This window comes from Martinezella lusitana (genome assembly GCF_016901135.1).
GTDB classification, from domain to species: Bacteria; Pseudomonadota; Alphaproteobacteria; order Rhizobiales; family Rhizobiaceae; genus Rhizobium; species Rhizobium lusitanum_D.
Map to the genome: position 1 here is coordinate 115,344 of NZ_JAFEVL010000066.1, position 57,671 is coordinate 173,014.

The 57,671-nt window shown below is 60.2% G+C and carries 51 protein-coding genes (2 of these 51 cut by a window edge); 26 read left to right on the forward strand and 25 right to left on the reverse strand.

Annotated elements, in window-relative coordinates; genetic code table 11:
- Positions 1-650, forward strand: partial view of a hypothetical protein gene (locus JTP94_RS28630; protein ID WP_204853813.1) — the 3' portion only. It extends 343 nt beyond the left edge of the window; the window shows 650 of its 993 coding nt (coding positions 344-993); the start codon falls outside the window, past its left edge; its stop codon occupies positions 648-650.
- An 81-nt stretch (positions 651-731) separates the two neighbouring features.
- Here the strand turns inward: JTP94_RS28630 and acs are convergent, their stop codons facing one another.
- Positions 732-2,690, reverse strand: coding sequence for an acetate--CoA ligase (gene acs, locus JTP94_RS28635; protein WP_204853814.1), 1,959 nt, complete (start codon positions 2,688-2,690; stop codon positions 732-734).
- Between the two features lie 225 nt (positions 2,691-2,915).
- Between acs and JTP94_RS28640 the strand changes: the two genes are divergently transcribed.
- Positions 2,916-3,620 (forward strand): DUF1013 domain-containing protein, encoded by a 705-nt coding sequence (locus JTP94_RS28640; protein WP_034510851.1) that lies wholly within the window; start codon positions 2,916-2,918, stop codon positions 3,618-3,620.
- A 337-nt stretch (positions 3,621-3,957) separates the two neighbouring features.
- Here the strand turns inward: JTP94_RS28640 and JTP94_RS28645 are convergent, their stop codons facing one another.
- Positions 3,958-4,617: a YggS family pyridoxal phosphate-dependent enzyme gene (locus JTP94_RS28645; RefSeq protein WP_204853815.1), complete on the reverse strand. Its 660-nt coding sequence runs from the start codon at positions 4,615-4,617 to the stop codon at positions 3,958-3,960.
- 200 nt (positions 4,618-4,817) lie between these two features.
- Here JTP94_RS28645 and leuS point away from each other — a divergent pair, with 200 nt between their 5' ends.
- From leuS to holA, 3 genes are read left to right on the forward strand one after another with little or no spacing between them, the layout of a single operon-like run.
- Complete coding sequence (gene leuS / locus JTP94_RS28650; protein WP_204853816.1) at positions 4,818-7,448, forward strand: leucine--tRNA ligase; 2,631 nt, start codon at positions 4,818-4,820, stop codon at positions 7,446-7,448.
- Positions 7,438-7,959, forward strand: a complete 522-nt coding sequence (gene lptE / locus JTP94_RS28655; protein ID WP_204853817.1) for an LPS assembly lipoprotein LptE — start codon at positions 7,438-7,440, stop codon at positions 7,957-7,959. Before leuS ends, lptE begins: the two co-directional genes overlap by 11 nt.
- Before the next feature lie 13 nt (positions 7,960-7,972).
- A complete protein-coding gene (holA, locus tag JTP94_RS28660) occupies positions 7,973-9,010 on the forward strand; it encodes a DNA polymerase III subunit delta (protein ID WP_204853818.1) in 1,038 nt (345 codons plus the stop codon).
- Between the two features lie 118 nt (positions 9,011-9,128).
- Here holA and JTP94_RS28665 read toward each other — a convergent pair whose 3' ends face one another.
- From JTP94_RS28665 to hemE, 8 genes are all read right to left on the reverse strand, one after another.
- Positions 9,129-10,013, reverse strand: coding sequence for a ParB/RepB/Spo0J family partition protein (locus JTP94_RS28665; protein ID WP_204853819.1), 885 nt, complete (start codon positions 10,011-10,013; stop codon positions 9,129-9,131).
- A 31-nt stretch (positions 10,014-10,044) separates the two neighbouring features.
- A complete protein-coding gene (locus JTP94_RS28670) occupies positions 10,045-10,842 on the reverse strand; it encodes a ParA family protein (protein WP_204853820.1) in 798 nt (265 codons plus the stop codon).
- A 22-nt stretch (positions 10,843-10,864) separates the two neighbouring features.
- On the reverse strand, positions 10,865-11,482 hold the full coding sequence (gene rsmG, locus JTP94_RS28675) for a 16S rRNA (guanine(527)-N(7))-methyltransferase RsmG (RefSeq protein ID WP_204853821.1): 618 nt from the start codon (positions 11,480-11,482) through the stop codon (positions 10,865-10,867).
- A gap of 25 nt (positions 11,483-11,507) precedes the next feature.
- Complete coding sequence (gene mnmG / locus JTP94_RS28680) at positions 11,508-13,388, reverse strand: tRNA uridine-5-carboxymethylaminomethyl(34) synthesis enzyme MnmG (protein ID WP_204853822.1); 1,881 nt, start codon at positions 13,386-13,388, stop codon at positions 11,508-11,510.
- A 109-nt stretch (positions 13,389-13,497) separates the two neighbouring features.
- Positions 13,498-14,820, reverse strand: coding sequence for a tRNA uridine-5-carboxymethylaminomethyl(34) synthesis GTPase MnmE (mnmE, locus tag JTP94_RS28685; RefSeq protein WP_204853823.1), 1,323 nt, complete (start codon positions 14,818-14,820; stop codon positions 13,498-13,500).
- A 165-nt stretch (positions 14,821-14,985) separates the two neighbouring features.
- Complete coding sequence (gene rho, locus JTP94_RS28690) at positions 14,986-16,251, reverse strand: transcription termination factor Rho (protein ID WP_092573064.1); 1,266 nt, start codon at positions 16,249-16,251, stop codon at positions 14,986-14,988.
- 199 nt (positions 16,252-16,450) lie between these two features.
- Complete coding sequence (gene hemJ / locus JTP94_RS28695) at positions 16,451-16,996, reverse strand: protoporphyrinogen oxidase HemJ (protein ID WP_204853824.1); 546 nt, start codon at positions 16,994-16,996, stop codon at positions 16,451-16,453.
- A complete protein-coding gene (gene hemE, locus JTP94_RS28700; protein WP_204853825.1) occupies positions 16,996-18,030 on the reverse strand; it encodes a uroporphyrinogen decarboxylase in 1,035 nt (344 codons plus the stop codon). The genes hemJ and hemE overlap by 1 nt, the downstream gene beginning before the upstream one ends.
- Positions 18,031-18,430: 400 nt before the next feature.
- On the opposite strand from hemE, the gene JTP94_RS28705 reads away from it, so the two are divergent.
- From JTP94_RS28705 to dnaQ, 5 genes are read left to right on the forward strand one after another with little or no spacing between them, the layout of a single operon-like run.
- On the forward strand, positions 18,431-19,252 hold the full coding sequence (locus tag JTP94_RS28705; RefSeq protein ID WP_034510828.1) for a pyruvate, phosphate dikinase/phosphoenolpyruvate synthase regulator: 822 nt from the start codon (positions 18,431-18,433) through the stop codon (positions 19,250-19,252).
- A gap of 33 nt (positions 19,253-19,285) precedes the next feature.
- Entirely contained in the window at positions 19,286-19,885 is a 600-nt protein-coding gene (locus tag JTP94_RS28710) for a Maf-like protein (protein WP_204853826.1), read from the forward strand.
- Positions 19,878-20,738, forward strand: a complete 861-nt coding sequence (locus tag JTP94_RS28715) for a shikimate dehydrogenase (RefSeq protein WP_204853827.1) — start codon at positions 19,878-19,880, stop codon at positions 20,736-20,738. Before JTP94_RS28710 ends, JTP94_RS28715 begins: the two co-directional genes overlap by 8 nt.
- Positions 20,735-21,352, forward strand: coding sequence for a dephospho-CoA kinase (gene coaE, locus JTP94_RS28720; RefSeq protein ID WP_204853828.1), 618 nt, complete (start codon positions 20,735-20,737; stop codon positions 21,350-21,352). The genes JTP94_RS28715 and coaE overlap by 4 nt, the downstream gene beginning before the upstream one ends.
- Before the next feature lies 1 nt (position 21,353).
- Positions 21,354-22,070, forward strand: coding sequence for a DNA polymerase III subunit epsilon (gene dnaQ / locus JTP94_RS28725; RefSeq protein ID WP_204853829.1), 717 nt, complete (start codon positions 21,354-21,356; stop codon positions 22,068-22,070).
- A gap of 83 nt (positions 22,071-22,153) precedes the next feature.
- Here dnaQ and secB read toward each other — a convergent pair whose 3' ends face one another.
- Both secB and JTP94_RS28735 read right to left on the reverse strand, forming a co-directional pair.
- Positions 22,154-22,636: a protein-export chaperone SecB gene (gene secB / locus JTP94_RS28730; RefSeq protein WP_037195603.1), complete on the reverse strand. Its 483-nt coding sequence runs from the start codon at positions 22,634-22,636 to the stop codon at positions 22,154-22,156.
- A 93-nt stretch (positions 22,637-22,729) separates the two neighbouring features.
- Positions 22,730-23,248: an FxsA family protein gene (locus tag JTP94_RS28735; RefSeq protein ID WP_204853830.1), complete on the reverse strand. Its 519-nt coding sequence runs from the start codon at positions 23,246-23,248 to the stop codon at positions 22,730-22,732.
- Between the two features lie 146 nt (positions 23,249-23,394).
- Here JTP94_RS28735 and JTP94_RS28740 point away from each other — a divergent pair, with 146 nt between their 5' ends.
- The 5 genes from JTP94_RS28740 to gyrB all read left to right on the forward strand — a co-directional run bounded on the left by JTP94_RS28740 (position 23,395) and on the right by gyrB (position 28,741).
- A complete protein-coding gene (locus tag JTP94_RS28740; protein ID WP_204853831.1) occupies positions 23,395-24,096 on the forward strand; it encodes a Tim44/TimA family putative adaptor protein in 702 nt (233 codons plus the stop codon).
- The gene (locus JTP94_RS28745; RefSeq protein ID WP_204853832.1) at positions 24,093-25,211 is read left to right on the forward strand and encodes a murein transglycosylase A; all 1,119 of its coding nucleotides are present in this window, start codon (positions 24,093-24,095) and stop codon (positions 25,209-25,211) included. Before JTP94_RS28740 ends, JTP94_RS28745 begins: the two co-directional genes overlap by 4 nt.
- A complete protein-coding gene (locus tag JTP94_RS28750; protein WP_204853833.1) occupies positions 25,211-25,795 on the forward strand; it encodes a Smr/MutS family protein in 585 nt (194 codons plus the stop codon). Before JTP94_RS28745 ends, JTP94_RS28750 begins: the two co-directional genes overlap by 1 nt.
- On the forward strand, positions 25,792-26,157 hold the full coding sequence (locus JTP94_RS28755) for a helix-turn-helix domain-containing protein (protein WP_204853834.1): 366 nt from the start codon (positions 25,792-25,794) through the stop codon (positions 26,155-26,157). Before JTP94_RS28750 ends, JTP94_RS28755 begins: the two co-directional genes overlap by 4 nt.
- A 148-nt stretch (positions 26,158-26,305) precedes the next feature.
- On the forward strand, positions 26,306-28,741 hold the full coding sequence (gene gyrB / locus JTP94_RS28760) for a DNA topoisomerase (ATP-hydrolyzing) subunit B (RefSeq protein ID WP_204853835.1): 2,436 nt from the start codon (positions 26,306-26,308) through the stop codon (positions 28,739-28,741).
- Positions 28,742-28,806: 65 nt separating this feature from the next.
- Here gyrB and JTP94_RS28765 read toward each other — a convergent pair whose 3' ends face one another.
- On the reverse strand, positions 28,807-29,406 hold the full coding sequence (locus tag JTP94_RS28765) for a nitroreductase family protein (protein WP_204853836.1): 600 nt from the start codon (positions 29,404-29,406) through the stop codon (positions 28,807-28,809).
- A gap of 83 nt (positions 29,407-29,489) precedes the next feature.
- A complete protein-coding gene (locus JTP94_RS28770) occupies positions 29,490-29,789 on the reverse strand; it encodes a DUF2218 domain-containing protein (RefSeq protein WP_204853837.1) in 300 nt (99 codons plus the stop codon).
- Positions 29,790-29,949: 160 nt separating this feature from the next.
- Between JTP94_RS28770 and JTP94_RS28775 the strand changes: the two genes are divergently transcribed.
- From JTP94_RS28775 to JTP94_RS28825, 11 genes are all read left to right on the forward strand, one after another.
- Entirely contained in the window at positions 29,950-30,903 is a 954-nt protein-coding gene (locus tag JTP94_RS28775; RefSeq protein WP_204853838.1) for a glutathione S-transferase family protein, read from the forward strand.
- Positions 30,904-30,968: 65 nt separating this feature from the next.
- The gene (locus JTP94_RS28780) at positions 30,969-32,387 is read left to right on the forward strand and encodes a pyridoxal-dependent decarboxylase (RefSeq protein ID WP_204853839.1); all 1,419 of its coding nucleotides are present in this window, start codon (positions 30,969-30,971) and stop codon (positions 32,385-32,387) included.
- A gap of 130 nt (positions 32,388-32,517) precedes the next feature.
- A complete protein-coding gene (locus JTP94_RS28785; protein ID WP_204853840.1) occupies positions 32,518-33,360 on the forward strand; it encodes a fumarylacetoacetate hydrolase family protein in 843 nt (280 codons plus the stop codon).
- Positions 33,361-33,661: 301 nt separating this feature from the next.
- Entirely contained in the window at positions 33,662-34,939 is a 1,278-nt protein-coding gene (locus JTP94_RS28790) for a polyhydroxyalkanoate depolymerase (RefSeq protein ID WP_204853841.1), read from the forward strand.
- A gap of 257 nt (positions 34,940-35,196) precedes the next feature.
- Positions 35,197-35,637: a DUF2852 domain-containing protein gene (locus JTP94_RS28795; RefSeq protein WP_204853842.1), complete on the forward strand. Its 441-nt coding sequence runs from the start codon at positions 35,197-35,199 to the stop codon at positions 35,635-35,637.
- A 91-nt stretch (positions 35,638-35,728) separates the two neighbouring features.
- Complete coding sequence (locus JTP94_RS28800) at positions 35,729-36,490, forward strand: M48 family metallopeptidase (RefSeq protein ID WP_204853843.1); 762 nt, start codon at positions 35,729-35,731, stop codon at positions 36,488-36,490.
- A gap of 328 nt (positions 36,491-36,818) precedes the next feature.
- Complete coding sequence (locus tag JTP94_RS28805; protein WP_204853844.1) at positions 36,819-37,493, forward strand: phosphoribosylanthranilate isomerase; 675 nt, start codon at positions 36,819-36,821, stop codon at positions 37,491-37,493.
- Entirely contained in the window at positions 37,490-38,704 is a 1,215-nt protein-coding gene (trpB, locus tag JTP94_RS28810; protein WP_204853845.1) for a tryptophan synthase subunit beta, read from the forward strand. The genes JTP94_RS28805 and trpB overlap by 4 nt, the downstream gene beginning before the upstream one ends.
- A gap of 10 nt (positions 38,705-38,714) precedes the next feature.
- A complete protein-coding gene (gene trpA / locus JTP94_RS28815; protein WP_204853846.1) occupies positions 38,715-39,554 on the forward strand; it encodes a tryptophan synthase subunit alpha in 840 nt (279 codons plus the stop codon).
- Positions 39,555-39,662: 108 nt separating this feature from the next.
- Positions 39,663-40,574 (forward strand): acetyl-CoA carboxylase, carboxyltransferase subunit beta, encoded by a 912-nt coding sequence (accD, locus tag JTP94_RS28820; protein ID WP_204853847.1) that lies wholly within the window; start codon positions 39,663-39,665, stop codon positions 40,572-40,574.
- 48 nt (positions 40,575-40,622) lie between these two features.
- Positions 40,623-41,951, forward strand: a complete 1,329-nt coding sequence (locus JTP94_RS28825) for a folylpolyglutamate synthase/dihydrofolate synthase family protein (RefSeq protein WP_204853879.1) — start codon at positions 40,623-40,625, stop codon at positions 41,949-41,951.
- A gap of 69 nt (positions 41,952-42,020) precedes the next feature.
- On the opposite strand, the gene trxA is transcribed toward JTP94_RS28825, so the two are convergent.
- The 11 genes from trxA to JTP94_RS28880 all read right to left on the reverse strand — a co-directional run.
- Complete coding sequence (trxA, locus tag JTP94_RS28830) at positions 42,021-42,341, reverse strand: thioredoxin (RefSeq protein ID WP_204853848.1); 321 nt, start codon at positions 42,339-42,341, stop codon at positions 42,021-42,023.
- A gap of 75 nt (positions 42,342-42,416) precedes the next feature.
- Positions 42,417-45,983 carry a double-strand break repair helicase AddA gene (gene addA, locus JTP94_RS28835; RefSeq protein ID WP_204853849.1) on the reverse strand — a complete coding sequence of 1,189 codons (3,567 nt, stop codon included), beginning with the start codon at positions 45,981-45,983 and terminating at the stop codon, positions 42,417-42,419.
- A complete protein-coding gene (gene addB, locus JTP94_RS28840; protein WP_204853850.1) occupies positions 45,976-49,167 on the reverse strand; it encodes a double-strand break repair protein AddB in 3,192 nt (1,063 codons plus the stop codon). The genes addA and addB overlap by 8 nt, the downstream gene beginning before the upstream one ends.
- Positions 49,168-49,171: 4 nt before the next feature.
- The gene (locus JTP94_RS28845) at positions 49,172-49,903 is read right to left on the reverse strand and encodes a nucleotidyltransferase family protein (RefSeq protein ID WP_204853851.1); all 732 of its coding nucleotides are present in this window, start codon (positions 49,901-49,903) and stop codon (positions 49,172-49,174) included.
- A gap of 77 nt (positions 49,904-49,980) precedes the next feature.
- Positions 49,981-51,492 carry a tRNA (adenosine(37)-N6)-threonylcarbamoyltransferase complex ATPase subunit type 1 TsaE gene (tsaE, locus tag JTP94_RS28850; protein WP_204853852.1) on the reverse strand — a complete coding sequence of 504 codons (1,512 nt, stop codon included), beginning with the start codon at positions 51,490-51,492 and terminating at the stop codon, positions 49,981-49,983.
- A complete protein-coding gene (locus tag JTP94_RS28855) occupies positions 51,489-54,074 on the reverse strand; it encodes a PAS domain-containing sensor histidine kinase (protein WP_204853853.1) in 2,586 nt (861 codons plus the stop codon). Before JTP94_RS28855 ends, tsaE begins: the two co-directional genes overlap by 4 nt.
- Before the next feature lie 317 nt (positions 54,075-54,391).
- The gene (gene ahcY / locus JTP94_RS28860; protein WP_204853854.1) at positions 54,392-55,792 is read right to left on the reverse strand and encodes an adenosylhomocysteinase; all 1,401 of its coding nucleotides are present in this window, start codon (positions 55,790-55,792) and stop codon (positions 54,392-54,394) included.
- 179 nt (positions 55,793-55,971) lie between these two features.
- Entirely contained in the window at positions 55,972-56,247 is a 276-nt protein-coding gene (locus tag JTP94_RS28865; RefSeq protein ID WP_204853855.1) for an HPr family phosphocarrier protein, read from the reverse strand.
- An 18-nt stretch (positions 56,248-56,265) separates the two neighbouring features.
- Positions 56,266-56,667 carry a PTS sugar transporter subunit IIA gene (locus JTP94_RS28870; protein WP_034481375.1) on the reverse strand — a complete coding sequence of 134 codons (402 nt, stop codon included), beginning with the start codon at positions 56,665-56,667 and terminating at the stop codon, positions 56,266-56,268.
- A gap of 153 nt (positions 56,668-56,820) precedes the next feature.
- Positions 56,821-57,273, reverse strand: a complete 453-nt coding sequence (locus tag JTP94_RS28875; protein ID WP_204853856.1) for an HPr kinase/phosphorylase — start codon at positions 57,271-57,273, stop codon at positions 56,821-56,823.
- A gap of 8 nt (positions 57,274-57,281) precedes the next feature.
- Positions 57,282-57,671, reverse strand: the final stretch of a protein-coding gene (locus tag JTP94_RS28880) for a sensor histidine kinase (protein ID WP_204853880.1). 1,404 nt of this gene lie beyond the right edge of the window; the window shows 390 of its 1,794 coding nt (coding positions 1,405-1,794); its start codon lies beyond the right edge, outside the window — the gene reads right to left on this strand; its stop codon occupies positions 57,282-57,284.

The following is a 57,671-nucleotide window of genomic DNA, read 5'->3' on the forward strand; positions in this document are numbered from 1 at the left end:
GCTTCCTGTGTCTCTGGGAGCGAGCCAGCGACTTAAGTGCATTGTTCGATGCCAATGATTGGAAAGAGGCCCTGGGAGCGACATTCGAGAACCGCGCCCACGTCGCGGGCTTCTCCGCCGGCGCTTATACGGCGCTGCTACTTTTGGGAGCACGTGTGGCATACTCCCAGTTTGAACCTGATAATCCTCGAAAGAGCCCGGTGCGAGGCCCAAGGGAATTCCCTGATTTGGCCGAGCACATCCCTTCACTTCTACATGACAGAATTTTTGTGGAGTCGTGGAATCGACGAAAGGAAAGCTTCAAGGACGAAAGATTTGTGACCGGGCTGACGATTGCGCCTGGCCGCTCGGTTCTCGGCTTTGCCGAGGACAGCCTCGAACGAATAAATGCGCCGGTTCAAATTATAGGAGGCGATGCGGATACCATCGCGCCCGCCAATGAATGCTGCGTTTGGCTTCACAAAAAGATCAGGTCCAGCTCCCTCGAGATCCTGCAGGGAGGAGTGGGCCATTACACCTTTTTACCAGAACCCACGCCGCAAGGCATAAAGGCGTCGCCGGAGATATTTTATGACTCCGGTTTGCAGCGAAAAAGCGTGCACGATCACGTCGCTCGCTCCGCGATTGCCTTTTTCAGAGCTTGCAGATGAGCCTTGAGAATTAGACGAGGATTTAACTCCCGTCTAAATCTGAGGCATTTTCTCTGCCCGCCAATGCAGTTCAGGGTTCACCTAAGCCGCATCAGCCTTGTTCTGCCTGTTGGCAATCAAATCATCGACGACAGCCGGATCGGCGAGTGTCGATGTATCCCCAAGCGCGCCGAAATCGTCCTCGGCGATCTTGCGCAGGATGCGGCGCATGATCTTGCCGGAGCGGGTTTTCGGCAGGCCGGGGGTGAACTGGATCTTGTCCGGCGAGGCGATCGGGCCGATTTCGGCGCGAACGTGTTTCACCAGCTCCTGCCGCAGCGCGTCCGAGCCTTCCTGGCCGACCATCAGCGTCACGTAGCAGTAGATGCCCTGGCCCTTGATCGAATGCGGGTAGCCGACAACAGCCGCTTCCGACACATGCTTGTGCGAAACCAGCGCCGATTCGACCTCGGCCGTGCCGAGGCGGTGGCCTGATACGTTAAGCACGTCGTCGACGCGGCCGGTGATCCAGTAATAGCCGTCCTCGTCGCGCCGGCAGCCGTCGCCGGTGAAGTACTTGCCCTTGTAGGTGGAGAAGTAGGTCTGGATGAAGCGCTCGTGGTCGCCATAAACCGTACGCATCTGGCCGGGCCAGCTGTCGGCGATGACGAGATTACCGTCGGCCGCACCTTCGAGCACCTTGCCCTCGTTATCGACCAGCTCCGGCTGGACGCCGAAGAAGGGCAGGGTGGCGGAACCGGGCTTCAGATCGGTCGCGCCAGGAAGCGGCGTGATCATGTGGCCGCCGGTTTCCGTCTGCCACCAGGTATCGACGATCGGGCTGCGGCTGTCGCCGACCACCTTGTAATACCATTCCCAGGCTTCCGGATTGATGGGTTCGCCGACCGTGCCGAGCAGGCGCAAGCTGGAGCGCGACGAACGCTTGACGAAATGATCGCCCGCACCCATCAGCGAACGGATCGCCGTCGGCGCGGTATAGAAGATATTGACCTTGTGCTTGTCGATGACATCCCAAAAGCGGCCTTGATCCGGGTAATTCGGTACGCCTTCGAACATCAGCGAGGTCGCGGCATTGGCGAGCGGCCCATAGACGATGTAGGAATGGCCGGTCACCCAGCCGACATCGGCCGTGCACCAGTAGATATCGCCGGGGTGATAATCGAACGTATATTCATGCGTCATTGCCGCATAGACGAGATAGCCGCCCGTCGTATGCAGCACGCCCTTCGGCTTGCCGGTGGAGCCGGACGTGTAGAGAATGAACAGCGGATCTTCCGCCTTCATTTTCGCCGGCGGACAATCCGCCTTCACCTTGGCGGTTGCCTCGTGATACCAGAGATCACGGCCGGGCTCCCAGGCGACCTTGCCGCCGGTGCGGCGCACCACGAGGACATTCTTGACCGCAACCTTCTGCTTGGCGGCGATCTGGATCGCCTTATCGGTGTTTTCCTTGAGCGGAATGGATTTGCCGCCGCGAACGCCTTCATCGCAGGTGATGACGAAGGTCGATTCGCAATCGACGATACGGCCGCCCAGCGCCTCGGGCGAAAAGCCGCCGAAAACGACGGAATGCACCGCGCCGATACGGGCGCAGGCAAGCATGGCATAAGCCGCTTCCGGGATCATCGGCATGTAGATGGTGACGCGATCGCCCTTCTTGACGCCGTGCTTCTTCAAGACGTTCGCCAGCCGGCAAACCTGCTCGTAAAGCTCGTTATAAGTGACCTTCTTGTCGATATAAGGATTGTCGCCTTCCCAGATGAAGGCGACACGGTCTCCATGCTTCTTCAGGTGCCGGTCGATGCAATTATAGGAGACGTTGGTGACGCCGTCCTCGAACCATTTGATCGAGACCTTGCCGGTAAACGACGTGTTCTTGACCTTGGTATAGGGCTTGAACCAGTCGATGCGCTTGCCGTGCTTGCCCCAGAATTTGTCGGGATCCTCGACGCTCTGCTGATACCATTTCTGATATTTCGCCTGGTCGATCAAAGCGCGCGCCTTGACCGGTTTCGTCACCGGATGAATCTTTTCCGACATTGTTTCCTCCTCGAATTCTGACACCCTCTCTCTCGCAATTATGGGTGCTCTTTCCGCGCAATCAATAGCAGGTCAAACCATGACAGCAATTGGACAAAGTGCATTTCATACTCAAAGAATTGCAATTCCGCGACACTACAGTTATATAGGGCCATATTTCCCGGAAAATGTGGTGTTACACCCCGGACCGCGACACCGGCGCGGACTGACAGAAGGACTATATCTATGGCTCAACAATTGCTCATGCCGAAGGCAACTGCCATCTGGCTTGTCGACAATACAGCCTTGTCATTCGACCAGATCGCGCAGTTCTGCAAGCTGCATCCGCTCGAAGTGAAAGCCATTGCCGATGGCGAAGCCGCACAGGGCATCAAGGGCCAGGATCCGATCACGACCGGCCAGCTTTCGCGCGAAGAGATCGCCCGCGCCGAGGCCAATCCGAACCACAAGCTGAAGCTCTCCGAGCCGAAGGTCCGCGTGCCCGAATCGAAGCGCCGCGGCCCGCGCTACACGCCCGTCTCCAAGCGCCAGGACCGCCCGAATGCCATCCTCTGGCTGGTGCGCAACCATCCGGAACTGAAGGATGCGCAGATTTCCCGCCTCGTCGGCACCACCAAGTCGACCATCGAGCAGATCCGCGAACGCACCCACTGGAACTCGGCCAACCTGGCACCGATGGATCCGGTGACGCTCGGCCTCTGCAGCCAGATCGACCTCGACATGGAAGTCGAAAAGGCCTCCAAGGGCCGTCCGCTGCCGACCGCCGCCGAACTCGGCGCGACGCTGCAGCCCGCCCAGGAAACCGAAAAGCTCGGCTTCAGCTATGAGCGTGACGAGCCTAAGGAAAAGGAAATCGACGCCGACGCCGTCTTCGCCAAGCTCAAGTCGCTGAAGTCGACCAGCCGCGATGACGACGACGATCAGTTCTGAGATCCGGCATTATCGGTTGCAAATACGAAGCCCCGGTCGAAATCCGGGGCTTTTTGTTGCTGAGCAGGCGCGGGCCATCCTCGCCCTTCGAGGCTTCAGCCCCTTCGACAGGCTCGGGGCCTTCGCACCTCAGGGTGAGGATGGATTGAGCACCGCTCTCGATAGAACCCAATTCTGCACAACGACCGTGCACAAAAGGTTAGCCCTCAGGGTGAGGTGCGTAGGCTCCTGAGCTTGTCGAAGGGGCCGGAGCCTCGAACCACGAGGGCGGGTGGTGGATGACCACACGCATCTCCGCCCGACCCATGACGCTGTTGCTTTTTGTTTTCGATAGGATCTACCGCGCCCCGAAAATAGCGGAACCGACGCGGACACTCGTGGCTCCGAAAGCCACGGCAATCTCATAATCGCTCGACATGCCCATGGAGAGCTTTTCCACGCCTGCTTTTTCGGCAAGCTTTGCGAGCAAGGCAAAATGCGGCCCCGGATTCTCATCGGCCGGCGGAATGCACATCAGGCCTTCGATCGAAAGCCCGAGTTCCTTGCGGCAGAGATCGACAAAGGCGGCGGTATCATCAGGCGCGATTCCCGCCTTCTGCGGCTCCAGCCCGGTATTGACCTGCACATAGAGCCGCAGCGTCTTGCCCTGCCGTTTCATTTCATCGGCGATCGCACGGGCGATCTTTTCCCGGTCGATCGTTTCGATGACATCGAACAGCGCCACGGCATCGACGGCCTTGTTCGATTGCAGCGGCCCGATCAGATGCAGCTCGATCCCAGACGTCTCGGCCTTCAGCTCCGGCCATTTGCCCTGGCTTTCCTGCACGCGATTCTCGCCGAACACGCGCTGGCCGGCCGAGATCGCCGGACGGATCGCATCGGCATCGAACGTTTTGGAAACGGCAACGAGCTGCACGGCACCATCAGGCCGGCCGGCCTGACGCTCCGCTGCCGCGATGTGGAAACGAACTTCGTTCAGGCGCTCTTGAAGTTCCATCTTTTCGCCTCGATATTCACGCTTGCTTCTCAGACTTTGCAGTAATGAGGCGAGCGGCCTTTGCCAAGGGCGAATGCGCCGGAATCCGGCTTTGCTTTGCAAGATAAGGCACTTGCCGCACCTGCTAAACTTGACGCTTGGGTGGTTTCGTGGTGAAGGTCACGCCTTAATCCCCATGATTTTCCGGAATACAAGATCAGATGACGACCGAACGTTATAATCCGCGCGACGCCGAGCCTCGCTGGCAGCAGAAATGGAACGAGGACGAGGTCTTCGTGACCGACAACGCCGATCCGCGTGAGAAATACTACGTTCTAGAGATGTTTCCGTATCCGTCGGGCCGCATCCACATGGGCCATGTGCGCAACTACGCCATGGGCGACGTCGTTGCCCGCTACAAGCGCGCACGCGGCTACAATGTGCTGCACCCCATGGGCTGGGACGCCTTCGGCATGCCGGCGGAAAACGCCGCGCGCGACAACAAGGTGCATCCGAAGGAATGGACCTACCAGAACATCGCCTCGATGCGCACACAGCTGAAAGCCATGGGCCTGTCGTTGGACTGGAGCCGCGAATTCGCCACCTGCGACGTTGACTACTATCATCGCCAGCAGATGCTCTTCATCGACATGATGGAGAAGGGCCTCGTCTATCGCAAGAAGTCCAAGGTCAATTGGGATCCGGTCGACAACACCGTTCTTGCCAATGAGCAGGTCATCGACGGGCGCGGCTGGCGCTCCGGCGCCCTGGTCGAGCAGCGCGAGCTGACGCAATGGTTCTTCAAGATCACCGAATTCAGCCAGGAACTGCTGGATGCGCTGGACACGCTCGACCATTGGCCGGAAAAAGTGCGGCTGATGCAAAAGAACTGGATCGGCCGTTCAGAAGGTCTGACCCTTCGATGGGAGATCGTGCCGGAAACCGCACCCAACAGCGATCGCGAGATCGCCGTCTATACGACGCGTCCCGATACGCTGTTCGGCGCATCTTTCCTGGCGATATCGGCGGATCATCCGCTGGCCAAGGAAGCGGCTGCAAAGGACCCGGCGATCGAAGCCTTCTGCGAGGAGTGCCGCCGCGCCGGCACCTCGCTCGCTGCCCTGGAAACCGCTGAAAAGAAGGGCATAGACACCGGCATCCGCGTGCGCCATCCTTTCGATCCGTCCTGGGAACTGCCTGTCTATATCGCCAATTTCGTGCTGATGGACTATGGCACGGGCGCCATCTTCGGCTGCCCGTCCGGCGACCAGCGCGATCTGGATTTCGCCCGCAAATACGATCTGCCTGTTGTGCCTGTTGTCATGCCCAGGGATGGTGACGCTGCAAGCTTCAGCATTGGCGATGTCGCCTATGATGGCGACGGTGTCATGATCAATTCGCGCTTCCTTGACGGCATGAGCATCGAGGAAGCCTTCGAGACGGTTGCGGCAAAGCTGTCTGCCGCCAGCCTCGGCAATGCGCCGCAGGCCGAACGCAAGGTGAATTTCCGCCTGCGCGACTGGGGCATTTCCCGCCAGCGCTACTGGGGCTGCCCCATCCCGGTCATCCATTGCGATGATTGCGGCGTGCTGCCGGTGCCGAAGCAGGACCTGCCGGTCAAGCTGCCTGACGACGTCACCTTCGACCAGCCCGGCAACCCCCTTGACCGCCACCCCACCTGGCGGCATGTCGCCTGCCCGCAATGCGGCAAGGACGCCCGTCGCGAAACGGATACGATGGATACCTTCGTCGATTCGAGCTGGTATTTCGTCCGCTTCACGGCACCTTGGGAGAGTGAGCCGACCGATCAGGCCGCGGCCAACCACTGGCTGCCGGTCGATCAATATATTGGCGGCATCGAGCATGCGATCCTGCATCTGCTCTATTCGCGCTTCTTCACCCGCGCCATGCGCGAAACCGGCCATCTCGACGTGAAGGAGCCCTTCAAAGGCCTGTTCACGCAGGGCATGGTGGTGCACGAGACCTATAGCCGCGGCAACGGCCTGACGCGCGAATGGGTATCGCCGGCCGATATCTGCATCGAGGAGGTGGACGGCCAGCGCCGGGCGACGCTGCTGTCGACCGGTGAGGATATCGCCATCGGCTCCATCGAGAAGATGTCGAAGTCGAAGAAGAACGTCGTCGATCCCGATGACATCATCGCGTCTTACGGCGCCGATACCGCGCGCTTCTTCGTGCTCTCCGATTCGCCACCCGATCGCGACGTCATCTGGTCCGAGGCCGGCGTCGAGGGTGCGCATCGCTTCACGCAGCGCATGTGGCGCCTGGTCTCCGAAGCGGCCGAAGTCCTGAAAGCGGCCGAATCGACTCCGGCTAAGGAAGGTGAGGCGCTTGCGGTTTCACAGATCGCGCACCGCACGCTGAAGGCCGTTCAGGGCGATTACGACAAGCTCGCCTTCAACAAGGCGGTGGCACGCATCTATGAATTCGTCAACGCGCTGGCAGCTCCGCTGGGCAAGATTGCCGCCGGTCAGGCCGACGCCGCCTACTGCTCCGCCGTTCGTGAGGCCGTCGAGATCCTGATTGCGCTGGTTGCGCCGATTACGCCGCATCTGGCCGAGGAATGCTCGGCAGCACTCGGCAATAGCCACATGATCGCGACCAGCCCCTGGCCTACTTATGACGAGGTGCTCGTCGTCGAGAACGAGATCATCTATCCCGTTCAGATCAACGGCAAGAAACGCGCCGAATTGACAATCGCGCGCGATGCAGATCAGAATGCCGTCCAGCAGGCCGTGCTCGGCCTGGATGCCGTCAAAAGCGCGTTGAATGATCAGGCGCCAAAGAAGATCATCGTCGTTCCACAGAGGATCGTAAACATTGTCGTCTGATAATCTTTTCAAGTTCGCCCGCGTAGCCGGCGTTGCGTCTCTGATGGCCGTTGCCGGCCTTCTGTCCTCCTGCCAGGTGAAGCCGCTCTATGCCGTCAGCACCGGCGTAACCCAGAAGCTGTCGGAGGTGTCTTTCTCCGACGCTACTACGCGCGTCGGTCAGCAAGTCCGCAACCAGCTGATCTTCATCGCCGGGCGCGGCGCCGGCGAGACCAAGACACCGAAATACACCGTCGATCTGGGCGTCAGCTCGGGCACGGGCGGCGTTATCTACCTGCCGTCCTCCGATACGTCGGGAGCTGGCCGTACGACCGTCACTGCATCCTTCACGCTTAAGGATGCCAGCAACGGCAAGGTCGTGAAGTCCGGTAGCCGTTCGGTCACGTCGCTCGTGGATTTCCCGTCGCAGGAATTCGCCAAGCAGCGTGCGATCCGCGATTCGGAAGATCGTGCCGCCCGCGAGGTCGCCGAAATGGTGGCTGCCGACATCGCTGCTGCGCTAAGCCGCTGATCAAGAGCGCGGCATGGCGGAAATCAAGTCTCACGAATTTGACGGATTCCTCCAAAATGCCGCGCGCAACTACCGCCTCTTCGTCATATACGGCCCCGATCGCGGCCTGGTTTCCGAACGCGCAACTCAAATCGCGGTCAAGACCGGCGTCGATCTGAAGGACCCTTTTTCCGTTATCAAGCTCGATGTTACCGACCTGCAGAGCGATGCAGGCCGCCTGCTCGACGAAGTCAATGCCATCGGCCTCTTTGGCGGCGAGAAGCTCGTCTGGATTCGCGGCGCCGCCAACGAAAAAGCCCTGATCGATTCGTTGCAGATCATCACCGACAATCCGCCGGATGCCAGCTTTGTCATCATCGAGGCAGGCGATCTCAAGAAGGGGTCCGGACTGCGCAAGGTGGCCGAACCGTCTCGCGCGGTCGCGACAATTCCCTGCTATGCGGACGATATTCGCGCGCTCAACGGTCTCATCGATACTGAGCTGGCAAATGAAAATCTGCGCATCACGCCTGCGGCCCGCCAGGTGCTGCTGGAGCTTCTCGGCGGCGATCGTATTGCCTCGCGCAACGAGGTCCGCAAGCTGGCACTCTATTGCCGCGGGCAGGGCACGATCGAGGAAGGGCATGTCACCGATATTATCGGCGATGCCAGCGCGATCTCCACGGACGACGCCATCGACGCCATACTGAAGGGCGATTCGGAGGCGTTCCTGCATGCCATGCAGAAGATCGCCACCTCGAAGACGCCGATGTTTCTCGTGCTGCAGGGCTGCCTGAGGCAATTTCAATTGCTCGATACGATGCGGGCCGAAATGGACGAAAAGCGGCTGGCGCCGGCGCAGGTCATGCAGACACTTGGGCGCCACCTGCATTTTCGCCGCAAGCCGATCATCGAGCAGGCACTCAAGACCTGGACAGCGCCAGCCATTGCCCGCGAAATGAACAGGCTGCAATCCGCCATCCTACAGACGCGCCAGCGCGCCAGCCTCGAAGATACAATCGCCACCCAGACTCTGCTGGCAACGACGCTGCAATCCGCCCGCAAGGGCTGATGTTTCACGGGAAATATGATGCGCGCATCAGGCTTCACAGGAGCGCCGGCACGCGCTATCCCATTGTTTTTACACAGCTCCGGACGAAAGACGGTTGCACGTTTTTCCTGGAATTGCTCTAGCGCCGCTCCAACAGCCGGCAAATCTCTTCCAGCTGCTCAAGGGTCTTGTAGGATATCTTCACCTGGCCGCCATTGCCGCGATGGTTGATTGCGACTTCCAGTCCGAGCGCATCGGACAGGGTACGCTCGAGCGCCAGCGTATCGGAATCCTTCTCGTCCTTGCGAGCGCCTGCGGGACGGGGATCGTTCTGGGCCTTGATGTCGTTCTGCGCCAGACGCTCGGCATCGCGGACCGACATGCCCTTGGAAACGATCGTGCGGGCAAGCGTCGCTGGATCGGAGGTCGACACCAGCGCGCGCGCATGACCGGCAGAAAGGCTACCGGCGGCGAGCATATCGCGCACTTGATCCGGAAGCTTCAGAAGACGCAGGGAGTTGGCAACATGGCTGCGGCTCTTGCCGATGATCTCGCCGAGATCATTTTGGGTATAGCCGTGCTCGGCAATCAACTGCTCATAGCCCAGCGCCTCTTCCAGCGGATTGAGATCCGCGCGCTGAACATTTTCGACAATGGCAATTTCCAGCGCGGTCTTGTCGTCGACATCGCGAACGATGACCGGGATTTCGATCAGACCGGCCAGCTGCGCCGCGCGCCAACGTCTTTCGCCGGCTATTATTTCATAGCGATCGGTCGAAACCGGGCGAACCACGACCGGCTGCACAATGCCGTGCTGGCGAATGGAGCTGGCGAGATCATGCAACTCGGTTTCGTCGAAATAACGACGGGGATTTCGCGGGTTGCGGGCGATGAATTCGATCGGCACCATGCGATCCGGATTGACCGACGGTCTTCCAACATCCACCGGCGTCGGCTGGTCCATCTCTCCGATAAGAGCCGCCAATCCGCGCCCAAGACGCCGCTTCGAAAGATCATCATTCATCGCCGACACTCACTCTGAAACAAACACTATATCAGGCTGCAGCCTTACGCTGCCTCTCCCGTTGAATCACTTCCGACGCCAACTGCAAATAAGCTTGGCTGCCCGCGCATTTCAGGTCGTAGAGAATTGCCGGCTTGCCATAAGAGGGGGCCTCGGACACGCGGACGTTGCGCGGAATCAACGTATGGTAGACCTTTTCGCCCAAATGCGTGCGAACGTCGTTCACGACCTGCTGCGCGAGATTGTTGCGGGAATCGAACATTGTCAACACAATACCCTGAATGTCGAGCGATGGATTGACGGTACGCCGAACCTGATCCACCGTCTCAAGCAACTGACTAAGGCCTTCAAGAGCGAAGAACTCGCATTGAAGCGGCACCAACACCGAATGTGCGGCCGCCATGGCATTCATGGTTAACAAATTAAAAGAAGGCGGGCAATCGACCAATATATAAGAGAAGGCGAGGGCGTCTGAGCCGGACAGTGCACGCCGAAGCCGAAAGACGCGGTCCGGCTGCTGCGCAATTTCCATCTCGACGCCAAGCAGGTCCATTGTCGATGGCACGATAAAGAGGTTCGGCACGGCAGTTTCGAGAACCGTTTCCAGGATCGTATGCGTACCGGTCAAAAGGTCATAGGAGGAAAGCTTCCGGTTTCGTCGCTCGATGCCCAGGCCGGTACTGGCATTGCCTTGCGGATCGAGATCAACGATCAACACGCGCTCGCCGATCGCGGCGAGGGCCGTGGCCAGATTGATCGCGGTCGTCGTCTTGCCGACGCCGCCCTTCTGATTCGCGATGGTAATAATCCGATTTCGCTCGCCGATCATCTGCCGCACATCCAATTTATGGTTAAATCAGGCGCCGAAGGCGGCTTAACTCCAGAATAACAGAATCCCGCTCAACGACACTTTGGTGTTTTAACAGATCGAATCCCCAACGACCACGGGCTTTCTGAAGCTCGCGCTCGTAATCCCGGCCTTTATGGAGCAAGAGACGTATATTTTCGTTGCGCTCCACCCATGGGGCAGCGTAGTCCAGCAACATGTCCAGTTCCGCGAGCGCGCGCGCAGAGATCACATCGCAGTTCTGAATAGTCGCTGGAGCCTCTTCGATCCGGACGGCATGGACTGTGCCACGAGCGCCGCATTCACGCAGACAAACCCTTAGAAAGGCTGCCTTTTTCTGGTTGCTTTCAACCAGATCGACATGGCCTTCACCCTGCTCCGCCAGCAAAATCGCGGTAATGATCCCCGGAAACCCGCCACCGCTGCCCAGATCGGCCCAATGAGCAGGCTTTGGATGAAGTTGAAAGATCTGCGCGCTATCGGCAATATGTCGTCGCCAGAGATCATCGACTGTCGACGGCGCAACCAGATTGATCGTCTTAGCCCATTTTTGAAAGAGTACCGCAAAATGCTGCAGACGTTCCTGTGTTTCACGTGAAACACGTACACCGTTTAATTCCATAATTGGACTCTCAAACCTTGCAGGATCAGGACACGAGCTTTCGCTCTTCAACACTGCCCAGCTTTCTCAGATGCGCCAGCAACAGCGATATTGCGGCCGGTGTCATCCCGTCAATACGCGAAGCCTGGGCGATATTCTTCGGTCGCGCCAGGCTCAGCTTCTGTTTCAGCTCATTGGATAGGCCGGACAGAACAGCAAAATCGAACTCCGCAGGGATAACGCGCTCTTCCTCGCGCCGTGTCTGAACAATATCGGCGGTCTGCCGGTCCATATAAACGGCGTAAGCGGCCTCGATTTCCACAGCCTCGACAACACCTCGATCGATCGAACGCAGCTGCGGCCAAAACTTAGACAATGATTCGATGGATTGGCCAGGGTAGGAAAGAAGCTCGTAAGCTGAGCGCCGCTGGCCATCCTTGTTCAGATGCAGCCCCGCCTTCTCGGCTTCACTCGGCGTCACATTCAATTCCTTCAGCTGGTTACGAGCCCGTCCCAGCTTCTCCAAATAAGCGTTGAATCGCTCGGCGCGTGCAGTGGCGACACATCCGATCGATAGGCCAACCGGAGTCAAGCGTACGTCGGCATTGTCTGCTCGCAGCGACAAGCGGTATTCGGCACGCGAAGTGAACATGCGATAGGGCTCGGCGACACCGCGCGACGTAAGATCATCAATCATTACCCCGATATAGGATTCAGTGCGGCTGAGCTCGACTGCTTCACTACCAGAGGCAGAACGCGCAGCATTCAGGCCCGCGACCAGGCCCTGCGCGCCGGCTTCCTCATATCCAGTCGTGCCATTAATCTGGCCGGCGAGAAAAAGACCGGGAATCTTTTCCACTTCCAGGGACAGTTTCAGCTCGCGAGGATCGACATGATCATACTCGATGGCATAGCCGCATTGCAGAATGCGGACTCGTTCCAGACCCGGAATGGTTCTGATGAAGCTTACCTGCACATCCTCGGGGAGTGACGTCGATATGCCGTTGGGATAGATCGTCGTATCATCCAGCCCTTCCGGTTCAAGAAAGATCTGATGGCCATCACGTTCACCGAACTTGACAATCTTGTCCTCGATCGACGGGCAATAGCGCGGTCCAACACCTTCGATCTGCCCGGAATACATGGCCGAGCGTTTCAGATTGTCGGCAATGATCTTGTGCGTCGCCGGCGTCGTGCGGGTGACACCACATTCGATCTGTGGATTCACGATGGCATCGGTCATGAAGGAAAAGGGCGTCGGATCTTCGTCCGCACCTTGGCGGCCGACCGAATCCCAATCGATCGTCGTGCCATCCAAGCGGGCCGGCGTACCGGTCTTCAAACGACCGAGCGCCAAGCCATGGCGCAGCAAAGTGCCGGATAGCCCGATCGACGGTTCTTCCCCGACCCGGCCAGCGGGAATTTTCTTGTCACCGATATGGATCAAGCCGCGAAGAAAAGTCCCGGTTGTCAGCACCACGGCGCCGCAAGGGATCGCTCTGCCATCCTTCAAGGTGACTGCGGAAACTCGTCCATGCTCGATAGCGAGATCGAAGGCATCACCTTCGATGATATCGAGATTCTCGATCGCCGCGATCTCAGCCTGCATAGCCAGGCGATAGAGCTTGCGATCAGCTTGCGTTCGTGGACCGCGGACGGCCGGCCCCTTCTTCCGGTTCAGCATGCGAAACTGAATACCGGCCGCATCAGCCACTCGCCCCATCAAGCCATCAAGCGCATCGATCTCGCGGACCAGATGACCCTTTCCAAGGCCGCCGATCGCCGGGTTGCACGACATCACACCTATTGTGCTGCGCTTGTGGGTGATGAGCGCCGTACGCGCGCCCAGGCGCGCAGCCGCAGCGGCGGCTTCGCTGCCCGCATGGCCGCCGCCCACGACGATCACATCATATGTTCTGTCGACCATTATCAAAGTCCTCGGTAATGCCGTTTGTTTGGCACAGCGATTTCAGGAGTCAAGAAGGTTTCACGTGAAACGTTATCTCTGACGTGTCGATTGACCTGTTTCACGTGAATCATTTGCCGATACAGAATTCCGAGAAGATGACATCCAGCAAATCCTCAACATCGACGCGGCCCGTGATCCGGCCCAAGCTGTTTGCGCTCCGTCGAAGATACTCCGCCCGTATATCAAGGCCGGCCGAAGTCGAGGCAACCGCTGCCGTCAACGCCTCCAAGCTATCCGAAAGAAGCGTGCGATGACGCGTCCGGCTCGGCAAAGCCAGAGAGAGGGAACCGGAGCGGCTTCGCAGATCTTCAAGCAGCAATTCATGCAACTCGGCAAGACCAGCTCCCGTGGTGGACGAGATGCGCAGTTCATAATCTTCCCCGGCTTCATCGGGATGGATATCGAATTTGGTACCAATCCTAACAACTCTGCCGGAAAATCCTGGAAACTCCAGCTCCGCCCGTTCACCGATCTCGGCGAGCGAGAGGACAATATCGGCATCCGCGGCCGTCCTCAGCGCGCGCCGAATGCCCTCACGCTCCACGACTTCGTCCGTTTCGCGCAGACCCGCAGTATCGTAGAGCTTAACGGCATAGCCATCGATATTGAGATCGACATGTAGAACGTCACGGGTCGTCCCGGCAATTTCGGTAACGATCGCCACTTCGCGGCGCGCCAGCACATTCATCAGACTCGACTTGCCGGCATTCGGAGCACCGGCAATGACCACCTTCAATCCGTCCCGAATGATCTCTCCGAAATCCGCTCCCGCAAGATGATCATCCAATTCCAGGCGGAGCTTGCCCATGTCGCTCCAGACCAGATCCGAAACCGAGCCGGGTACATCTTCCTCGTCGGCAAAATCCAGTTCCGCCTCGATCAGCGCACGGGCGCGCGTCAGTCGATCCGCCCATCCGTCATAGAGCTGCGACAGGCCACCGGCCGCATGTTCCATCGCCAGTCGGCGCTGCATCTCCGTCTCAGCGCTGATGAGATCGGCTAGACCTTCGACCTCGACAAGATCCATCTTGCCGTTTTCCAGCGCCCGGCGCGAAAATTCACCATGCTCAGCAAGTCGGCATTGTTCGAACGTCGCAAGTTCAGCCAGCAGCGCGGCAACGACAGCTTTACCGCCATGAACATGAATCTCGGCACAATCCTCGCCCGTAAACGAGCCGGGGCCGGGAAAAATGATCACCAACCCGCGATCAAGAATAAGATCGTTACGAGTCCGAATCGTTTTCAAAACAGCCTGCCGCGGGGCCGGCAACGGCCCGGCAAGCGATTCCGTGACTTCGAGCGCCTTTGAGCCACTGATACGGATCACGGCAACGCCGGAGGGAAGGCCGCCGCTCGAGAGCGCGTAGATCGTGTCACTGATCACCGGCATGGAGTCACCTGCATGGATTTGGTCCGCATCCGAATCGATTCTCAGGGAGGCTCACTATCCTTCTCTCGAAAGCGGCCTCAAAAGAAATCGGGCCGCGCAAGGCGACCCGATCATATCACATTATGGGCGTCATCGAGATAACGCCGCACCGATTCCGGCCGATGATTACGTGTTCATCGACTCGAAGAAATCCGGATTGTTCTTCGTCTGCTTCAGTTTGTCGATCAGGAACTCGATCGCGTCGGTCGTGCCCATCGGGGCCAGAATACGGCGCAGGACAAAGATCTTCTGGAGATCCTGGCGCGGCACCAGCAGGTCTTCCTTGCGCGTGCCGGACTTGAGGATATCCATGGCCGGGAAGATGCGCTTGTCGGCAACCTTACGGTCAAGAACGATTTCCGAGTTACCGGTGCCCTTGAATTCTTCGAAGATGACTTCGTCCATGCGGCTGCCCGTATCGATCAGCGCAGTCGCGATGATGGTCAGCGAGCCGCCTTCTTCGATGTTACGTGCGGCACCGAAGAAGCGCTTCGGGCGCTGCAGAGCATTGGCGTCGACACCGCCCGTCAGCACCTTGCCAGAGGAGGGAACGACCGTGTTGTAGGCGCGGCCGAGGCGGGTGATGGAATCGAGCAGGATGACGACGTCGCGGCCGTGCTCGACGAGCCGCTTGGCCTTCTCGATCACCATTTCGGCGACCTGGACGTGGCGCACGGCCGGTTCGTCGAAGGTCGACGAAATCACTTCGCCGCGCACAGAGCGCTGCATGTCGGTGACTTCTTCCGGACGTTCGTCGATCAGAAGAACGATCAGGTAGCAATCAGGATGATTGGCGGTGATCGAATGGGCGATGTTCTGGAGGAGAACAGTCTTACCGGTCCGGGGCGGGGCGACAATCAGGCCGCGCTGGCCTTTGCCGAGCGGCGCCACGAGATCGATGACGCGCGGCGAAAGATCCTTCGTTGTCGGAACATCGAGTTCCATGCGGAAACGATCGTTCGGATAGAGCGGCGTCAGATTGTCGAAATGGACCTTGTGACGGATCTTTTCCGGATCGTCGAAATTGATCGTGTTGACCTTCAGCAACGCGAAATAGCGCTCGCCTTCCTTCGGACCACGGATCGGCCCCTCGACGGTATCGCCTGTCTTCAGCGAGAAGCGGCGGATCTGGGAAGGGGAGATGTAAATGTCGTCCGGGCCGGGAAGATAGTTGGCATTGGCGGAGCGAAGGAAACCGAAGCCATCCTGCAGTACCTCGACGACGCCCTCGCCGATGATTTCCACGTCCTGGCTTGCGAGCACCTTCAGGATGGCAAACATCAGTTCCTGTTTGCGCATCGTGCTGGCGTTTTCGACCTCGAGCGACTCGGCAAAGGCCAGGAGATCGGTCGGGGATTTGTTTTTCAGTTCTTGAAGCTTCATTTCAGCCATGAAGGGAATTACTCGTTTTTTTATGAGGGGAAAGGCAATGTTGTTCGAATTCAGAACCGCGATAGGGGCGTTCGCGGGAGACAGAATGGATACATGCCACGAAGAAGAGATGGCGGGAAAATAGCGATTCAGTCTATGGCCCGCAAGGGGGGCAGGCAAAATGAAGGAAATTTAACTCCGTCGCTAAAAAAGACCCATCTCACGAAAACGGTTTCACGACAACAAGTATGACAATCAGGATCATCAACAGCGTCGGCGCCTCGTTCATGACACGCCAATAGCGCGCCGAATGCTTGTTCTCATCGCGGGCAAAGGCGCGCGCCGCGCTGCTAAAGTGACCATGAACAGCTGATAGCAGGACAACGAGCCCTATCTTCGCATGTAGCCAGCCGCCCTGGAAATTATAGACCGACCAGGCAAGATAAAGCCCAAAAATCCAGGTCAAAATCATCGACGGCGTTATGATGTACCGCAACAGGCGCTGTTCCATCACCTTGAACGTCTCGGATTGCTGCGAACCCGGTTCGGCATCGGTATGATAGACGAAAAGCCGCGGCAGATAGAACATCCCGGCCATCCATGAGATCACCGCGATAATGTGAAGGGCCTTGATCCAGAGATAGAGATCGGCTGGATGCCAGGCGAAGAGCCCTATCGCCAGGACAGCGAAGATCAGGATCATGAAATAGGCGCGTCTTCCCGCTTTCTGGCCTGGAGCGGCATCCGTCTGTTTCTCCGTCGTCATCAGCCTCTCCATCCCCGCACGCGCTCGACGAGTGCGGCGACATTGGCCGGATCTGCTTGCGGGGTTATCCCGTGCCCAAGATTGAAAATCAGCGGGCCATTGCCGAGATGCTGCAGGATATCATCGATCCCTTCCTCCAAAGCCCTGCCGCCGGCAACGACGCGCATCGGATCGAGATTGCCCTGCACCGGGCCTTCCTGCTGCAGCTCCCGGGCGAAAGCCAAGGGCACCGACCAGTCCAGACCGATCGCATCCGCACCGGTCTTCTGCCGATAGGTCTTCAACTGGTAGCCCGCACCCTTGGCGAACGCGATGATCCGCGCCTGCGGCCGGCGTGCCTTGACCGACGCGATCATCCTTGCAACCGGCCTGACGGCGAAAGCTTCGAATTCCTTCTCGCCGAGCACACCAGCCCAGGAATCGAAAATCTGCACGGCATCGGCACCGGCATCGATCTGCGCCACGAGATAGTCGGCAGATATATCGGCGAGCAGCAGCAGGAGACGTTCGAAAGCCTTCGGATGCCTGTAGGCGAATAAACGGGCAGGGGCCTGGTCCGGGGTGCCGTGCCCGGCAATCATATAGGTCGCGACGGTCCAGGGCGCACCACAGAAGCCGAGAAGCGTCGTTTCCGGGGGGAGGTCCCGCCGCAACCGTCGCACCGTCTCCATGACCGGCGCAAGATGGGCAACCACGCCCTCCGGCTTCAAAGCCAGGATGCCCGCCTCGTCGATCGGATCCATCTCGGGGCCATGTCCCTCGGTAAAGCGGACATTGCGCTTCAATGCGTCAGGAATAACGAGGATATCGGAAAAGAGGATGGCTGCGTCGAAGCCGTAGCGGCGGATGGGCTGTAGCGTTACTTCCACAGCGTGGTCAGGCGTATAACAGAGATCGAGAAAGCTTCCGGCCTTGGCACGTGTCTCGCGATATTCAGGCAAATAGCGACCGGCCTGTCGCATCAGCCATAGGGGGGGAGGGCTCACCGTTTCTCCACCCAGCACCCTTATAATCTTCCGACGTTCACCGGTCAAAGACATCATCCCATATAAAATCAAATATATATCTAAGGTTTCTATTTCTTAGAGTCTGTGACTATCAAGGATTAAAGTTCATCCATCGCCTGTCCAATTTGTCGCGCCTCGTCCGCAAATTCGAAAACATATCGGCGCCGCTATGGGGATATGTGGAAAGTAGAACCAATCATTCAATCTTTTGAGCGGTTTGCCGAGAATATAGCGTTTGCCGGGTCTGGGGATAAGTTGGGGAGTGGCCCGGCCTACTTCACCTTATCCACATTGCCCACAAGCACCGCGGAAGCGACCGCACGAAAACCCCAAATGTGGAAAACTCGGCAGTTTTCCCCTTGCCCTGGACAGGGCGGTTCTCGTACCTCTCTTTCTCCCGAGATATCAACAGGCGATGGAAAGTAGCGTGGAAAACCGAACAAGCTTCTTTCATCTGCACCTGATTTCTGACTCAACGGGAGAGACTCTCATCTCCGCTGGTCGCGCTGCATCCGTTCAATTCCATGCCACGCAGCCGATCGAGCACGTCTATCCGCTGATTCGGAATCGCAAGCAGCTCCTGCCGGTTCTCGAAGCAATCGATCATAGTCCTGGTATCGTCCTCTATACGATCGTCGATCGGGAGCTTGCCGATTTCATCGACGAGCGATGCCGGGAGATGGGCGTGCCCTGCGTCAATGTTCTCGAACCGGTCATGAATGTCTTTCAGACCTATCTCGGCACGGCATCGCGCCGCCGGGTCGGGGCGCAGCATGTGATGAATGCCGATTATTTCGCCCGTATCGAAGCGCTGAACTTCACCATGGATCATGATGACGGGCAGATGCCCGATGATTATGACGATGCCGATGTCGTCATCATTGGCATCAGCCGCACCTCGAAGACGCCGACCAGCATCTATCTGGCAAACCGCGGTATCAAGACCGCCAATATTCCGATCGTGTCAGGCGTACCGTTGCCAGAAAGCCTGGCCAAGGCGACGAAGCCGCTTATCGTTGGGTTAGTCGCGACGACGGATCGGATTTCGCAGGTGCGCGAAAACCGCATTCTCGGCACGACGCCCGGCTTTGATCGTGGTGACTACACCGATCGCGCCGCAATCTCGGAAGAGCTGAAATATGCCCGCTCGCTCTGCGCGCGGCACAATTGGCCGATCATCGACGTCACGCGCCGGTCGATCGAAGAGACCGCGGCCGCCATTGTTGCCCTGCGCCCCAAGCTGCGCTAAGCGCTGCACATCGCTATTTCAAAGGTAGCCGCCATGACCGTGCCCCTTATCCTTGCATCGTCCAGCCCGTTCCGGCGGATGCTGATGGAAAATGCGGGATTGCATTTTCAAGCCATCGCCGCCGATATCGACGAGCGCGCAATCGAAGCGCCGCTGGAGCGCGATGGCGCTGGTCCGGATGCCGTGGCCCTGGTGCTGGCCAAGGCGAAGGCGAAAGAGGTGAGCGATCGCTTTCCCGGCTCGCTTGTCATCGGCTCGGATCAAACCATGTCGCTCGGCAGCCAGGTCTTCCACAAGCCGAAGACCATCGCTGATGCCGAAGACCATCTGCGGGTCCTGTCGGGCCAGACGCACCGGCTCAACAGCGCCATCGCTCTGGCGCGCAACGGCGATATCATTTGGGAACATGTGTCACACGCCAACCTGACGATGCGTGAGCTATCGGCCGATTTCATCCATCGGCATCTCATCCGTGTCGGCGAGAAGGCATTGTCGAGCGTCGGTGCCTATCAGCTCGAGGGGGAGGGTATCCAACTCTTCTCCAAGATCGAAGGCGACTATTTTACCATAGTGGGATTGCCGATGTTGCCGCTTCTCCAGCAATTGCGCGAACTGGGAGCGATCGATGGGTGATTCACGTGAAACACAATCTCCGAAAGCCTTCGTCACGGGCCATCCGGTTAAGCATTCGCGTTCGCCGCTGATCCATGGCTATTGGCTGCGCCAGCTCGGCCTTGCCGGCAGCTACCGTGCGCATGAAGTCTCCGCGGAAGACTTTCCGGCGTTCATCGCCGCGCTCAAGGATCGCTCCGGCGGTTTTGTCGGCGGCAACGTGACGATCCCGCACAAGGAAGTGGCATTCAAATTAGCGGACCGGCCGGACGAATTGTCTAAGGAGCTCGGCGCTTCCAATACCCTGTGGCTTGAGGACGGGCTGCTTCACGCGACCAATACCGATGGTCGCGGCTTCACGGCAAATCTCGATAAGCGTCATCCCGGCTGGGATCGCAGCGAGCGGGCCGTCATCCTTGGTGCCGGCGGCGCCAGCCGCGCCGTCATACAGGCTGTGCGCGATCGTGGTTTCAAGGAGATCCACGTCGTCAATCGCACGGTCGAGCGCGCGCAGGAACTGGCGGATCGGTTTGGCGAGCGGGTGCATGCGCATCCCATCGCAGCGCTTGGTGAGGTCATGCAGGGCGTCGGCCTGTTCATCAATACCACGTCGCTCGGCATGGATGGCGAAGCTGCCCCGCGGATCGATTTCTCGCCCCTTGCGGATGGGGCTGTCGTGACGGACATTGTCTATGTGCCGCTGAAGACACCGCTTCTGGCCCAGGCCGAGGAACAGGGCTTTGCCGTTGTCGACGGTCTTGGCATGCTGTTGCATCAGGCCGTGCCGGGCTTTGAAAAATGGTTCGGAAAACGCCCGGTGGTCGATGAAGCCCTGAGGGCTTTGATCATCGCGGACATGGACAGACACACATGATCAGAATCGGCCTCACGGGATCGATCGGGATGGGAAAGTCGACCTCGGGAAAACTGTTCGCCGAAGCCGGCATCCCGGTGAACGACTCCGATGCGGTGGTGCACGATCTCTACGAAAGCGAAGCGGTTCCCTTAGTCGAAGCTGCTTTCCCCGGTTCCGCCAGAGACGGGGTGGTCGATCGGCAGGAACTCGGCCGGCAGCTTGCGGACGATCCATCGGGCTTCAAGCGGCTGGAAGCGATCGTACATCCGCTGGTGCGCAAGCGCGAGCGTCTGTTCCTCGAACGTCAGCGGCAAGCCGGCGCCGATATGGTGGTGCTCGATATCCCGCTGCTGTTCGAGACCGGTGCGGACAAAAGAGTGGACAAGATCGTCGTCGTTAGCTGCGACCCACAGATTCAAAGGCAAAGGGTGCTTGCCCGGCCGGGCATGACGGAGGAAAAATTCAATATGATTCTCTCCCGCCAGACGCCGGATGCGGAAAAGCGGGCGCGCGCCGATTATGTCATCGATACCGGCCGGAGCATCGATGCGGCGCGCGAACAGGTAAAAGAGATCATAGCGGACCTGCGGCAAAAGCCGCAGATTGACGAATCAAAAGGCGGAGAGCCCTGATATGCGCGAGATCATCTTCGATACGGAAACCACCGGGCTCGACAACAGGGCGGATCGCATCATCGAAATCGGCGGCATCGAGCTCATCAACCATTTTCCAACAGGCAAGACGCTGCATCTCTTCATCAATCCGGGTGATCGCAAGGTTCATCCGGACGCACTCGCCGTGCATGGCATTACCGACGAGTCCCTGAAGGACAAGCCGCCCTTCGCCGATGTCGCAGATCAGATCCTCGAATTCTTCGCCGGCGCCAAATGGATCGCGCATAACGCCACCTTCGACATGGGCTTCGTCAATGCCGAATTCGCGAGGCTCGGCCGGCCGCCGATCCTGCCTGATATGGTGACCGACACCCTGGCCATGGCGCGCCGCAAGCATCCGATGGGTCCGAACTCGCTCGATGCGCTCTGCCGGCGCTACGGCATCGACAACTCCCATCGCACTCAACACGGAGCTCTTCTCGACTCCGAGCTGCTTGCCGAAGTCTATATCGAGATGATCGGCGGCCGGCAGACCGCGCTCGGCCTTGGCAGCAGCAACGGGTCATCGGCGCGCTCCCGTCAGAATGACGATGGGGAGGAGATCGTCGCGGATATTATGGCGCGGCCTGATCCTCTGCCGAGCCGTCTGAGCGAAGAAGAACTGTCCGCCCATGCGGCGCTGGTTGCCAAGCTCGGCGTGAAGGGGATCTGGTCCAAATATCGCGCCTCCGAATAGAAGCGCGTCTCGAGGCACCAAAAGAAAATGCCCGGACATCGATCCGGGCATTTCTGTTTTCAATGATAGAAACTTATCGAGGCTTAGTTCGGAACGGCCGAAACCTGGGCGCGGGCCTGTTCTTCGGCCATCCGCTGCGTAAACATCTGTGCGAAATCGATGGGGTCGATCATCAGGGGCGGGAAGCCGCCATTGCGCGTGATATCGGCGATGATCTGGCGAGCGAAGGGGAACAGCAGGCGCGGGCACTCGATGAAGAGCAGCGGCAGCATGTGTTCCTGCGGGAAGCCGGTGACACGGAAGACGCCGCCATAGACCAGCTCGGTATGGAAGAGAACCCGTTCGCCATCCTTGGCTTCGGCATTCAGCGTCAATACGACGTCGAAATCCGAATCCGACAGCGGATTGGCGTTGACGTTGACATTGATATTGATGTCGGGAGCATTTTCCCGGGCCTGAAGCGAGCGCGGAGCACCCGGATTTTCGAAGGAAAGATCCTTGGTGTACTGAGCAAGGATGCTAAGGCTTGGGCTGGCTGCGCCGTTACCGCTGGTCTCGTTGGCCATGGGGGTGTCCTCTCACGTCAATAGGTGTCGCCATCTAGCATTTCGAATTCGGGCTTACAACCCTTATGCCCCGGCGCTTTTTGGACTGCTGCTCTAGTCCTCGAGCCGCTTCTGATCGGACCAGGGCGAGTTGCGCTTGGGTTCGCGATGGAAATCGGTTTCGTCGAGATCGACGACCGTTCCGGGTTTGCTTGGCTGAGCCTGCGGACCGGCGCCCGGTCCTTGGCCGCGTCGAAAGGCGCGGGAATTGCCGACGACGACGATACGGTTGCGCAGCATCCTCCAGGCGAGATCGCGCACGGCCGGAATGAAAAGCAGCAGGCCGATGATATCGGAGATGAAGCCCGGCAGCATCAGGAAGAAGGCTGCGATAACGATCATGGCGCCATGCACCATCTCGCGGCCAGGATCGCCCCCGTTGCGGCTCTCGGTCGAGATGCGCTGGAGAATGCCGATCCCCTGAATTCTCAAGAGCGCCGCACCGAGCAGGGCGCTGAGGATCACCAGGCCCAGCGTCGCCCAGACGCCAACCATCTTTCCGATGACGATGAAGCCGGCGATTTCCGCAAGCGGCATCAGAAAAACGAAGATAGGTAGAAGCGATAGGCGCATGTTATCCTGGTCCTGAACGCGGGTTTCTCGGCATAAGCGTTAGTTGATCGCGCATAATAAAGAAACTGGTCCGCTATTTGAATGATAGATGGATGCGGACTATATGGGGATTGAAACTTTAATTTTAACGGTGGTTCCGATACGAGATGGGTGCAAACGACTTTGTGACGATCTTTTTCCTGGTGGCAGCGGTGCTGATCTTCTTTCAGTTGCGCAGTGTCCTTGGCCGCCGCACGGGGAATGAGAAGCCGCCGCGTGATCTCTATGGTTCCGCCGATCCGGTGACTGGCCCGACGCCGCCGGATGCCGGCAAGGTAGTGACCTTGCCGCGTCGCGATGCGGCGGAAGAGGAGGATCGCTTCGTCGCCATCGACGCCTTCACGCCGGCCGGCACGCCGCTCAACGATTCGCTGCGTGAAGTGAGCAAAGCAGATCCCGCCTTCAATCCGAAGGAATTCGTCAATGGCGCCAGCATGGCCTACGAGATGATCGTCATGGCCTTTGCCGATGGCGATCGCAAGGCGCTGAAGGGCTTGCTTTCGCGCGAGGTCTATGACGGCTTCGACGCTGCTATAGCCGATCGCGAGACCAAGGGTGAAAAGGTCAAATCGACCTTTGTCGGTATCGACAAGGCCGATATCGTCACCGCCGAGATGAAGGGAACGGAAGCCTTAGTCACCATGCGCATCGTCAGCCAGATGATCTCCGCGACCTACGACAAGGCCGACGTGCTGATCGACGGCGACGCCGAGGCCGTGGCGGAGGTCAGCGATCTCTGGACTTTCGCACGCGATACCCGTTCCCGCGATCCGAACTGGAAACTTGTGGCGACCGAATCTGAACAATGACGAGCCCATTGCAGGATTTCAGACTGGAACCGGCAACCTTCGCCGATCTGAAGGGCTGGAAGGACGATGATCCTTCCAGCCTTTTTCGCGCCATGAAGGACTGTCGAACCCATATCCGCGACGTAAAGCCCTACCGCACCGGCGCTGCCGGGCTGACCGCCGATGAACTTCTGGTTCTGCTCGATGCCGCTGAGGATTGCGAACCGCGCGATGCGGCAGAGGCACGTGCCTTCTTCGAAGAGCATTGCCAGCCCTTTTTCATTCGCCGCGGTGATGGTGGAAATGGTTTCGTGACGGCATTTTTTGAGCCGGAGATCGAGGTTTCGGCCACGCCGGACCAAACCTATCGCTATCCCTTCTACCGGCGACCGGATGATCTGATCGACCTGGACGACGGCAATCGGCCTGCGGATCTCGACCCGTCCTATATGTTCGGACGCCTCCGCGACGGTGCGATTTCAGCCTGTCCCGATCGCGGCGAGATCGATCGCGGTTATCTTGAGGGCAAGGGGTTGGAGATCGCCTGGGCGAAATCCAAGGTCGATGTCTTCTTTGTACATGTGCAGGGCGCTGCCCGCTTGCGTTATCCGGACGGGCGCATGGGCCGCATCACCTATGCCGCCAAGGCCGGACATCCCTTCTCCGCGGTCGGGCGCCTGCTCATCGAGCGGGGTATGCTCGATCGCGCAACGATATCAATGCAGACGATCCGCGACTGGCTTTATGCCCACCCACGCGAGGTCGACGAGGTTCTCTGGCACAATCGGTCCTACATTTTCTTTCGCGAGGCAGACGTCAGCGATCGCACCCTCGGTCCGATCGCCGCCGCCAAGGTGCCTCTGGTTGCCGGTCGTTCCCTGGCGGTGGATCGCCTGATCCATACCTTCGGCTTTCCGTTCTTTATTCGCTCTGAAAGCCTCACTCATCTCGATGCCGGCAAGCCTTTCGCGCGGCTGATGCTGGCGCTGGATACAGGCTCCGCCATCGTCGGGCCGGCGCGCGGCGATATCTTTACCGGTTCGGGCTATGATGCCGGGGAGCTCGCCGGCACAGTGCGCAATGACGCCGATTTTTATATATTCATTCCAAAGGCGGCGGCGCGAAGGTTCGGCTGATGGCCTCGGAACGAAAAGACAAGGAGCGCAAGCTCAGCGCGGAGGACCGCATCCTCTGGGGCAGGGTAGCCAAGAGCACCCGGCCCATGGCCGGCCGAATGGCCGATATGGAGGCTTTCGAAGCAGCGCTGGCAGCTGAAGCGGCGAGCGAGGAAAAGGCCCGCGCCGCAAAGGCGGGAACGGCTCCGGTGCCAACCGACCCGCAAAATGGCCCGACGCCTGCCAAACAGCCTTCCGGCCGGCACCATCAGCTCGAACGTCCGGTCAAGCGCAAGATCGCCAAGGGGCGGCTGGCGCTGGAGGCCAGGATCGATCTTCACGGCCTTATCCAGAGCGAGGCGCATGGCATGCTTCTGGATTTCCTCCTGCGCGCCCATGGCCGCGGGCTTCGCCATGTGCTCGTCATAACAGGCAAGGGCAGCTCCATGGGCAGCGAAGGGGCGCTCAAGCGTGCGGTACCGCTCTGGTTTTCCAAGCCGGAATTCCGCTTTCTGATCTCGTCATACGAGACGGCGGCGCAACATCACGGCGGCGACGGCGCGCTCTATATCCGCCTGTCGCGCCCAAAGGGGGACAAGCCTTGACCCCTTTCGGCGAAGCGGTGCGAAAGCTCAGACTGCGCAAGGGCGTCTCGCAGAAGGAAATGGCGGCCGCACTGAATGTGACGCCGGCTTATTTATCCGCCTTAGAACACGGAAAACGCGGAACGCCGACCTTCGATCTGCTGCAGCGCATCGCCGGATATTTCAACATCATCTGGGACGAAGCCGAGGAATTGTTCCTGCTGGCGCGCTTTTCCGACCCCCGCATCGTCGTCGACACGTCGGGGCTTGCACCCGAATATACGGCCTTCATCAACCGCTTGGCCGGCAAGATTCGCAATCTTGACGCAGCAACGATACAAGAGCTATCCCGGGTTCTCGAAAATGGCGGTAAATCAGGCTGAAAAGCGCCTTAATCCCCTGTTTTATACCTGATTTCGGGGCCTTCCGTTTGGAAGTTCGGGGTGAAACATCCTATATTCAGGGAAAGAAAAACCGCTGATTCGTTAGGGATCGGCGAGATTCTCTAAACACTGGAAAGACTTCAATAAAATGACCGATATATCCGTAACCGAAAACGGCGGTAACGCCGAATATGGCGCAGACAGCATCAAGGTTCTGAAGGGCCTTGATGCCGTGCGCAAGCGCCCCGGGATGTATATCGGTGACACGGATGACGGCTCGGGCCTGCATCACATGGTCTACGAAGTCGTCGACAACGCCATCGACGAGGCGCTCGGCGGCTATGCCGACATCGTCACGGTCACCCTTAATCCCGATGGTTCGGTGACGGTTACCGATAACGGCCGCGGTATTCCGACCGATATCCATACCGGCGAAGGTGTTTCTGCAGCCGAGGTCATCATGACCCAGCTCCATGCCGGCGGTAAGTTCGACCAGAATTCCTACAAGGTCTCCGGCGGCCTGCACGGCGTCGGCGTTTCCGTCGTCAACGCGCTGTCCGTCTGGTTGAAGCTGAAGATCCGCCGCCAGGGCAAGATCAATGAAATGAGCTTCACCCATGGCGTGGCCGATGCGCCGCTCAAGGAAACCGGCGAAGCCGGCAATGAGACCGGCACCGAAGTCAGCTTCATGCCGAGCACTGACACCTTCACCATGACGGAATTCGACTACGGCACGCTGGAGCATCGCCTGCGCGAACTCGCCTTCCTGAATTCCGGTGTGCGCATCCTTTTGACCGACAAGCGTCATTCCGACATCAGACAGGAAGAGATGCTCTATGACGGTGGCTTGGAAGCCTTTGTCGCCTATCTTGACCGCGCCAAGAAGCCGCTGGTCCAAAAGCCCGTGTCGATCCGCAGCGAAAAGGACGGCATCACGGTCGAAGTGGCCATGTGGTGGAATGACAGCTACCACGAAAACGTGCTCTGCTTTACCAACAACATCCCGCAGCGCGACGGCGGCACGCACATGGCCGGCTTCCGCGCCGCGCTGACGCGCCAGATCACCTCCTATGGCGAGTCATCCGGCATCACCAAGAGGGAAAAGGTGACGCTGACCGGTGACGATTGCCGCGAGGGCCTGACGGCGGTGCTGTCGGTCAAGGTTCCCGATCCGAAATTCTCCTCGCAGACCAAGGACAAGCTGGTCTCCTCCGAAGTCCGCCCGGTGGTCGAAAGCCTCGTCAACGAAGCGCTCGGCACCTGGCTGGAAGAGCATCCGTCCGATGCGAAGGTGCTGGTCGGCAAGGTTGTCGAAGCCGCTGCCGCCCGCGAAGCCGCCCGCAAGGCGCGTGAATTGACCCGGCGCAAGGGCGCTCTCGATATTGCCTCGCTGCCCGGCAAGCTTGCCGACTGCTCCGAACGCGATCCCGCCAAATCGGAAGTCTTCCTCGTCGAGGGCGATTCGGCAGGTGGTTCGGCCAAGCAGGGCCGTTCGCGCGAAAACCAGGCGATCCTGCCGCTGCGCGGCAAGATCCTCAACGTCGAACGCGCTCGCTTCGACAAGATGCTGTCGAGCCAGGAAATCGGCACGCTGATCACAGCACTCGGCACCGGCATCGGCAAGGACGAATTCAACGCCGACAAGCTGCGCTATCACAAGATCATCATCATGACGGATGCCGACGTCGACGGCGCCCACATCCGCACCCTGCTGCTGACTTTCTTCTTCCGTCAGATGCCCGATCTCATCGAACGCGGCCATCTCTATATTGCCCAGCCGCCGCTCTATAAGGTGACGCGCGGCAAATCGGTGCAGTATCTGAAAGATGAGAAGGCGCTGGAAGAATATCTGATCGCGCAGGGCCTTGACGATGCGAGCCTTAGGCTCGGCAATGGCGAGGTGCGGGCGGGGCAGGATCTACGCGAGGTTATCTTCGATGCGCTGCGCCTGCGCACGCTGCTCGACAATCTGCATTCGCGCTATAACCGCGATGTCGTCGAACAGGCGGCGATTGCCGGCGCGCTCAATGCCGAACTGGTCAGCGATCGGGCGCGCGCCGCGGTGCTTGTTGATGACGTCGCCAAGCGGCTCGATATCATCGCCGAGGAAACTGAACGCGGCTGGAGCGGTGTCGTGACCGATGAAGGCGGTTTGCGCTTCGAACGCATGGTGCGCGGCGTCAAGGAAGCTGTGCTTCTCGACATGGCGCTGATCGGTTCACAGGATGCGCGCCTCATCGACCAGCTCGGCGTCCGGCTCAAGGAAACCTACATCGTGCCGCCGAAGCTCGTGCGCCGCGATGGCGAAACCGAGATTTCCGGCCCGCGCAAGCTGTTGGAAACGATCTTCACCGCCGGCCGCAAGGGTCTCACCATGCAGCGCTATAAGGGCCTTGGCGAAATGAATGCCGAACAGCTCTGGGAAACGACGCTGGATCCGAATGCGCGCTCGCTGTTGCAGGTCAGGGTCGCGGACGCGAACGATGCCGACGGCTTGTTTGCCCGGCTTATGGGCGATGAGGTCGAGCCCCGGCGCGAGTTCATTCAGGAAAATGCCCTGAGCGTCGCCAATCTCGATATCTGATCCCTGTCACAAGAAACAAAAAAGGCCCGCCAGAATATCTGGTGGGCCTTTTCCATTGATATCAATTACTTGGCGATAAAAGTGCCGTTGAAGGCGAGTTCCGAAAGCGGCTTGCGCTCGTTCGGCACTTCGCGTTCCCTAAGCTTCTCGGGAAGCTGGCTCTTGTCGCCGATCTTGCCGATCGCAACGGCGGCCTCGACGCGGAAACCTTCCGGAATACCGAGAACCTCGTAGGACTTCTCGACATGGAAGCCGCCCATGCCATGGGCCTCATAGCCGGCTAGATGTGCCTGCATCGCCAGGAAGCCCCAGGCCGTGCCAGCATCGAAGGAGTGGCTGTAGCTGGGCTTCTGCTCGGCGGAACCGAGTTCGCCGCTATGGGTGCGCGAGATGACAAAAAGCAGCGCCGCGGCGGATTTCGCCCAGCCTTGGTTGAATTCGACCAGAAGATCGAGGAACTTGTCCCAGTTTTCCGAGCCGCGCAGGGCATAGACGAAGCGCCAGGGCTGCAGGTTCGAAGATGATGGCGCCCAATGGGCAGCCTCAAGAATGGTCAGCAGATCCTTTTCCGGCATGGTCTCGTTGGAATAGGCGCGGGGCGACCAGCGATCGAGGAAGATCTTGTCGATCGGATATTGAGATTCGCGATTATTGCTTGATGTCATCGGGGCTTCTTTTCGTCAGAGGGAACCGGTTGCAGGTCTTCTAGAGGGAATTTCGTGGCTGGCCATAAACATACGAGGCGTAGCTATACTCGGCTCGCATCGGCAGTCCAGATCACATCGAGCTCTTCGCGAAAGGCAAAACGCTTGAGGTGATCGACGACGACCCCCTGCATGCGTTCGAGATCCTCGGGCTTCTCGACACTCAGCGTCATGTTCAGGTTGGTGGGGTTGGCCGCCAGCCCAAGAGAGGCCTCGGGGCTGAAAGGCACCTTCCCGGCCGTCTCATTGAATTCCACCTCAAATCGATGGCTCCAGTGCTTGCAGAGCTGCTGCAGATAGCGACTGGCATGCTCGGTTTTCACCGACGAGACGGATGCGGGCATGGGATGCTCCAGTAAACTTGAACAGAAGACACGTGTTTCCATACATAAATGCTTCTGCATTCGCCAGGTAGACAGACTGTTTCAAGTTTGCGTTATTTCGGCGAAATCCTGTTTCGCTATGCTGTCGCGGGAGAGAACATTCGCGACTGGAGACAGAACCTTGCTGGTGAACGGGAAATGGACTGAGGATTGGCAGCCGGTCCAGGCCAAGGATGAAAAGGGTGGCTTCGTCCGCCAGACCTCGAGCTTCCGCAACTGGATAACACCCGACGGCCGACCGGGACCGACGGGCGAGGGCGGCTTCAAGGCGGAAGCCGGCCGTTACCATCTCTATGTCGCGCTGGTCTGCCCCTGGGCGTCGCGCACCCTGATCGGCCGCAAGCTGAAGGGTCTTGAGGATGTCATTTCCGTCTCGGTGGTCGAGCCGGCGCTGACCAAACAGGGCTGGCGTTTCGGAGATTATCCCGGCGCGACCGATGACCCCGTCAACGGCGCCACCTATATGCATGAGATCTACACCAAGGCCGATCCACTCTTCACCGGCCGCGCCACCGTGCCAGTGCTTTGGGACAAGCAGACCGGCACGATCGTCAACAACGAGTCATCAGATATCCTGCGCATGCTGAATGACGGCTTCGGCGATCTTGCCCAGAACGGCATCGATCTTTATCCGGCCGACAAGCGTAGGGATATCGACAGCTTCAACGCGCGGATCTATCCAGCCCTTAATAACGGCGTCTATCGCGCCGGCTTCGCGACGACACAGGTTGCCTATGAAGAAGCCTTCCATGGCGTGTTCGAATGTCTTGATCGCGTCGAGACCGAGCTCGAGGGCAAGGATTATCTCTTTGCTGACCATCCGACCGAAAGCGATATCAGGCTGTTCGTCACCCTCGTCCGTTTCGACGTCGCCTATCACGGTCTCTTCAAGTGCAATCTTCGCAGGCTGTCGGATTATGCCAATCTCCAGTCCTTCTGCCGCCGCATGTTTGACTGGCCCGGGATTGCCGAGACCGTCAGCTTCGATCACATCAAGCGCGGCTACTATTCCGTGACGGCGCTCAATCCGAGCGGTATCGTGCCGCTCGGCCCGGCACTCGAAGAGCTGTTCTGATACTCGACCGCCCCCAAAAACCCGTCTAAGGTCCGCCTCGTTTTGATGGAATAGGGAGGACCGCCATGAATGGGGAAGAGTTCCGGCGCTGGTCGGAAAAGGCGGCGAATTGGGGTGCGGATTATCGCGTATCGCTTCGGGACCGGCCGGTGCGGGCGCAGACGGCTCCCGGCGAAATATCCGCGCATATCGCCGATTCCCCACCGGAATCCGGCGAAGCGATGGAGGATATCTTCAAGGATTTCGAGGATATCCTCATTCCCGGCATGACGCATTGGCAGCATCCGCGCTTTTTCGCCTATTTTCCCGCCAATGCCGCCCCGGTCTCGGTGATCGCCGAATATCTGGTCAGCGCCATCGCCGCCCAATGCATGCTTTGGCAGACCTCGCCTTCCGCCACCGAGCTGGAGACCAAGGTTGTCGACTGGTTGCGCCAGGCCCTCGGCCTTCCGGAAAGCTTCACCGGCGTCATCCAGGATTCGGCCTCGACCGCAACTCTTGCCGCCGTTCTGGTCATGCGCGAGAAAGCGCTGGACTGGCATGGTAACAGCCACGGGCTTGCGGCAAACAAGGCGGTGCGGATCTATTCGACCGATCAGGTCCATACGTCGATCGACCGCGCCATCTGGATCTCCGGCGTCGGCGCGGAGAACCTGGTGCGCATCCCCTCCGCCGGTTCGAACAAAGCCATGGACCCGCAGGCGCTTGCCGCCGCCATAGAGCGAGACCGGGCCGTCGGACTGCTGCCGGCCGGCGTCATCGCTTGCGTTGGCGGCACCAGCGTCGGCGCCTGCGATGATATCGCTGCTGTCGTCGATATCGCGCATGCGCATGGGCTTTACGTGCATGTCGATGCCGCCTGGGCGGGTTCCGCCATGATCTGCCCGGAATTCCGTGAGCTGTGGCAGGGCGTCGAGCGGGCCGATTCCGTCGTCTTCAATCCGCATAAATGGCTCGGCGCGCAGTTCGATTGCTCCGTCCAGTTCGTGCGTGAGCCGGAAACACTGGTGCGGACGCTGGCGATCCAGCCGGAATATCTGCGCACCCATGGCCATGACGGCATCATCAACTATTCGGAATGGTCCGTGCCGCTTGGCCGCCGCTTCCGCGCGTTGAAGCTCTGGTTCCTGCTGCGCTATCACGGCCTGGAAGGTTTGCGGACAATGATCCGCAACCACGTCGCCTGGTCGCAGAATCTGGCTAAGCGCCTGGCGGCTGAACCCGATTTTGAGATTGTCACCCAGCCGTTTTTGTCGCTGTTTTCGTTCGATCACAAGGCGCCCGCGGGCATCGATCAGGAAAGCCATACGCAGCGCCTGATTGCCGCAATCAACAATGACGGCCGCATCTATCTGACGCAGACCCGCGTTGCCGGCCGCCTGGTCATTCGGTTTCAGGCCGGACAGTTCGAAGCGACGGCGGAAGATGTCGATACGGCTTTTGCTGTCATCGTCGAAATCGCCAGAGCATTGCCCCCGGCCTAGAAAAACTGTTGTTCCCACGCGGAGCGCCGGGGCATGCTATGCTCCGAAATCGTTTGATGACACTGGTGAATAATTCGTTCATATATGGTGACACCAATCTCATCCTTGAAAAATGCAGGAAGGAAAATCCATGAAATTGTTGCGTGTTGGGCAAGTCGGCAAGGAAAAGCCGGCACTTCTGGATAGCGACGGCAAGATCCGCGATCTCTCCGCACATGTCGCCGATATCGGTGGCGAGGCCATTTCGCCCGCCGGCCTGGCAAAGATCGCCGCCCTCGATCCGAAGAGCCTGCCGGAACTGTCGGAAGGCCGCATCGGCGCTTGCGTCGCCGGCACCGGCAAATTCATCTGCATCGGTCTGAACTTTTCCGACCATGCCGCGGAAACCGGCGCCACCGTGCCGCCGGAGCCGATCATCTTCATGAAGGCAACCTCCGCCATCGTCGGCCCGAACGATAGCGTGCTGATTCCGCGCGGTTCTGAAAAGACCGACTGGGAAGTCGAACTCGGCGTCGTCATCGGCAAGACGGCGAAATATGTCAGCGAAGCCGATGCTCTTGATTATGTCGCCGGTTATTGCGTTTCACACGATGTTTCCGAGCGCGCTTTCCAGACGGAACGTTCGGGACAGTGGACCAAGGGCAAGTCCTGCGACACCTTCGGTCCGATCGGCCCATGGCTGGTTACGAAGGACGAGATCGCCGACCCGCAGAACCTCGGCATGTGGCTGAAGGTCAACGGCAAGACGATGCAGAACGGCTCGACCAAGACCATGGTCTATGGCGTCGCCTACCTCGTATCCTATCTCAGCCAGTTCATGTCGCTGCATCCGGGCGATGTCATCTCCACCGGCACGCCTCCCGGCGTCGGCATGGGCATGAAGCCACCGCAATATCTGAAGCCGGGCGATGTCGTCGAACTCGGCATGGAAGGCCTCGGCACGCAGCGCCAGACCTTTCTGGCAGACGCATGAGGCCTTGGACTCAGGAACTTTAACCTTTTGAGATCATTGTTGATGCCGGAGAATCGCTTCTCCGGCGTTTTTATAGGTAAAACTCTCTGCAGTTATGTTGCTCCGCAGCAAAAACTGCTAGACTGGTTAGTAAGAGCTTAAAGGATGGAGATTGCGCCTGAGGAGCCGCAATCATCCTGCTGCGCAGCGCAACCGGAGGAGCGCCGCAATGAAAGCAGCCACATATGAGGCGCGTGAGCTTTTGAAAATCTATGTGATTTGCAAGTTCGTGCGCCGGCATCTCGAAAGGTGACGCCCCCAAATGTTTTATCAGTTTTACGAACTCAATCATGCCGCCCTCGCACCCTTCCGCGCCGCTGCCGACATGATGCGCCTGGCCTATGCCAATCCCCTCAATCCGCTGTCGCATACCATGCTTGGCCGCACATTGACGGCAAGCCTCGAAATCTTCGAGCGCACGACCAGGCGCTATGGCAAGCCGGAATTCGGGCTTCATGAGACGTCGATCGACGGCAAGCCGGTTTCGGTGCACGAGAAGATCGCCTGGAAGAAGCCGTTCTGTAATCTCATCCATTTCGAGCGCAGCCTGCCCGCCGGCCATGGCATCGATCCGCGCATCCTGATCGTCGCGCCGATGTCGGGCCACTATGCGACGCTGCTGCGTGGCACCGTGGAAGCCCTTCTGCCGGGCGCCGATGTCTACATCACCGACTGGATCGATGCCCGCATGGTGCCCATGACCGAAGGCACCTTCGATCTGGAGGATTATATCGATTACGTCATCGAGATGCTGCACCATCTTGGGCCGGACACGCATGTCGTTGCCGTTTGCCAGCCCTCCGTGCCGGTCCTCGCGGCCGCTGCGGTGATGGAGGCGGCCGGCGATCCTTTGGTGCCCGCGTCGATGACGCTGATGGGCGGCCCGATCGACACGCGCATCAACCCGACGGCGGTCAACCAGCTGGCCAAGGACAGGCCACTCGAATGGTTCGCAGACAATGTCATCATGAACGTGCCCTGGCCGCAGCCGGGCTTCATGCGGCCCGTCTATCCCGGCTTCCTTCAGCTTTCCGGCTTCATGTCGATGAACCTCGACCGGCATATGATCGCGCACAAGGACTTCTTCGTGCATCTCGTCAAGAATGACGGCGAGCCGGCCGAGAAGCACCGCGATTTCTATGATGAATACCTGGCTGTCATGGATCTGACCGCGGAATTCTATCTGCAGACCGTGGATCAGGTGTTCATCAAGCATGCGCTGCCCAAGGGTGAGCTCTTGCATCGCGGCCGGCAGGTTGATCCTTCGATGATCCGCAATGTCGCGCTACTGACCGTCGAAGGCGAGAATGACGACATCTCCGGCGTTGGCCAGACGATGGCGGCGCAGACCATCTGCACCGGCATCCCCGATCATATGCGCATGCATTATTTGCAGCCGGATGTCGGCCATTACGGTGTCTTCAATGGCTCGCGCTTCCGCCGCGAGATCGCGCCGCGCATTTTGGCCTTTGCCCGCGAGCATGCCCGCACGGGCCGGCCGGTCGTCAAACGGGTGATCAAGGGCGGGAAATCCGCTTAAGATTGCAAATTATTAGCTTTTGTTGAATTAATCAGGCGGATTCAAGGACTTGTCCGATTCCGCCTGAAGATGCCATTGAAGGCTCACGAAGAGGTTACCATCTCGATTCCAGCGGTTTCGAAGATGATCGGGCCGTTTACCGCGCCGCGCGTCCTTGGAACGCGCTGAGATGCAGTAGAGCTTTAAAAAACGCGCAGAAGCCTTTCCGTCGATCGGTGTTGGTCGAGGGGCGATGCGCCGTGCGAGGATACCTCACGATGAACCAATCTGCATTGCTTCGCCCGGATTGGACTCCGGCTACTATTGCCCTGATGGTGCTTGGCTTCGTGGTCTTTTGGCCGCTGGGCTTTGCCATGCTCGCTTATATTCTCTTCGGGGAACGTCTGCGGGATTTCAAACGGGATGTGAATGAAAGGGCCGACGGCGTGTTTGCCGGCTGCGGCCGTCATCGCGGCCGTCACCGTCATTCCTTCTCCACCGGCAACGTCGCCTTCGACGACTGGCGCAAGGCGGAACTTGAGCGCCTCGAACAGGAGCGCCGCAAGCTGGACGAGATGCGCGCCGAATTCGACAGCTACGTCCGCGAGCTGCGCCGCGCCAAGGATCAGGACGAGTTCGATCGCTTCATGCGCGAGCGCAACAGCGTCAAGCGCAATGACAACAATGGCGGCCCGGCGACCGAATTCCAGACGCCGTGACCGACGCCCTGTAACGCAATCGAAACCGGCATCCAGCGGTGCCGGTTTTTCTTTGCCAGATATCAGCCCGAATCGTATAAAACTGCCTTTCATGTTTCCGCTTCTATCCAGATCCCGCAGAGCGTCTGCCGAACCACCCGCGCCGGAAACGCGCACTCTGAACGTCGCCGGCCGTCTGATGCCGCTGACGATCCGTCAGCATGAGCGGGCGACGCGCATCACCCTTAGAATCGAGCCGGGCGGACGCGCGCTGAAGATGACCATTCCACGCGGTCTTGCGGCACGCGAGGTCAATGCCTTCCTCGACCGGCATCAGGGCTGGCTTTTGACCAAGCTGGCGAAGTTCGCAGCCGAGAGCAGCCTGCGCAGCGGCAGCGAAATCCTTCTGCGCGGCGTGCGCCATCGCATCGAGCACACCGGCACCCTGCGCGGTCTCACCGAAGCCATCATCGTGGACGGCCAGCCGGTTCTGCGCGTCAGCGGCCTGCCGGAACATGCCGGCCGCCGCATCGCGACTTTCCTGAAGAAAGAAGCACGCGCCGATCTCGAAAAGCTGGTGGCGGTGCATGCCGGAGCGATCCGCGCGCCCGTCTCCTCAATCACCATGAAGGATACCCGCAGTCGCTGGGGTTCCTGCTCCTCGCAAGGAAACCTCAGCTTCTCCTGGCGCATCGTCATGGCGCCGCCGCTTGTCATCGACTATCTCGCCGCCCACGAGGTCGCGCACTTAAGAGAAATGAACCACGGCCCACGCTTCTGGGCGCTCTGCCGCAAGCTCTGCCCCGCTATGGACGAAGCCAAGGCCTGGCTGAAGCGCCACGGCAGCCAGCTGCACGCGATCGATTTTGATTGATCGCATAGCCCGATGGAGGAAATAAGGGGAGGCCCAGCATCCGCCGTCGTGGTTCGAGGCTCCGGCCCCCTTCGGCAAGCTCAGGAACCTGCGCACCTCACCATGAGGGCTAACCTCCCGTGCAAGACGACACATTGAGCTGGCCTCATGCGGCAGGAACCGGTTTAATGCGACGGTGCTTACTCCATCCTCACCCTGAGGTGCGAAGCCTCGAAGGGCGAGGATGGCCTGAGAAGGCAGCAATCGGCGCGTATGGGAAGAGCCTAAAAATCCCGCCAACGTCGCCTTTAGGCTCGACTCTTTTGAAATTTCGTGTCACTCCGCTGCCATGAACCCCGATGTCAAAATTTGCGGCCTGAAGACGCCGGAAGCCGTGGATCGCGCGCTTGCGCGCGGCGCCACGCATATTGGCTTCATGTTCGTTGAAAAGAGCCCGCGCTATATCGAGCCTGACCTTGCCGGCCAGTTGGCCGAGCGTGCTCGTGGCAAGGCGCAGATCGTCGCCGTGACGGTCAATCCGACGAATGACGATCTCGACGAGATCATGTCGCTGGTGCGACCGGATATGCTGCAACTCCATGGCAATGAAAGCCCGGAGCGTGTCTTGACGATCAAAGCGGTCTATAATGTGCCCGTCATGAAAGCCATGCCGGTGCGCGACGCCGGCGATCTCAAGCGGGTGGAATCCTATATCGGCATTGCCGACCGCTTCCTGTTCGACGCCAAGCCGCCTGTTGGTTCGGAGCTGCCGGGCGGAAACGGTGTATCCTTCGACTGGAGCCTGATGAGCTGGCTCGACGATCGGGTGGACTACATGCTGTCGGGCGGCGTCAACAAGGACAACGTCGCTCTGGCGCTGGCATCCACCAAGGCGACAGGCATCGATCTCTCCTCCGGCGTCGAAAGCGCGCCGGGTGTGAAGGATCTGAACAAGATCGACCAGTTTTTCGACGCTTTTGCAGAAGCATGTCTGCCGGAACCGGCAGCAGGGAGTAGAGAGTGAACCAGACGCCAAAACCGAATTCCTTCCGCTCCGGCCCCGATGAGGACGGCCGTTTCGGCATTTACGGCGGCCGTTTCGTTGCCGAAACGTTGATGCCGCTGATCCTGGATCTGCAGGAGGAATGGAACAAGGCGAAGGACGATCCGGCCTTCCAGGCGGAATTGAAATCTCTCGGCAAGCATTATATCGGCCGCCCGAGCCCGCTTTACTTTGCGGAGCGCCTGACGGCTGAACTCGGCGGCGCGAAGATCTATTTCAAGCGCGAAGAGCTGAATCATACGGGTTCGCACAAGATCAACAATTGCATCGGCCAGATCCTTCTGGCCAAGCGCATGGGCAAGACCCGCATCATCGCCGAAACCGGCGCCGGCCAGCATGGCGTGGCGTCGGCGACGGTTGCCGCCCGCTTCGGCCTGCCTTGCGTCGTCTACATGGGCGCGACCGATGTCGAGCGCCAGGCGCCGAACGTCTTCCGCATGAAGCTCCTCGGCGCCGAGGTCATCCCGGTGACGGCCGGCAGCGGCACGCTGAAGGACGCCATGAACGAGGCTCTTCGCGATTGGGTCACCAATGTCGACGACACCTATTACCTGATCGGCACGGCCGCCGGCCCGCATCCCTATCCGGAAATGGTCCGCGATTTCCAGGCTGTTATCGGCACGGAAGCCAAGCAGCAGATGCTGGAAGCCGAGGGTCGCTTGCCGGATCTCGTCATCGCGGCCGTCGGCGGCGGTTCGAATGCGATCGGCATCTTCCATCCCTTCCTTGATGACGAGAGCGTCAAGATCGTCGGCGTCGAAGCCGGCGGCAAGGGCTTGCAGGGCGACGAGCATTGCGCCTCGATAACAGCCGGTTCGCCCGGCGTGCTACACGGCAACCGCACCTACCTGCTGCAGGATGGCGACGGCCAGATCAAAGAGGGCCATTCGATCTCAGCCGGCCTCGATTATCCCGGCATCGGCCCGGAACATTCCTGGCTGAACGACATCGGCCGCGCCGAATATGTACCGATCATGGACCATGAGGCGCTGGAAGCCTTCCAGACGCTGACGCGCCTCGAGGGTATCATTCCGGCGCTCGAGCCGAGCCATGCACTCGCCGAAGTCATCAAGCGCGCCCCGAAGATGGGCAAGGACGAGATCATCCTGATGAACCTCTCCGGCCGCGGCGACAAGGACATCTTCACCGTCGCCAAGATTCTGGGAATGTGAGTTAGACGCAATGACCGCACGCATGGACAAACGCTTCGCCGCTCTGAAGGCTGAAGGCCGCCCGGCACTCGTCACCTATTTCATGGGCGGCGATCCCGATTACGAGACCTCGCTCGGCATCATGAAGGCGCTGCCGGAAGCCGGTGCCGACGTCATCGAACTCGGCATGCCCTTTTCCGATCCCATGGCCGACGGCCCGGCGATTCAGCTTGCCGGCCAGCGCGCCCTGAAGGCCGGCCAGACACTGAAGAAGACGCTGCAGCTCGCCGCCGATTTCCGTAAGGTGGATGCCGATACGCCGATCGTGATGATGGGCTACTACAATCCGATCTACATCTACGGCGTCGAAAAGTTCCTCGACGATGCGCTGGCTGCCGGCGTCGATGGCCTGATCGTCGTCGACCTGCCGCCGGAAATGGACGACGAACTCTGCATTCCCGCCATCAGGAAGGGCATCAACTTCATCCGCCTGGCGACGCCGACCACCGACGACAAGCGCCTGCCGACGGTTCTGAAGAACACGTCCGGGTTCGTCTATTATGTCTCGATGAACGGCATCACCGGTTCGGCTCTGCCCGATCCGTCGCTGGTGTCGGGCGCCGTCAAGCGTATCAAGCAGCACACCGATCTGCCGATCTGCGTTGGCTTCGGCGTCAAGACGGCAGAGCATGCAAAGGTGATCGGCGGCTCCGCAGACGGCGTGGTCGTCGGCACCGCCATCGTCAACCAGATAGCCACCAGCCTCACCAAGGACGGCAAGGCGAGCGCCGACACCATCCAGGCAGTCGCGACGCTTGTCCGCGGCCTGTCGACGGGAACGCGCTCGGCGCGCCTTGTTGCCGCCGAATAATTTCCCCATATAGGCCTGTCTTCAAATCGCTGCGAATTGAAGAAATGGCCTATGGGCATTAGGTGACGACTACGATATCGATTGATATAGTCGATTAGGAGTTTCGAATTGAACTGGATCACGAATTACGTTCGCCCGCGGATCAACTCCATGCTGGGCCGTCGCGAGATTTCGGAGAATCTCTGGATCAAATGCCCGGAGACCGGCGAAATGGTCTTCCACAAGGATCTGGAGGACAACAAGTGGGTCATCCCCGCTTCCGGCTTCCATATGAAGATGCCGGCCAAGGCGCGCCTTGCCGATCTCTTCGATAATGGCGAGTATGAAGCCCTGCCGCAGCCGAAGGTGGCGCAGGACCCGCTGAAGTTCCGCGATTCGAAGAAATACACCGATCGCCTGAAGGACAGCCGCATCAAGACCGAGCAGGAAGACACGATCCTTGCCGGTGTCGGCAGGGTTCGCGGCGTGAAGCTCGTTGCCGTGGTGCATGAGTTCAATTTCATGGGCGGTTCGCTCGGCATTGCGGCCGGCGAGGCCATCGTCAAGGCATTCGAGCGGGCGATTTCCGAGAAATGCCCGCTTGTCATGTTCCCGGCCTCGGGCGGCGCGCGCATGCAGGAAGGCATTCTGTCGCTGATGCAGCTGCCGCGCACGACGGTTGCCGTCGACATGCTGAAGGAAGCCGGCCAGCCCTATATCGTCGTTCTGACCAATCCGACGACCGGCGGCGTCACCGCCTCCTACGCCATGCTCGGCGACATCCATCTGGCCGAGCCAGGGGCGGAAATCTGCTTTGCCGGCAAGCGCGTCATCGAGCAGACGATCCGCGAAAAGCTGCCGGAAGGCTTCCAGACCTCGGAATACCTGCTGGAACACGGCATGGTGGACATGGTGATCAAGCGTCACGATATTCCGGATACCCTGGCCACGCTCCTGAAGATCCTGACCAAGGTGCCGGCAAACGACGTGTCCGCCAAGAGCAAGAATGGTGCTGCGCTGGCGATAGCGGCGAGCGCCTGATATCATCGATGGCGGAGGTGCGGGATGACGGCTATGGATCAATCCGCAATGAGCGAGGCAGCACGGGAGATTGACAAGCTGATGGGGCTGCACCCCAAGGGCTTCGATCTCTCTCTGGAGAGAATAACCCGCCTGGTCGACATCCTCGGCAATCCTCATAAGAAATTGCCGCCGGTGATCCATGTCGCCGGCACCAACGGCAAGGGATCGGTGACGGCCTTCTGCCGCGCGCTGCTCGAAGCCGGCGGCTATGGCGTACATGTTCACACCTCGCCGCATCTCGTCAATTGGCACGAGCGCTACCGCATGGGCGTAAAGGGCGGCCGCGGCAAGCTGGTCGACGACGCCGTGTTCGCGGATGTGCTGCGGCGTGTCGCTGAAACCAATGACGGCCAGAAGATCACGGTCTTCGAGATCCTGACGGCCGCGACCTTCATCCTCTTTGCCGAGCATCCGGCAGATGCCGCCGTCATCGAAGTCGGCCTCGGCGGCCGCTTCGATGCCACAAACGTCATTTCCGATCCGGCCGTCTCGGTCATCATGCCGATTTCGCTCGATCATCAGCCCTATCTCGGCGATCGCGTCGAGCTGATCGCCGCCGAGAAGGCTGGCGTCATGAAATCAGGCCATCCGGTCGTCATCGGCCACCAGGAATATGATGCGGCGCTCGACGTGCTGATATCGACGGCCGAGCGGCTTCGTTGCCCGACGGCTGTTTTCGGCCAGGATTTTTCCGCCCACGAGGAATATGGCAAGCTGGTCTATCAGGATGAGTTCGGCCTCGCCGACCTGCCATTGCCGCGCCTGCCGGGCCGCCATCAATATGCCAATGCCGCCGCTGCCATCCGGGCCGTCAAGGCCGCCGGTTTCGTCGTCACTGAAGCGATGATGGAAAAGGCGATGACCTCGGTCGAATGGCCGGGCCGCCTGCAGCGGCTGACGGAAGGCGATCTGATGTCGCATGCGCCCGAAGGTGCGGAGATCTGGGTCGATGGTGGACACAATCCCGGCGCCGGCGAAGTCATCGCCGAAGCCATGGCCAATTTCGAGGAGCGCCAGCCGCGGCCTCTGTTCCTGATCATCGGCATGATCAACACCAAGGATCCGGTCGGTTATTTCAAGGCCTTCGCCGGTCTTGCGGAGAAGGTCTATTGCGTGCCGATCCGCGCCAGCGACGCGATGATCGATCCAGTCATTCTGGCGAACGCTGCCTATGATGCCGGCCTGGTGGCGGAACCGATGTCTGATGTCGGCGAGGCGCTGGATGCGATCAAGGCCTTCGCAGTGCCGAATTCGCACGCTCCGCGTATTCTGATCGGCGGATCCCTCTATCTGGTCGGCGATGTCCTTGCCGATAACGGCACGCCGCCGCGATAAATCGGATCACGATCAATAAAAAAGCCCGGTCGAACCGGGCTTTTTTAATTCATTCGATCGATACCGAGATCAGGATGCGCTGGAAATCCAGCTCTGCAGGGCCGACTTGGGAGCGGCGCCGACCTTGATGTCAGCGACTTCGCCGGCCTTGAACATGGCAAGCGTCGGGATCGAGCGAACGCCGAACTGGGCGGCCAGTTCCGGATTTTCGTCGATGTTGAGCTTGGCGACCTTGACCTTGCCTTCGAACTGCACGGCGAGTTCTTCGAGAGCCGGAGCGATCATCTTGCACGGACCGCACCATTCGGCCCAGAAATCAACGACGACGGGCTCTGCGGACTGGAGGACTTCAGCAGTGAAGTTGGAAGTATCGACTTTAACGGTAGCCATAGGCTGCTCCTTTACCAGGATTTGCGGTTGCTATGTATGTGAGGCGTCGGCGCCTGAATTTCAATGTCCGATATTTCACTTTGTCTGGAGCTCTGCAAGCGCCGATGCAAGCGCGTCGTCCGACAGCGTATAGATCGAGGCGCCTTCGGTATAGACCAGCAGGCAATCGATGCGCTTTCCCGGATAGAGCGGCGAAAGGATGGAGCGATAGATGGCAAGCTGCGCTCTGTGCGCGAAAGGAATGTCGCTTTCGCTGCCGGGCGGCACGCGATTGGTCTTGTAGTCCAGGATGACGACGCGGTCGTCGAGCACGGCCAGACGGTCGATGCGGCCCGAGACGGCGTAGGACTGGCTGCCGAGCGTCAGCGTGCCCATGATCGAGACTTCGGCTTGCGCATGCGTGCTGAAGGTGCCTTGCAGGTCCGGGTGCGACAGCAGCGCCATGACGGAGCCGATCAATGCTTCCCGCTCGGCCTGAGGCCAGAAGCGCGCGGCGCGCTCAGCGTAGCGCCGCGCCGCATCGGCCCGATCCTCCGGCGCAATCTCAGGCAATGTCTGCAGCATGCGGTGGATGAAGCGGCCCTTCTGCAGGGCCCGGTCCGATTTGGCCCTTTCGCCGAAAAGTGGCGAGGTGACGAGCAGATTGTCGGCTTCATCGTCGATGACGGTGCCGACTCCGGAAGGGCTGAGCGGCCGAGGAAGGTTTCTCTGCGGCGGCAGCGGTCGGCTCAGTCCCGCCGGCAGGCCCGCGCGCTCCGTCAGTTTTTCCGGCTCCCGCATGGCTTCGAAATCGAGCTTCACCTGCGCGACACGCCAGCTCAAGCCCTGCCAGTCGCCGTCTGGGCCGGAGAATGTCTTCTGTGTGCAATGCTGCTCATCCCCGCGCAGCGCCGCCGAAATCATCGCATGCCATGTATCGCCATTTTCGCGAATGCCGCGGTAGCCGCATATGATCAGCCGGTCGGCGGCGCGTGTCATGCCGACATAGAGCAGACGGCGATATTCCTCCTCCGTCAGCGACTGCAGCCGTGCCGTATCGGCCTGTGTCAGCGAATTGGCGAGCGCCGAGACGGGCACCCAGACCGGCAGCGGGATCTGGTCCCTGCCGGTTTCGATCAGCCGCATCTTCGGGAGATGCGTATGGGTGAAGGCCTTGCCGCCGCCATCAACGAGGAAGACGATCGGCGCCTCCAGCCCTTTCGAGGCATGCACCGTCATGATCCGCACTTCGTTGCGGCCCTTGTCCTGCTCGCGCTTGACGGTCGGCGCCTCCAGTTCCAGCGTCGAAACGAAGGATTGCAGGCCGGGCAGGCCGCCTGTCTCGTGATCCAGCGCGAAAGTCAGGAATTCGTCGAGGATATCGCTGACCTCGGTGCCAAGCCGCGCCAGAAACTGCCGCCGGCCGCCGAAGCTGCCAAGCACGCGTGCGTAGAAGTCATGCACCGCCAGGCTTTTCGACAAAGCAAGGAAGGTCTTCAGCTGTTCGACGGCCCGGCTAAAGCGATCATGACCGTCTTCGGCGAATCGTTGCAGATGGCTCCAGACGCTCTCGTTGTCATCACGATAGGCCGCAACGGCGAAGACGTCTTCTTCGTTGAGGTCGAACAGCGGGCTTTTCAGCAGAGCGCAAAGCGAAAGATCGTCTTCCGGCAATAGCAGGAAGCGGCCGAGGGCGAGAAGATCCTGGATGGCGATATGGCTGGTCAGAACCAGCCGGTCGGCTCCGGCGACGGGAATGTTGCCGCGCCGTTTCAGGGCGCGGGTCAGCGCGTTGACAAAACTGTCGCGCTTGCGCACCAGCACCAGAATGTCGCCGGCCTCGATGAAGCGGGCCTTGCCCTTCTCGATGATCGTCTCCCGCCCGATCAGGTTGCCGATCGTCTGCGCCATCCGCCGCGCCAGAATGGCGGGAGGTGCGCTTTCCGGGGTCGAATCGAAGGGCGCCGTCCAATCTTCCTCCTTGGCGGCCGGCTCCGGCGCGATCATCTCCCAGAGATCGACGGCGCCGGGATGGCCGATACGGCTGGAGCGGTGCACCACCGGCTCGTTGACGGCGCTGAGCCCCCTAGCGTTCTCCGGGCTAGTAAAGATATGGTCGACGGCGCCGAGCACATCGGCGGTCGAGCGGAAGGAGAGGGGCAGCCGAATCGACGAGAATTTCAGGCGGCTGGCATCGACCCTTCGGCGGGTCCGGTCGCTTTCCTCGGAAAAACGCTCCGGCCGCGCACCCTGGAACGAATAGATCGATTGCTTCTCGTCGCCGACGGCAAAGATCGTCCGCAGCGTTGGACGCGCGCTTTCGCCGGAGAAGAAATCCTCCGCCAGCGACTGGATGACGCTCCATTGGATCGGGCTGGTATCCTGCGCCTCGTCGACCAGGATGTGATCGATACCCTTATCCAGCTTATAGTGAATCCAGGGGCCGACGCCCTTCTTGGTGAGAAGGTCGGCGGTGCGGGTGATGAGATCCTCGAAATCGAGCTGGCTGCGTCGTTTTTTCAGCTCCTCATAGTCGCGGTTCAGCCGGTCGGCGAGGATAAGGGCTGCGCGGGTCGCCCGATACATCCGCATCAGCTTCAGCCGGTCGCGGCAGGCAACGACGTGAGCGCGCGTTGCCGCCACCGCATCGGCAAGTGCGGGAGCATCCGCCAGCATCGCCTTCACAAAAAACTGGCTGTCCGATTTCGGTTCGCCCTTGGCGGTCAGGACAGCCTTTTCGAGCATATCGGCACGAGTGAGCGGATCCGTTTCGCGCTTGGCGAGGCGCAATGCATAGGCGATATCCTGTGCCTTGGCCCCGCCCTTCTCGTCGGCGAGCCTGAGATAAAGCTCCAGCGTCGCGCCGGACAGGCCGGGAAGCGGCCAATATTGGCCTGCGATGCCGGCTTCCGTGTCGTCGGCGGAAAGCCCGAGCCGCGCCAGCAGGGCCGCTTCAAGGCCGCCCTGCCGCTCCGCCGCCTCGGTAAAGCGGCGGATGGCGTTGCGTTTGGCGACGATATCGCCGAGCAGCGTTTCCAGGCCCGATTCATCGCCGAGATCGAGCACATAGGCAAAGGCTTGTGCCAGCTCGGCATCGCCGTGCGGCGTCGCGGAGGCCAGCAGCGCGCGGCGCGCATCCTCGAGCAGGGTCGCCGCCGCCCGGTCGTCGAGAACGGAGAAATGCCCGGCGACATTCGCCTCCAGCGGAAATTGATGCAGCAGCGCCTCGCAAAAGGCATGGATCGTCTGGATCTTCAGGCCGCCTGGCGTCTCCAGCGCCTTGGCGAACAGCCGGCGCGCCTCGGCCAGCTTGAAAAGATCGGGTTCCGCGCCCTCGATATCGGCGATGCGCGTTTTCAGCTCCTCGTCCGGCATCGTCGCCCAGGCCGCCAGCCGGTCGAAGACACGGTTCGACATTTCGGAAGCCGCGGCCTTGGTATAGGTGAGGCAGAGGATGGCCGAGGGCCGTGCACCTGATAGCAGCAGGCGGATGACACGCTGCGTCAGCACATGCGTCTTGCCGGAGCCGGCATTGGCCGAAACCCAGGCCGAGCGTTCGGGGTCCGAGGCGATGGATTGCTGGATGGTCGTCCAGCTGATCCAGACGCCGGGATCGTCGCTGTCGGGCAGGCCTGCCGGTTCGCTGGCGGAAAGCTCACTCATCGCCGCCGCCCTCCTGTTCGCTTTCCGCCGTCGACCATTCGGAAACGCGGGCGAGGTGATCGTAATCGCCACCATATTCGAACTGCTGGGCGGGGATCAGCCGTGAGGAAAAGCCCTTCTCTCCGGATTGCAGCAGGGAAACGAATTTGACGAACTGGTCCATCGATTCCTGCGCCAAGTCCATAGCCGACTTTGTTTCCGTCTTGCCGCCGCGGCTGGAATGTTCGTTGTTGACCTGATCGACCCTGAAGCGATCGCCCGGCCGCAGCCGAACATAGAGCAGGTTTTCGGGAACCAGCGCGCCGATATTGCGGAAGGCACCCCGTCTGAGCGCATAGGCCTCCAGCGCCAGCTGCGGGTCGAGCAGCGCGCGGGCCTGTGGCGGCGAGGGGTTGTAGCCGGTCTTGTAATCGATGATATCAGCCGCCTTGTCGCTCTTGATATCGATGCGGTCGGCGACACCAGTCAGCCTGACACCGATGGGCTCGATCTCGACCCCGGCTGGCACTTCTGTCGCCGTCTTGCGCACCTCCGGCCGTCGCTCGGCTTCCCAGGAGAGAAAAGCGCGGGCAACTTCGCGAAAGCGCGGCCGCCAGACGCTGTCGATATGGTCAGGCAGCCGCTGTGCATCGAATAGATCGGCAATGATACGATCCATGGCCAGCGTTGCATCCGGTGTGCCGGCGATGTGTCCTTCACGGATGAAGCGGTCGATGATCTTGTGATAGAGCGTGCCGCGCTCGGCCGGGCCGGGATCGCGATTGAACGGATCGACCGGATCGAGCCGCAGCACGCGCCGCGCATAGATGGCATAGGGGTCGCGGCGCAGGCGACCCACCTCGCTGAAGGAATAGCTTTTCGGCTGCAGCTCAGCGGGTGGCTTCGGCGCCGGCCGCAATGCCGGGGCCTGATTGTCACCCTCGTCGATCAGGCCTGCCCAATGGCGGTATTGATCGCCGCGCGCCTTCAATGTGCTTTCAAGGTCTTCTCCGCCCAGCGCGATCAGCCGCTGCAGCCAGCGGGAGGCGACCGTCGGCGTCGAACCCTGGCGCAGCGCGCGCGAATAGATGAGGTCGCGCGTGCCGTTCGCCATTTCGAAATCGTGGGCGAGCTGGCCGATCCGTCGTTCCGGCGGCTCAAGGCCGATCTCGGTCTTCATCGTGCGGGAGATGAAGGGATTGTTCGCCGTCTGTCCGGGCCAGGATCCCTCGTTCAAGCCGCCGAGGATCAGCGTGTCGACGCTTTGCAGGCGCGCTTCCAGCGTGCCGAAGATGAAGAGGCGCGGATGGCTGAGAGCCCGCGGCTTCACCGCCTGTCCGACACAGAGCGCCGTCATGATGTCGATCCATTGCGGCCCGTCCGCCTCGAGCTGGCCTTCGGTATCGATGACTTCTTTCAGCAAGCTCGCGAGCGTATCTCCGGCTTCTCCGGACCAGAGTGCCGCCAGATTGCCACGCTCGTCGGCCGCGACGGCCTCCAATGTCCGGCCGGTGCGCTCGGCCCATTCCGAAAGGGTTGGAAGGCTTTCTGCCGTCTGCAACGAAAGCGCGGATACAAGCGGCTCGCACACGCTGGTGACCCGCCTCGCCAGCTCGCGTGCATGCTCCACGGATTCGGGGGGAAGCGATTTGCGCCACTGCGGCGCGTGGCGGTCGTTCGCCTGTTCGGCGAGCCTGATATCGAGCAGCGCTTCCAGCGTGCCGATATCGACATTGGTGACTCCGCCCCTGAGCGCCAGGATTTCCAGCGCGTCGACGCCGAGCCGGTGCGTCTCCGCCGGCAAGCCGAAGCGGGCGAGGGGATGCTTGAGCAGGGAGACGACGGAGACGGGATCGCCAGGGCGGAGCGTCGCTTCGAGCAGCAATTGCAACAGCGTGCCTTGCGGCATAGCCGAAAGCGGCGTGCCGGCCGAATCGTCGGCGGTGATGCCGAAGCGGGCAAGCTCAGCGGTTACCCGCCTTGCAAGGTTGCGGTCAGGGGTGATCAAGGCCGCCTGGCTCTCGCCGCCGTTGCGCCCCGGCTTCTCCAGCGCCAGTCGCAATGCAATGGCGATAGCCGTCGCTTCCTCGCGCTCGTTTGCCGCCTCGATCAGGGCTGCATCGGCGAAGGCGCCGGCTATCGCATCGGGGGCAAGCGTCTTGTGCCAGCTTCCCCAGCTGCTCGTCGCTTTTGCCGGCGCCAAAGCGCGCGACAGGATCTGCGCCCGCATCTGCATGCTCTCCGTCGCCTCGGCAACGGTTTCGACATCGTGACGGGTGGCGTGCAAGCGCTTCAGCAGCAATGAAAGGCCGTATTGCGGATGGCTGCGCGTGGTCGGGTCGGGCCTTTCGCCGGCGAGTGTTTCCGGCGCGACGAGCTGCCAATCCTCCTCCGGCATCGAAAGATCGAGCCCGGGCAGCACGATCACTCCCTGTGGCAGCGAGGCGACCGCCGCGATCAGCTCTGCCGTTGCCGGCACCGAGCCGGTCGAACCCGCGACGATGACCGGTCCCGGATGCTGCATGGCGGCGATCCGCTGCGCTTCGGCGCGAAGAATGGCATTGCGGTTGCGGGCAGCGGAGGACTTGCCGAGTTCTTCGAGGCGCGCCGGCCAGAAGGCGCTGGCGATCGCCAAGAATTCGGCCGTGAGCTGCCACCAGAGCGCATGCTCTTCGGCGTTGAGACTGGCAAGCTCGCTCCAGTCCCGGTCCTCGGTCTCAATGGAATCGATCAGTTCGGCAAGATTGCGTGCCAGCCATATGGCATCGGCCGGGCTTGCGGGTGCCACAAGCGGCGAATCGGAATGGATGTCGCGCACGATCTGCGGCAGCTTGTTGCGCCAGGCAAGGATCAGCCGTGCCAGCTCCAGAAGCCGCGCCGTATTGGCAAGCGGCTGCGCCAGATCGGCCGTTTCAGGCAATGCTTCCTCGAAATAGCCGCTGTCGTCATCGGTCTCGCCGAGCGGGCGAATGACAGGCAGGATGGCCGAACGGCCGCCGAGCAGATCGACGAATTCCGAGCGCAGCACGCGCGCCGCGCGCCGCGTCGGCAGGAAGATGCTAACCTTGGCGAGCGACAGCGGATCGTTCGGATCATGGCGGAAATGCTCGGTCAGCCGGCCGTCGCAAAGAGCTGTCGCAAGGGTCTTCAGGAAGGGCAGGCCCGCCGGGATCGTCAGGATGCGCTGCCGGTGCCCGCCTGCCATGGGCTCACGCAAACGCCCGGAAAGTCCGGATCGTTTCCTCCGCTTCGCCGATCGCCTCCGGCGTTCCGACCGTCAGCCAGTGACCGTCGAGCATCGTGCCGTAGAGCCGGCCGCGGGCGATGGCTTTGTCGAAGTAGATATTGATGTTGAAGGCGTCATCCGGTGCATCATCGAGGAGTGACGGGTCCATCGCGATGGCGCCGGCATAGACGACGCCGTTATGCCCGGCGTCACGATAGCGCTGGAGCTTGCCGTCTTCAGCTATGCTGAAATCGTTCTTGCCATTATGGCCTGTCGTTTTTTCCAGCTCGACGCAGAGCATGGCCATGTCCATGCGGGAGGCGTCGTAGAATCCGGCTAAACGCTCAAGGTTCGTCGGTTCGCCCGGCCTCTCGCCGATCCAGAACAGGTCGGCATTCATCACGAAAACCGGGTCGCGGCTCAGCAGCTTGAAGCCTTTGACCAGGCCGCCGCCATTGTTCATCAATGCGTCCCGCTCGTCTGAGATCAGGATCTCGAGCCCGCGATAGCTGCGCAGATGCGCTTCCATCTGGTCGGCATGGTGATGCACATTGACGACTGCGCGCTCGACGCCGGCTTCGGCCAATGCATCCAGTGCGTAGTCGATCATCGGCTTGCCGGCGATCTTTACCAGCGGCTTCGGGATGGTGTCGGTGATCGGCCGCATGCGGGTTCCGAGCCCCGCGGCCAATACCATGGCTTGCTTGATGGTCATTTCGTCTCGAACTCGTGATTCGGTCGCTTGCTTTGCTTTAGCACAAGGCCGGAAAGCCGTCGCCGGGTCTTCCGTCGCTATGTCCCGCCGATACCGGCTTTCTCGCACCATTCGCGCAAGGGAGCGAGGGCTTCATGCTCGAAAGCGATGGCGAGATAGGCGAGGGTGCGTGGCATGTGCTTTAAATAGCCCGGCTTGCCGTCGCGTTGCAGCAGCCGCACCCAGAGGCCTGCAAGCTTGCAATTGCGCTGTGCCGACATGATGGCCCAGCTCTTCAGGAACTTGGCCTCGTCGAAGCCGCCTTGGGCATGCCGAAGCGCGAGGTAGTCCGATATCAGCCGATCGTGCAGATCGCGTTCGATCGTCACGCGCGCATCCTGTACGAGCGAGGCGACGTCATAGGACGTCGGCCCGATCATCGCATCCTGGAAATCGATGAGGCCGATACGCTGGATGTCCTTTTCCGCCGCCCGCCAGATGATATTGGGCGAATGCATATCGCGCAGCAGCAGGTTCTTTTCCGCATCATCGAGCTGGTCGATGAGCTGATCCCAGATCGCCAGATAATCGGTGCGTTCGGCGTCGCTTGCCGGCGTGCCGCGCTTCCAGGGCAGATGCCAGTCGAGAAGCAGCCGTGCCTCCATCTTCATGGCGGTCCGGTCGAAATCCGGGACGTGATGGATATGATCCGGCGTCACTGGGATATCACGCGGGATCGAGAGGCCGTGCAGATGTGCGAGGCAAGCCACGCTGGCGCGATAGCGCTCGGCAATCGGCCTGCCGTGCTCGTCGAGCACGCCGTCCGTGCCGAGATCCTCGATCAGCAGGATGCCTTGCTCGTAGTCGGCGGAGTAGATTTCGGGTGTCGCAAAGCCGTTCTCGCGGAGAATGTCGGCAAGAGCCACGAAGGGATAGGCATTCTCGGCGAGATGCGCGACCTTCGGATAGGGCTTGCCGTCGAGCACCGCCGGTCCCTCCGGTAGTGGCGGCCAATCCATCAGGATCACGCGGCTGCCGCCGCCACGCGGATAGATGGACTCATAGGCCCGCAGCGAGGCGTCGCCGGTCAGGAAGCGGCGCCGGGCGCCCGCATAGCCGTTGGCATCGAGAAAGGCACGTATCGCCAGCACGCGCTGGATGCGCGCCATCTGCCTGGCCGGCGCCATGATCGTCGCCCGCCGTCCTTCACCTTCGTGCTCCAGTCTGAGGACGATGCGCTCCTTCGGCAGCTCGCCTTCCGCCATCTCAGGCCATTCGACAAGGCAGATGCCGGTCTGCAGCGCCTCGTCGAAGCCGAGTTCCGCCAGTTCGCCGGGGTCTCCGAGGCGATAGAGGTCGAAATGCGAGACCGGAATACGCAGCTCGTAGGACTGCACGAGCGTAAAGGTCGGGCTTGGTACGTCCAGTTCGGCATCATCGGCCATGGCACGCAGCAGCGCGCGTGCGAGCGATGATTTCCCGGCGCCGAGGTCGCCGGAAAGCGCCGCACAGTCGCCTGCCTTCAGCGCCAGCGCCAGATCCTCGCCCAGGCGGGTCGTTGCCGCGTCATCCGCGAGAAAGAGAGAGATGCCGGTGTCCGTCTCGGTCATTCTGCTGCGACGGAGTGGGGCAGGCCGGCGGACGGAATACGGCAGGTTACCTTCGTTCCCTTGCCTGGCTCGCTTTCGATCGAGACCTGGCCGTCATGCAGGCTGACAAAGCTTTCCACGATGGAAAGGCCGAGGCCGGCGCCGCTGCGCTTGCCGCCTTTGCCGTTGGAGGCGAAGCGGTTGAAAACCGTGTGGATCAGATCTTCCGATATGCCGGGACCCTTGTCGGCGACCGAGAAGACGAAATCCGTGCCTTCGCGTCCACAGCTGAGTGCAATGGTCGATCCCTCAGGCGCGAAGTTGGCGGCATTCGTCAGGAGCTTGAGCAGGATCTGCTTCAAGCGCTGCTGATCGGCGACAATGGAGCCGAGATGGGCGGGCACGGTGATTTCCAGCGACACGCCACTTTCCTGCAATCGGTCGGCGATCTGCATCGATACTTCGTCGAGGAGATCGCTGAGGACGATTTCGGAATAGTTCAACCGCATGATGCCGGCATCGACGGTCGCCAGGTCGAGAATGTCGTTGACCAGCGTCAGCAGCACGGCCGAGGAAGTGGAGATATGGTCGATATATTCGGCCTGCCGATCGTTCAGCGAGCCGATACCGGGCGTCTTCAGGAGATCGGTGAAGCCGATGATGTTCGTCAGCGGCGAGCGCAGTTCATAGGACACATGCTGCACGAAGTCGTTCTTCAGTTCGTCCGCCTTCAGCAGCGCTTCGTTCTTCTCGGTCAGTGCCCGTTCGACACGCACGCTGTCCGTCTTGTTGACGAAGGTCAGCATGGTCTGCGCATTCGGCAGCGGAATGACGGCGTAGTCGAGCACCAGATTTGAATAGAGCTCCAGCGTGCCCTGCGACGACGGCCGCTCGTCATCGAAGCTGGTGATCTGCTCGGCAAAGCGCTTCCAGCCGTCCGGTCGGTCATAGGAGGGCGTGCAGGCCTCGGCCAGCACCTGGATATGCGTGCCGGGCTTGGCCTGCGCCTCGGTGATGTTCCAGAGAATGCGGAAGGCCGGGTTCGAAAGGCGGATACGGCCATCAGGCCCGAAGACGGCGACGCCTTCGGAAAGGTGGTCGATGGTTTCGCCCTGCACCTTGACCAGCGTATTGTAGCGCGTTTCGAGGTCGACCTGCTCGGTCAGGTTTTCAAAGACCCAGGTGGCGCCGCCCTGCGGGTGCGCCGTGGCAAAAACCCTGAGAATCTGGCCATTGGGCAGGTGCCAGAGGTCGCTCTGCGTATCGAGCGCGCGGTAGACCGAAAGGACGCCGTCCTTCCATGTCTTCCAGTTCAGCTGCTCTGGCAGCTTCTTGGCGCCGCGCAGCCGATCCAGAATCTCGCTATTGTCGGGTCGCTTCTCGAGGAAGGCGATGTCGAGCTCCCAGAGCTGGACGAAAGCCTGATTGTAGAACTGCAGCCGCCTGTCACCGTCGAAGATCGCGACCGGTGTCGCCAGATGATCGAGCGTCTCGGCATGGCTCTTCAGCGTGCGCGCCAGCTCGGCCCGAACCGCTTCCGCCTCGGAAACGTCGATGGCGATGCCGGCGGAGCCGCTCGGAGACTTTACGTCGATGACGTCGAAGAAGGTGCGGTTGCCGTGCACGACGGTCGAAATCTTGTCGTGGAAGGGCGATTCCGGGGTCGCCGAGGCGCGAATGCGCTCGCGAGCCACGGTCGTCAGGAATTCGCGCCCCTCGCGGATGGCTTCTTCCGTCGAGACGGCTTCGACAGCTTCGCCATAGGCCTGGTTGATCCAGGTCAGGTTGCCTTCGGCATCGCGCTGCCAGACCGGCAGGTCGATGGCGTCGAGCAGATTCTGGAAGGCGGAGATCGAAGTCATCAGCCGGTCGCGCTCGATCTTCAGCTCGGCCAGTTCGGCGCGCAGATTGTTGAGCGCGATGAAGCGAACGAAGGCGCGGCCGCCGGAAATGCGGCCCTGCGCTTCGAGGATCTCGTCGCGGTTGGTCTCGACCACCATGTCGAAGCTCTGGCCGTTGCTGCGCAGCTTGTCGATCGCCTTGTCCAGCTCGCCGGCCGACCACGACTTCAGCCAGCGGCCGAAAGCGAGGAATTCGTTGTCCTGGGGCGCGCCGGTCTCGACCGGGAGCTGGCCGAGCAGCTCCGGACGCGCATTCTGGCCGTCCCAGATGACGATACGGCGGTTCTTGTCGGCGATCAGCGCCTGATATTGAGAAATGCGCTGGTTAGCATCGGACAGCGCCGTGCGGATCTCGCGGCTTTCGCTTTCCAGGTTGCCGCGCTGTCGGACCATCCAGACGGTCGACAGCAGTGCCGCGGAAATCACGCCGATGATGACGGAGAAAACCGCCATTTCGGAAGAGGTGAAGAGGCGCACGGTCGCTTGCGACGCGATGTTGCTCTGCGCCAGAACCGGACCCGCCAGGCCGGTGACGAGGCCGCCGAACACGCTCAGCCGCAACAGACGGGTCAGTGAGGCCAGCCGACCCTTGTCATTCCCTCGCTTCGTCCGCGGTAAAAACATATATGCACCGCCCTGCCGCAACCACGCTGTCGCTCCGCGTAGCGCTGGCTGATGCAGGTTGTCTTCCCCTTCAGACATAAGAGGTCTGTCTCCGTCCTTCAGAGCATGATGCCGAAAAGTGTAAGCGGTTTTCGGACGACATCATGCTCTACTTATTTGATTGTAGAGCGGATTCAGATGTCAGGTCGAGTCGACCTAACATCATCCGGCTCTACTGTGCCGTATCCTGACAAGACATCCCATTTTCATGGCTCCGGGCTCGCCCGGTTCGTCACGAATCAAGTTCAAAAACAATACTGCCTAAGGGAATCTGCGGGAAGGGAGCTGGCTAAAAAATAAGCCCCGGCATTTGTCAATGCCGGGGCCACAAGATGTTGTGGATATTGATCTTAAGATCAGTATCTGTAGTGGTCAGACTTGAAAGGACCTTGGGCGGTGACGCCGATATACGCGGCCTGCTCGTCAGAAAGCTCGGTCAATTTTACACCGAGCTTGGCGAGATGGAGGCGGGCGACCTTTTCGTCGAGGTGCTTCGGCAGCACGTAGACCTGATTCTGATACTGACCAGGCTTGGTGAAGAGCTCGATCTGCGCCAGCGTCTGGTTCGTGAAGGAAGCCGACATGACGAAGGACGGATGGCCGGTGGCATTGCCGAGGTTCAGCAGGCGGCCTTCCGACAAGAGGATGATGCGGTTGCCCTTGGCGAACTCGATCAGGTCGACCTGCGGCTTGACGTTCGTCCACTTCAGGTTACGCAGAGCGGCAACCTGGATTTCGTTGTCGAAGTGGCCGATGTTGCCGACGATCGCCATGTCCTTCATCGCACGCATGTGGTCGATGCGGATGACGTCCTTGTTGCCGGTCGTGGAGATGAAGATATCGGCGCTTGAGACGACGTCTTCGAGCTGAACGACTTCATAGCCATCCATGGCGGCCTGGAGCGCACAGATCGGGTCGACTTCCGTAACCTTGACGCGGGCGCCGGCGCCGGAAAGCGAAGCGGCCGAACCCTTGCCGACGTCGCCGTAGCCGCAGACGACAGCGACCTTGCCGGCCATCATGACATCGGTGGCGCGGCGGATGCCGTCGACCAGCGATTCCTTGCAGCCGTACTTGTTGTCGAACTTCGACTTGGTGACCGAGTCGTTGACGTTGATGGCCGGGAAGGGCAGCAGGCCCTTCTGACTGAGCTGGTAGAGGCGGTTGACGCCCGTCGTGGTTTCTTCGGTTACGCCCTTGATGGCGTCGCGCTGCTTGGTGAACCAGCCCGGCGAAGCCTGAAGGCGCTTCTTGATCTGCGCGAAGAGGATTTCCTCTTCTTCGGAATGCGGGTTGGAGAGCACGTCCTCGCCGGCTTCGGCGCGGGCGCCGAGCAGGATGTACATGGTGGCGTCGCCGCCATCGTCTAGGATCATGTTGGACAGGCCGCCATCGGCCCACTGGAAGATCTTATCGGTATAGATCCAGTAGTCCTCGAGGCTTTCGCCCTTGATGGCGTAGACCGGAACGCCGGAGGCGGCGATCGCGGCGGCGGCATGGTCCTGCGTCGAGAAGATGTTGCAGGATGCCCAGCGGACTTCGGCACCGAGTGCCACCAGCGTCTCGATGAGAACGGCTGTTTGAATCGTCATGTGCAGCGAGCCGGTGATGCGCGCGCCCTTCAGCGGCTGCGTTTCGCCGAACTCGGCGCGGCAAGCCATCAGGCCCGGCATTTCGGTTTCGGCGATCGTGATTTCCTTGCGGCCGAAGTCGGCAAGGCCGATATCCGCGACGACGTAGTCTTTTTCAGTGCTCATGAAGATCTCCAGCCTGAACGATGCAGTCGCGCCTGGGCAAACGCCTCGGCCGAATGCAACAAAATTGCACGCTGACAGCGTGTGGGATGATGCCGTGTAGCAGGCTTCAGGCTGGAAATCAATAATGATATAAAGAAGTCTTTATGTCTTTATGTCTCGATGTCGACTAAGAGGAAGAGTTAGATTTCCTCGCCGAACTTGTTGGCCACCAGCTGGTCGAGCGCCTCGAGCGCTTCGGAGGCCTGATTGCCGCTCGCGGTCACTACCACGCTGCAGCCGGGGCTGGCCGCAAGCATCATCAGGCCCATGATCGAATTGCCGCCGACCGTGGTTCCGTCCTTTGAAACGGTGATGGCGGCGTCATAGGCTTCGACGGTCTGGACGAATTTGGCGGAGGCGCGGGCGTGGAGGCCTCGCTTATTGATGATCAGGAGTTCCCTGGAAAGCTCGGTCATGGGGGCGATGCTGTCTCGTCATTTGCCGCTGAGCACGCGGCTGGCCACGTTGATGTATTTGCGCCCTGCCTCCGAAGCTTCCACGAGAGCCTTCTCCATGTTGTTGTCGCCGCGCACGCCCGCAAGCTTGATGAGCATCGGCAGGTTGACGCCGGCGATGACCTCGGTATGGCCGCTATTCATGACGGAAATTGCAAGATTGGAGGGCGTGCCGCCGAACATGTCGGTCAGGATGATGACGCCGTGGCCATCATCGGCGCCGGCGACAGCCTGCAGAATGTCCTGCCGCCGCTTGTCCATGTCGTCTTCGGGACCAATGGATACCGTTTCTATGAACTTCTGCGGACCAACGACATGCTCGACCGCATGCCGAAACTCTTCAGCTAGCTTGCCATGAGTGACAAGCACAAGTCCGATCATGATATTACTGCTCCCATCGCATTACGCAAACAGGTGGCCCATATCGCAATGCAGCAATGTCGTCCACCGGTGGGGGGACATCTTGGCGATGAAAAGACGAAGTGCAAGCTTAAAATACAGGATTTGAACGCCTGTGAAAGCTTAAAAGGCCGATTATTCCAAACTGGTGGCGATTTTCGCCATAATTATAGCGAGCGGATTCATCGAGTTGGCCGACAGTCGGACCAGCGGCAGCCGGATGGAACCGGTCACGTTTATCTGCTCGTCCTCGGGAGGCAGCCTTTCCGCCGTCGCCGGATCGACCGGACGGATGGCGAAGTGCATTTCGGCCTTCTGAACATAAGGCAGGCGAACAATGCCGGTGTAGCGGATTTCCATCAGGCCGGCGATCGAAGGCGGGCATTCGGCGATGATGGAACCATCCTGCTCTGTGATCAGCACGCGGTCGTCGGCGACAAGCGCCGCGGCAAGTCCGAGTGGCTTGGCGGCTGCGAGGCATGAAAAGGCGAGCGAGGATTTACCGCTGCCCGAGGGGCCTAGAAACAACAGGCCGGTCTTGCCGATGACGATCGCCGTCGCGTGAATATTGGCTGCTTCGACGGTCATGCGGCCGCTCATGCCGGCGTCTGGGCGGGCAGCGACAGGATGAAGCGGGCGCCGAGCAGCGTCGTGCCATCAGTGTCGATAAGGTTCTCCGCCCGCAGCGATCCGCCATGCGCCTCGGCGATCTGCCGGCTGATCGACAGGCCGAGACCCGAATTCTGCCCAAAGCCTTCCGCTTCCGGCCGGTCGGTGTAGAAACGCTCGAAGATGCGGTCGATGTCCTCGGCCTGGATGCCGGGGCCATTATCCTCGATGTAGATGACGCAGCGCGTTCTCGTGCGCGTCAGCCTCACCGTGATCTTGCCATTGCCGTTCGGGACGAAGGATCGGGCGTTTTCAATGAGATTGGTGACGATCTGACCGATACGCAAGTCGTGACCAACGACGGTGAACTTCGCCTT

Excerpts from the sequence above, each read along its gene's own strand:
- JTP94_RS28665 (WP_204853819.1), bottom strand. The coding sequence starts at position 10,013 with ATGAATGATGATCTTTCGAAGCGGCGTCTTGGGCGCGGATTGGCGGCT.
- addA (WP_204853849.1), bottom strand. The coding sequence starts at position 45,983 with ATGAGTGAGCTTTCCGCCAGCGAACCGGCAGGCCTGCCCGACAGCGAC.
- JTP94_RS28645 (WP_204853815.1), bottom strand. The coding sequence starts at position 4,617 with ATGGAACTTCAAGAGCGCCTGAACGAAGTTCGTTTCCACATCGCGGCA.
- JTP94_RS28855 (WP_204853853.1), bottom strand. The coding sequence starts at position 54,074 with ATGTCTGAAGGGGAAGACAACCTGCATCAGCCAGCGCTACGCGGAGCG.
- JTP94_RS28790 (WP_204853841.1), top strand. The coding sequence starts at position 33,662 with ATGTTTTATCAGTTTTACGAACTCAATCATGCCGCCCTCGCACCCTTC.
- rsmG (WP_204853821.1), bottom strand. The coding sequence starts at position 11,482 with ATGGAATTAAACGGTGTACGTGTTTCACGTGAAACACAGGAACGTCTG.
- JTP94_RS28640 (WP_034510851.1), top strand. The coding sequence starts at position 2,916 with ATGGCTCAACAATTGCTCATGCCGAAGGCAACTGCCATCTGGCTTGTC.
- JTP94_RS28735 (WP_204853830.1), bottom strand. The coding sequence starts at position 23,248 with ATGCGCCTATCGCTTCTACCTATCTTCGTTTTTCTGATGCCGCTTGCG.
- JTP94_RS28750 (WP_204853833.1), top strand. The coding sequence starts at position 25,211 with ATGGCCTCGGAACGAAAAGACAAGGAGCGCAAGCTCAGCGCGGAGGAC.
- coaE (WP_204853828.1), top strand. The coding sequence starts at position 20,735 with ATGATCAGAATCGGCCTCACGGGATCGATCGGGATGGGAAAGTCGACC.
- mnmG (WP_204853822.1), bottom strand. The coding sequence starts at position 13,388 with ATGGTCGACAGAACATATGATGTGATCGTCGTGGGCGGCGGCCATGCG.
- leuS (WP_204853816.1), top strand. The coding sequence starts at position 4,818 with ATGACGACCGAACGTTATAATCCGCGCGACGCCGAGCCTCGCTGGCAG.
- JTP94_RS28795 (WP_204853842.1), top strand. The coding sequence starts at position 35,197 with ATGAACCAATCTGCATTGCTTCGCCCGGATTGGACTCCGGCTACTATT.
- acs (WP_204853814.1), bottom strand. The coding sequence starts at position 2,690 with ATGTCGGAAAAGATTCATCCGGTGACGAAACCGGTCAAGGCGCGCGCT.
- JTP94_RS28770 (WP_204853837.1), bottom strand. The coding sequence starts at position 29,789 with ATGCCCGCATCCGTCTCGTCGGTGAAAACCGAGCATGCCAGTCGCTAT.
- JTP94_RS28825 (WP_204853879.1), top strand. The coding sequence starts at position 40,623 with ATGAGCGAGGCAGCACGGGAGATTGACAAGCTGATGGGGCTGCACCCC.
- dnaQ (WP_204853829.1), top strand. The coding sequence starts at position 21,354 with ATGCGCGAGATCATCTTCGATACGGAAACCACCGGGCTCGACAACAGG.
- JTP94_RS28845 (WP_204853851.1), bottom strand. The coding sequence starts at position 49,903 with ATGACCATCAAGCAAGCCATGGTATTGGCCGCGGGGCTCGGAACCCGC.
- addB (WP_204853850.1), bottom strand. The coding sequence starts at position 49,167 with ATGGCAGGCGGGCACCGGCAGCGCATCCTGACGATCCCGGCGGGCCTG.
- JTP94_RS28865 (WP_204853855.1), bottom strand. The coding sequence starts at position 56,247 with ATGACCGAGCTTTCCAGGGAACTCCTGATCATCAATAAGCGAGGCCTC.
- JTP94_RS28785 (WP_204853840.1), top strand. The coding sequence starts at position 32,518 with ATGAAATTGTTGCGTGTTGGGCAAGTCGGCAAGGAAAAGCCGGCACTT.
- trpA (WP_204853846.1), top strand. The coding sequence starts at position 38,715 with ATGACCGCACGCATGGACAAACGCTTCGCCGCTCTGAAGGCTGAAGGC.
- JTP94_RS28745 (WP_204853832.1), top strand. The coding sequence starts at position 24,093 with ATGACGAGCCCATTGCAGGATTTCAGACTGGAACCGGCAACCTTCGCC.
- JTP94_RS28740 (WP_204853831.1), top strand. The coding sequence starts at position 23,395 with ATGGGTGCAAACGACTTTGTGACGATCTTTTTCCTGGTGGCAGCGGTG.
- rho (WP_092573064.1), bottom strand. The coding sequence starts at position 16,251 with ATGGCTGAAATGAAGCTTCAAGAACTGAAAAACAAATCCCCGACCGAT.
- JTP94_RS28875 (WP_204853856.1), bottom strand. The coding sequence starts at position 57,273 with ATGACCGTCGAAGCAGCCAATATTCACGCGACGGCGATCGTCATCGGC.
- JTP94_RS28670 (WP_204853820.1), bottom strand. The coding sequence starts at position 10,842 with ATGATCGGCGAGCGAAATCGGATTATTACCATCGCGAATCAGAAGGGC.
- JTP94_RS28800 (WP_204853843.1), top strand. The coding sequence starts at position 35,729 with ATGTTTCCGCTTCTATCCAGATCCCGCAGAGCGTCTGCCGAACCACCC.
- trxA (WP_204853848.1), bottom strand. The coding sequence starts at position 42,341 with ATGGCTACCGTTAAAGTCGATACTTCCAACTTCACTGCTGAAGTCCTC.
- JTP94_RS28870 (WP_034481375.1), bottom strand. The coding sequence starts at position 56,667 with ATGATCGGACTTGTGCTTGTCACTCATGGCAAGCTAGCTGAAGAGTTT.
- JTP94_RS28715 (WP_204853827.1), top strand. The coding sequence starts at position 19,878 with ATGGGTGATTCACGTGAAACACAATCTCCGAAAGCCTTCGTCACGGGC.
- hemJ (WP_204853824.1), bottom strand. The coding sequence starts at position 16,996 with ATGACGACGGAGAAACAGACGGATGCCGCTCCAGGCCAGAAAGCGGGA.
- JTP94_RS28765 (WP_204853836.1), bottom strand. The coding sequence starts at position 29,406 with ATGACATCAAGCAATAATCGCGAATCTCAATATCCGATCGACAAGATC.
- holA (WP_204853818.1), top strand. The coding sequence starts at position 7,973 with ATGGCGGAAATCAAGTCTCACGAATTTGACGGATTCCTCCAAAATGCC.
- JTP94_RS28710 (WP_204853826.1), top strand. The coding sequence starts at position 19,286 with ATGACCGTGCCCCTTATCCTTGCATCGTCCAGCCCGTTCCGGCGGATG.
- ahcY (WP_204853854.1), bottom strand. The coding sequence starts at position 55,792 with ATGAGCACTGAAAAAGACTACGTCGTCGCGGATATCGGCCTTGCCGAC.
- tsaE (WP_204853852.1), bottom strand. The coding sequence starts at position 51,492 with ATGACCGAGACGGACACCGGCATCTCTCTCTTTCTCGCGGATGACGCG.
- JTP94_RS28780 (WP_204853839.1), top strand. The coding sequence starts at position 30,969 with ATGAATGGGGAAGAGTTCCGGCGCTGGTCGGAAAAGGCGGCGAATTGG.
- gyrB (WP_204853835.1), top strand. The coding sequence starts at position 26,306 with ATGACCGATATATCCGTAACCGAAAACGGCGGTAACGCCGAATATGGC.
- mnmE (WP_204853823.1), bottom strand. The coding sequence starts at position 14,820 with ATGCCGGTGATCAGTGACACGATCTACGCGCTCTCGAGCGGCGGCCTT.
- secB (WP_037195603.1), bottom strand. The coding sequence starts at position 22,636 with ATGGCCAACGAGACCAGCGGTAACGGCGCAGCCAGCCCAAGCCTTAGC.
- JTP94_RS28805 (WP_204853844.1), top strand. The coding sequence starts at position 36,819 with ATGAACCCCGATGTCAAAATTTGCGGCCTGAAGACGCCGGAAGCCGTG.